Here is a 57,254-nt window from a genome sequence, read left to right as displayed (position 1 = left end):
ACGTCGACATAGATGTCGTTGTCGTTCGACGTGACCGAGAGCCTCACGCGGCCACCGGCGTTGGTGTAGCGCAGCGCGTTTTCCAGCAGGTTTTTCCAGACCTGCGTGAGGCGATAAGGATCGCCCGAGAGCGTTGCATGTGCGTCGTCGGGATCGAATTCCAGCGTGATGTCCTTGGCGGCGAGGCGCTCGCGAAATACGTCGCATGCCGCTTCGACGATGGGCACGAGATCGAGCGGCACTTTTTCGAACGAAAGCTGGCCGATGTCCGCCAGCGATAGCTCGTAAAGATCATCGATCAACTGGCTGAGCATCGCTACTTCGGACTGCAGAGAAGCGATGGTCGCCGCGTCGGGCCGGCGCACGCCGTCCTCGATCGCCTCGAGTTCGCCGCGCAGCACCGAGAGGGGCGTGCGCAGCTCATGCGAAATATCGGCGATAAAGTCGCGCCGGTCGCTTTCGGCTTTTTCGAGCGACGCCGCGAGGCGGTTGAAATCGCTCGCGAGCATCTGCAATTCGTCGCTGCCTTTGGCCGGCACGCGCGTGGCGTAGTCGCCGCCCGCGAGGCGATGCGTGGCCGTGACGATCCGCTTGATCGGTGTGAGCAACGTGCGCGCGAGGATGATCGACATGGCGGCGGAGAGCAACGCGGTGAAACCCACGATGATCCACGTCGCCTGCAGCTGGCGATTCTTGAAGCGCTGCTCCGCCTGATTGATGAGCGAGGTGGGTCCCGCCACCGCGATCCAGCCGACCGTTTGACCCTTGACGCGCAGCGGATGGCGCACGGCGTCGGGCGGCGGGGGCGGCCCCGCGCTCGTGACGAGCTTCATGTTCGCATCGTAAAGCGTGTAAGGCGGGCGAAACGGCCGCGGGCGCCCGGCAAGGCCGCGGGCGAAGGGGCCACCGTTGCCGTCGTCGCCGTGGAAGCCGTCCGGCGCATCGGGCGGGCGCGCATCGCCGGGCGGCGCACCAGGCGGCGGCCCGCCATCGAACGGCGGCCGGTCTTTCGCGGGCTCGCGAGCGAAATTCCAATTGCCGTGCTGGGCGTACGAAGCTTCGAGTTCCTGCTGGAGCGCCGACAGTTCGCTCGCACTTTGCTCCTGCAGAAAATCCACGAAGCCGAATTCGAAACTCGTCCGGATCGCGACGCCCATGGCCACGGCGGCGAGCACGCAAGCCGAAAGAATCGCGAGGAAGAGTTTGGAAGTGACGCTGACTTTCATGACGGGTTCAGCAGGGAGCAATAAAGGCGAGTGCGAAATTATTCGGCACTATTTTTGCCCGAAGCGTACCGTAAGGTGTACGTGGCCCGTCCGAATCCACATTTTCTCCAGATTTCCCTTCTTTTTCCTGCACCGTTGTTCCGTATGATCCGCTGCAGATCGAAGCGCATCCATGCGTTCGTGCGCCGGATCCGGATGGAAAGACGTGCATCACAGAGGAAGGGACAGATCGATGGACATTCACGTGCTGCTTGTCGAACCCGATCAGGCGTATCGGGACGACCTGCGTACTTATTTGCAGCGTCAGCAGATCGCGGTGTCGGTGCTGTATGGCGTCGAGCGGCTGGAGCAGCGTCTCGCGCGAGAAACGCCTTCGCTCATCATCCTGCGGCACGATGCGCTCAAGATCGACGGCATTGCAGCGCTGCGCACGCTGCGTGAGCGAGGGTGGCTGACGCCCGCCATCGTCGTGAGCCAGTCCGCCGACGTGGCCGACAAGGTGCTCGCCTTCGAATTCGGCGCCAACGACTATATGGTCGATCCGTTCGATCCGCGCGAACTGCTCGCGCGCCTGCACCACGCATTGCGCTGCAGGATCGACTATCCCGCGTCGCCGCGCAGGGAGACGAAGTACGTCTTCGACGGCTTCGAACTCGACGCCATCGACAATCAACTGTTCCGGGACGGCCTCAAGGTTCCCGCGCCTCCGCTGGTGCTCGCCGTGCTCGCGGTGTTCGCGGCGAACCGCCTGCGGCCGCTTTCACGTGAGCGCATCGTGAGCATGATCGATCGCAACTCGTCGCTTCACGCGCGCAGCGTCGACGTTGTCGTCTTTCGTCTGCGCAAGTTGCTCGGCCTGTCGCCTTGCGGCCGCCAATATATTCAAACGCGTTACCGGGACGGTTATGTTTTTTGCCCCGACGACGCGCTTCCCGATCTGGACCTGGCCGCTGCACGTGGATAAAAAAACCCGGCGGTTCGCCGGGTATGCAAAGGGTTGAAGGTAAAGCACCCTTCATCTGCGGTCGAGGCTTCCCGCGCAATGTCAGGCGAGACCAGCGTAGCAGGTGGCGTCGCATTCTCGAACTCCGGAAACATTGCTATTTCTTAACGCGTAATGGTTCCCGTAACGTTCGGGCGCGCTGGCGTGGCGCGGAAGAAATCCGCAGAAAGATCACGTAACCCGCAAACCGCGCCACAGTGGCACCATGCGTGTCCATAGCCGAAACCCGCCTGGACACGTAACCGATGCCACAACCCGCCCGTGTGAGTCACGCACAGCACGACACGCTTGCAACGGGTTCCTCCGTTGCGCACGCGAAAGCACGCAACGCAGCGTTCGTGATGTCGTCGGCGCTAGGGGATTCGCTGAATCTGCTGGTCATCGCGCACAACCTCGTGCGAGCGGGCTGGCAAGTGGAAATATTCGGAGTTCACGCGTGGTCGCTTGCGGGCTGGTTCCCGCACCTGTCGATGAACCCGGCGCTCAACGAGGAGGAAGCACGCGCTCGGCTAGGGAGCTTCGGCGTCGTGGTGCAGATGCACCGGGACCGGCCGTTCAAGCATCTACGTGCATGGCATCCGGGCTCCGTCGACCTGCACGATATCGAATACGCCGATGACGGCCGGTGCATGGCGCAGCGCTTTGCGGCGTTCGCGGCGGTTCATTTCGAATTGAAAACCGTCGAGATATCGAACGGTATTCGCGCGCCGCTGGAGTTTCAGCACCGCCGTTACGCCCAACGCGTGGCGGTGCATCCGGAGGCCAGCACGGCCGACAAGCGCTGGCTGGCGCGGCGCTTCATTGGCTTGTCCCAGCGTTTGGGCGGGGAAGGCTTTGCGCCTGAGTTCGTGGTTGCCGACAGCGAGCGCAAGCACTGGTTGCCGCTTGCCAGCGTAGCGCCGCCATTGTGCTCGTTTCAGGATACGGCCGATCTGGCAGCGTGGCTCTACGAATCGGGTTGGTTCATCGGCAACGATTCGGGCTTGGGGCATCTTGCATCGGCGCTCGGCATTCCGACGCTGACCGTGTTTCGGCGGCGACGCGTCGCGCAACGCTGGCGCCCGGGATTTCAGCGCGGCGAGATCGTGCTGCCGCCGTGGTGGGTGCCGACCGCGGGACTCAAGGAGAAGTGGTGGCGCGAAAGCATCTCGGTGAGACGCGTGCACCGGGCCTTTCTGACATTGCGGGAGCGCGTGGCGTCGAATACCTGAAGCTTCCGTTGCGATAAACGCATGGTGGGGTTCGCTACGTATGCCGAATCAAAATTTAGTGTTACTAACGTATACATCTTCGCATAAAAATGAAATTACAGATCCAGGGCAGCGTTGCGGTGGCGTTGCCGCCGCCAATCGGCGACAGCCTCATCGGGCTCGTGCTCGTCAACAATCTGATTCGAAATGGCTACCGTCCCATCGTGTTTGGCTGGGTAGCCGAGCAGCTCGCGGCCTGGTTTCCCCATATGACGGTCGGGTACCAGGCGGCGTATGCGGGCGCCTTCGACACGGTGATCGAACTGCGTCCGACCGAGTTTGGGCCGATGCTGAGCCGCACCGGCAAGACGTTTCGTCTGGCTGAACTGCCCGAATTTGGCGGCGGGAAGCACATGGTCGACCGCATCGTCGAGATTGCCGCGAGTGTGTTCGGGTTACGCGATGTGACGCATTCGAACGGCCTCGTTGTGCCGCCTGGCGTGCAGCGTTGCCGTTTCGCGGATCGTGTCGTGATCCATCCGACCGGCAGCCACCGGGAAAAAATGTGGAGCCGCGAGAAGTTTCTCGCGCTCGCCCATGAACTCAGGCGCGCTCAGTTCCATCCGAGCTTTCTCGTTGCGCCCGGCGAGTTCGCCGCCTGGCGGCAAAGCACCGTGCAAGGCCACGAGGTTCACTCGCTGCCGCGACTCGAAGACGTGGCGACGTGGATCGCCGAATCGGCGTGGTTCATCGGCAACGACTCGGGTCTGGGCCACCTCGCTTCCTCGATCGGCGTGCCCACGCTCACGCTTTTCATGCGGCGCGGCCTCGCACGTACGTGGCGCCCGTGCTGGGGACCCGGCCAGGTCGTATTGCCGCCCAACGTCATCCCGTTCGGCAATCTCAAGGAGCTGCTATGGACGAAGCTGCTCAGCGTAAGCCGTGTGATGGCGCACTTTCAGGCGCTGCAGGCGCGCTCATGAGCGCAAGCCATACAGCGCGGCCCTGTGCGAAGGACTGGATCGGCCAATTTTAGAGGAGCGGATCCCCATGAAACTCGGTGTTTCCTGCAACGTCATGAAGCATAGCGGCGGCATGGAGCGCTACGCGAGAGACCTCGCGCGCGGCATTGCCGAACGCGGCTTTCGACCCGCTTATTTTGCGCGGAAGCTCGACCACGCGCTGCCAGAGTATGCGATGGTCGAGCCGCATCGCATCAACGTGTCGTTTCTGCCGGGCAAGCTGCGCGACGCCTGGTTCTCCTGGCGGCTGCGCCGCGCGAAGCGTGTCGCAGACGTGGACGTCATGATCGGTTGCAACCGGGTCGACAGTTCGGATATCGCGGTTTGTGGCGGCACCCATCGCGGGTTTCTCCGCGCAACGAGCCGTAGACTCAAGCTCACCGACCGTTGGCAGATTGCGCTGGAAGAACGCCTGTATGCCAATGCGGCGATCATCCTCGCGCATTCTCCGTTGATGCATGACGAACTGATCGAGCTGTACGGGATCGATGAAGCCAGGGTGCGCATTCTGCGTCCCCCGGTCGATACGGCGCGCTTCACGCCCGTCGATGCGGCTGCTCGCGCCTCGCTGCGCAAGCGGCTCGGCTTCCAGGACGACGAGTGTGTGTTGCTCTTTCCTTCGAGCAGCCATGTGCGCAAGGGACTCCCGCTCATTGAAGCCGCCGTGCGAGACCTGAATGAACCCGTCGTCGTCGCGGTAGCGGGCCGCCCGGTGGCCAGTCTCTCGCCGCATGTGCGTTACATCGGCTTTCAGCGCGAAATCGAAGACTGTTATCGCGCGGCGGACTTCACGATCCTGGCTTCCGCCTATGAGCCTTTCGGGCTGGTGGGTATCGAATCGGTCATGTGCGGCACGCCGGTGATCATGCCGTCGACGATGGGGTGCTGCGACGTGATTGCCACGCATGCGAAACACGTGTTCGAGCGGGGCGATGTGCGATCGCTGCGCGAGACGATCAGGCGCGCAATCGCCAGCCGGTTTGTCGTGAACGGTCAGCCTGTGCGAGAAAACGCCAACGAGAACGGGCAAGCCGTGCTGTACGACGCCAGCGTGGCTGGGCACGTCGACTCGCTGCTATCACTAGCCAGCCAGGTTCATACAGGGTGGGGCATCAGCCCGTTGGCGCCTTACGCGGCGCCGCTTCGACGCTGGGTCTGAGCGTGGCTGTCGCGGCTGTCATTCCGCGCTCACCTTGACCGCCACATCCACCTGATGCGCGCCCCCGCCAAGAATGACGCCACGCAGGAGCGACACGTCGGTGTAATCTCGGCCGATGGCGAGCGTCACGTGACCCTGGTCGGCGAGCACGTCGTTGGTCGGATCGAGATCGATCCAGCCGGCAGAGGGGGCAGACGGCGCCGCAGGCACGTACAGCGACACCCATGCATGCGAGGCGTCCGCGCCGATCATCGGTTGAGCGCCTTCGGGCGGGTCGTTGCGCAGATAGCCGCTTACGTAGCGCGCGGCGAGCCCGATCGAGCGCAGGCAGCCGATCATTACCTGGGCGAAATCCTGACACACGCCATGGCGCAATTCGAATGCGCGCACGGCGGGTGTGTCGAACGACGTCGCCGAGGGGCGGTAGGCGAAATCGGCGTGGATGCGATGCATCAGGTCGATCGCGCCGGCCAGAACCGGCGCGCCGGGCGCGAAACTCTCCAGCGCGTAAGCGCGCAATTCCGGCAGCAAGGCGATATTCGGCGAGGCGAAGCAGAACTCCGACTCCGCATGGAAGGCGCCGCCCGCCGTGTAACGCAGCGTTTGTGCGACGTCTTCCCAGGCCGGCGTGCCGTCTGCATCGAGCGTCGCGTAGCGCGGCGAGAGCAGCACGCTCGTTTCGCTCGTCATTTGCAGGTAGTCATGCGGCGCGTCGAACGAGAAGTAGAGCACCTCGTTGCCGAAGGCGTCGCGGCGGCTCGTCTGATACGACGGCGCGGGTTCGATACGCTCGCGGTGCGCGAGCACGCGCTGCCAGGGCAGGTCGAGCGGGCGGATGGTCGCGAGATGCTGCGCGGTTTCGACGAGCGTCGAATAGCGGTAGGTCGTGCGGTGCGTGACCGCGAGGCGCGTGCCGTTCATGACCAGACCTGCGCGGCGAGCGGCACGGCGTGGCTGAACCAGCGCGCGCTGATCTCGTTCGACATCGCGGCCATCCGCTCGGCGAGACTGTCACACAGTGCGGTGAGCGCAGGGTAGCGGCCGTCGTCGCCGGGCTCGCAGAGCGCCTCCAGCGTGGGCAGCGCCTCGACGGCCGCGAGCTGCGAGGCGAACGGCTCGCGCTTCGGGCCGCGCGCCGCCTGGGCGATTTCGTCGAGCCGCGCGCGCAGCCGCGCATAGACGCCGTAGAGGCCGCGCGGATTGGTCGGGTCGGTCACGATCACGTCGAGCAGGGCAGGCACTTCGAGGCGCCCCGGATACAGCGAGCGATACGTGAGCGTGCTGTCGAACAGTTGCAGCAGCACGTCGAAGCCCGCGGGCGTGGCGAGCGTGCGTTCGTGCGCGGCGATTCGGAGCATGGTGGCCAATGCGGCTACGCGTTCGATATGGCGTCCGGCAAACAGCAGGCGCCAGGCTTCGTCGCGGGTCATGCGGTCGCCCTGGCAGCCGCTGATAGCGCTCAACTGCGTTGCGAGCGTATCGAGCGCGCCCATCAGCGCCATGCGGTCGTACGGCGTGGGACGCCTGAATTCGATCGCCGCTCCCGATCGCGCGGCCGCAGGCACGAGCGAAAGCGCCTGAAGCGCGTCACGGAAGTCGTTGCGCGAGGCGAGCACGGTGCGCCAATGGTCGTTCGAAAGCCGGCCGCGAATCTCGCCGCACGCATACGCCTGGCTCGCGAGCGTGCGGCCGATGCCCGTTGCGCCGGCATTTTCGTGCAGATTGGCCGCGAGCGCGCGCTCGAAGTCGTCGAGGCTGCGCCGGGCTTCGCTGACCGTGGCGGGCACGAGCCCGTTGGCGGCGGCCAGTTCGATGAAGGTGCCGAACAGCTCTTCGGCGTCGCTGCCTTCGAGCGAGCCGAGAATCAGCCGGCACAGGCGCACGCCGTTTTCGGCGCGCTCGCCATAACGCCCCGCCCAGAACAGGTTCTCCGCCGCGCGGCTCGGCACGCGGCGGCGTTCGCGGCGCAGCTCAGCGGGCTTGATCGGGCTCGGCAGGAGCGTGAAGGTCGAACCGGGCTGGCTCGACAGCACCCAGGTATCCACGCTGCTGCCGCCCATCTGCATCGATACGGATTCCTGATGTTCGGCTGCCAGGCGCGTGAAGCCGCCAGGCAGCACACGCCAGCCGCATTCCTGATCGGCAATCGCGTAGACGCGCAGCACGGCAGGCCGCGCGCCGAGCATGCCCGCACCGGTCTCGTAGCGCGGCGTATAGCTGTAGCACAGCGGCTGCTGGACCGTGAAGGCGTCGGGCAACTGCTCGATGCGCTCGCGCCAGTCGGCGAGCGATTGCTCGCCGGCGGCGAGTCCGGGCGGCGCGGACGGCGCGTTCGCCGCGCCCGGCCACGTCGGCACGAGCAGCGCCTCGGGCACCTGCGCGAGCGCATCGCGCCAGGCCGCGTCTTCGCCGCACCACCAGGTTGCGACGCCCGGCAGCGCAAGCTCTTCGCCGAGCAGCGCCTGCGCGATGCCGGGCATGAAGCCGTGCAGCGCGGGCGATTCGACGAAGCCCGCGCCGGGCACGTTCGAGACCATCACGTTGCCCGCGCGCATGACCTGCAGCAGGCCCGGCACGCCGATGGTCGAGTCGGCGCGAAGCTCGACCGGGTCGCAGAAGGTATCGTCGAGGCGGCGCAGCACGGCGTGCACGCGCTCCAGCCCGTCCAGCGTTTTCAGGTACAGCATGTCGTCGCGCACCGTGAGGTCCTTGCCCTCGACGAGCGTGAGGCCGAGGTAGCGCGCGAGGAACACATGCTCGAAGTAAGTCTCGCTGAAGGGCCCCGGCGTGAGCAGCACGATATGCGCAGACGCGCCGCTCACGCTGCGCTCGTCGGCGCTCATGATCGCGCGTGCAGCCGCGGCGAGCGTGGCGACAAGCTGCGAATAGGACGGCGCGAGACGGTGCACCCGCATGGTGCGAAACGGCTCGGCGAAGAGGCTCGAGACGATGAGCCGGTTTTCCAGCAGATAGCCGAGTCCCGAGGGCGCTTCCGTGCGGTGCGAGACGACGGTCCATTGTCCTTCGGGCGAGCGCGCAAGGTCGAGCGCGACGATCTGCAGATACTGGCGGCCGGGCGGCACGAAGCCTTTCACGGCGCGCAGGTAGCCCGGGTGGCCGAACACCAGCGCGCTCGGCAGCAGGCCGCGCGCAAGCAGCGTTTGCGGCCCGTAGATATCGGCGACGATCTCGTTGAGCAGGCGCGCGCGCTGCGCGGCGCCGCGCTCGATCTGCGCCCATTCGGCCTCGTCGATGATGAACGGCAGCACGTCGAGCGCCCACGGCCGCGGTCCGCCCGGGTCCGCGTAGACGTTATAGGTGATGTCGTTCTCTCGCACCTGGCGCGCGACCGACGCGGCCGCGCCGTCGAATCCCGCCACGCCCGGCTTGCCGAGCAGCCCGAAAAACTGCCGCCACGGCTCGCGCAGCTCGCCTTCCGCCGTTTGCAGTTCGTCCCAGTGTCCGGCGCGCACCGGCAGCGTGCGCAGCGGCGCGCCCGCCTGGTCGTCGCTGGCGGAGGAATCGAACGGCAGGGTGGATTGAGTCGGCAAGATCGTGGGTCGTGGCAGCGCGCCTCGTTCGCGAGGCGCGCCTTCGGTTAGGGCGCTTGACGGGTTATCGGCCGCAATCAGCCGCGGCGTAGATCCAGTGTGAACGGAAATTCGAGGCTGCGCTCGGGCGGCGCCACTTCCACGGGCCCCGGCGTGTGGCCGGTCGTGAAGAAACGCGCGCGTCGCCGGCTCTCGGCCTCGTAGGCATTGACCGGAAACGTCTGATAATGGCGGCCGCCCGGATGCGCAACATGATACTGGCATCCGCCGATCGCGCGCGCGCTCCAGGTGTCGACGATATCGATCGTGAGCGGCGCGTGCACGCCGATGGTGGGATGCAGCGACGTCGACTGTTGCCACGCGCGAAAGCGCACACCCGCCACGCTCTCGCTCACGCGCCCGGTGGGTTGAAGCGGCAGCGCGCGGCCGTTCACGGTCACGACGTGGCGGCTTTCGTTGATGCCGAGCACGCGTACTTCGAGCCGCTCCACCGACGAATCGACATAGCGCACCGTCGTGCCGGCCCCGCCTTCTTCGCCCATCACGTGCCACGGTTCGAGGGCATGGCGCACCGAGAGCGCGATGCCGCTCGTCTGCAGCTCGCCGACCAGCGGGAAGCGGAATTCGAAGTGCGGCGCGAACCAGGCGGGGTCGAGCGCGAATTCCGCCGCGGACGTTTCGGCGAGCACGTCGTCGAAATCCATCTGCACGAAGGTCGAGAGCATGAAGCGGTCGTGCAGCTCGGTGCCCCAGCGCGTGAGACGCTGCGTGTACGGCGTTTTCCAGAAGCGCGCGACGAGCGCGCGCAGCAGCAGTTGCTGCGCGAGGCTCATGCGCGCGTGCGGCGGCATTTCGAAGCCGCGCAGCTCGAGCAGGCCCAGGCGGCCGGTCGGGCCGTCGGGCGAATAGAGCTTGTCGATGCAGAACTCGGCGCGATGCGTGTTGCCGGTCACGTCGATGAGGATGTTGCGCAGCGTGCGGTCGATGAGCCAGGGCGGCACGCGCGGGCGGTCGTCGAAGGGGCTCCCGAAACCACGCAGCAAATCGACCTGACGCTGGATCTCGGCGAACGCGACTTCCAGTTCGTAGACCTGATCGTTACGCGCTTCGTCCACGCGCGGCGCCTGGCTCGTCGGCCCGATGAAGAGGCCCGAAAACAGGTACGACAACGACGGATGGTTGTGCCAGTAGGCCACGAGGCTCGCGAGCAGGTCGGGGCGGCGCAGGAACGGGCTGTCGGCGGGCGTGGCGCCGCCGAGCACGAGGTGATTACCGCCGCCGGTGCCGGTGTGGCGGCCGTCGAGCATGAACTTCTCGGTGGAGAGCAGGGTTTCGTGCGCGGCGTGATAGAGGAATTCGGTGCGCTCGACCAGTTCGTCCCAGGTCGACGACGGGTGGATGTTCACCTCGATCACGCCGGGGTCGGGCGTGAGCTGGAGCATTTTCAGGCGCGGGTCGCGCGGCGGCGGATAGCCTTCGATCACGACGGGCAGCGCCAGGTCGGCGGCGGTGGCTTCGACGGCGGCCAGCAAGTCGAGGTAGTCGTCGAGTTCGGCGAGCGGCGGCATGAATACATGAAGCTGGCCTTGCGAGCGGCCAAAGGAGGCGGCTTCGGCTTTCGGCCCGGCGGCGCGCGCGGGGTCGCGTACTTCGACGCACAGTGCGGTGCGGTGGGTCCAGGCGGCGGATTCGCCGCGCTCGGGGTAGCGGTTTGTTTCAGGTCCATTCGCGTTTCCCGCGCTTCCCGCGTTTTCCTCGTGCCGCGATGGCGCGGCAGCATCGAAGCCCGCCTCGTACTGCATGCGCAGCTCGGCCGCGCTGCGCAGCGGCGCCGGCGCGGCGAACGGATCGCGCGAGTGCTGCCACGGGTAGTCGGCCGCCGCGACCCACGGCAGCGAATCGAGCGGCAGACGGTAGCCCATCGGCGAGTCGCCGGGAATGAGGTACATGCGGTCGTCGCGGAAGAACCATGGGCCGCTCACCCAGCGCGGGCCCTGCATGGCGGGCTGGGCCGCGGTCGGCTCGTCGCGCTCGCACGCGAGCGGCAGCACATAGCCGGTCACGGTATCGAGGCCCGAGTCGAACACGCGGCGCAGCCGCATGCGTTCCAGCTCGTCGTCGAGGCGCGAGTCGAACGGATCGACGTTCACGGGCAGGCGGCGCTCGCGCCACAGGTAATACCAGGTGTCCTCGTAGCCCGGCTGCACGTGTTGTGGATCGACCGCGAGCTTCGCAGCGACGTGTTCGATGAAGCGCTGTGCGTCCTGGGCCGTGTGGTGCGTGAGCGAGCGCTCGTCGGCGAAGCGCGCGGGATCGCGCCAGCAGGGCTCGCCGTCCGCACGCCAAAAGAGCGAAAGCGCCCAGCGCGGCAACTGCTCGCCCGGATACCACTTGCCCTGGCCGATATGCAGAAAGCCCAGCGCGCCATAGTGCGCACGCAGCTTGTCCATCAGCGCGATGGCGTAGCGGCGCTTGGTCGGGCCGAGCGCGTCGGTGTTCCATTCGGGCGCGTCGCGGTCGCCCGCCGCCACGAAGGTCGGCTCGCCGCCCATCGTGAGGCGCACGTCCTGGCCGGCGAGCGCGGCGTCCACCTGGACACTCATGGCCTGCATGTCGGCCCATTGGGCTTCGGTGTAAGGCTTCGTCACGCGCGGGGTTTCGAGCACGCGCGAGATCGACATCGAATGCGCGAACTCGACTTCGCATTCTTCGAGCGCGCCCGAGATCGGCGCGGCGCTGCCGGGCTCCGGGGTGCACGCCACCGGAATATGGCCTTCGCCCGCGAGCAGGCCCGAGGTCGGATCGAGCCCGATCCAGCCCGCGCCCGGCAGATAGACCTCGCACCAGGCGTGCAGGTCGGTGAAGTCGGCCTCGGCGCCGCGCGGGCCGTCGATCGCCTTGACGTCGGGCGTGAGCTGCAGCAGATAGCCCGACACGAAGCGCGCCGCGAGCCCGAGCTGACGCAGCGTCTGCACGAGCAGCCAGCCCGTGTCGCGGCACGAGCCGGAGCCTTTCTCCAGCGTTTCCTCGGGCGTCTGCACGCCCGGCTCCATGCGGATCAGGTAGCCGATCTCGCGTTGCAGGCGCTGGTTCAGATCGACGAGGAAGTCGATCGTCACGCGCGGCGTGCGGTCGATCGTTTCGACGAACGCGGCGAAGCGCGGCGTCGGCTCGCTGTGCGCCAGATACGGCGCAAGCTCCGCGGCCAGCTCGGGCGCGTACGCGAACGGAAAGCGCTCGGCGCCCGGTTCGAGAAAGAAGTCGAACGGGTTGTAGACCGCCATTTCCGCGACCAGGTCGATCGTGACGCGGAATTCGCACGTCGGCTCGGGAAACGCGAGCCGCGCCTGGTAGTTGGCGAACGGGTCCTGCTGCCAGTTGACGAAATGACCGGCGGGCTCCACGCGCATCGAGTACGAGAGGATGGGCGTGCGGCAGTGCGGCGCGGGGCGCAGGCGCACCACGTGAGGCGCGAGGCGCACGAGCCGGTCATAGCGATACTGCGTGACATGGTTTAACGCGACACGGATGGACACACCCGACTCCTCGATCGACGTGGATGGAACGGCGGAAAAGGCGCACGGCGCAGCCCGCTTATGATGCGCATGGCGCGAGTGCAGAATGTGACAGCGGCGGCCACGTGCGTGCGAGGCACGCGGCGTGCTGCGCGAGGCGCAGCGGAGCGCGCGGCCATCACAGGAATGCGGCAATGAAGACTTTTCACTGCGATCACTGCAATCAGCTGGTGTTTTTCGAGAACGAGCGCTGCGAGCGGTGCGAGGCGCGCCTCGGCTACGTGCCGCTGACAGGAGAGATGCACGCGTTCGAGGAGGCGGGCGAGGGCCGCTGGCGCAGTCTGAATGCGCAAGCAAAAGGCACGCTCTTTCGCCAGTGCCACAACTACGCAATCGAAAATGTCTGCAACGGCATGATCCCGGCCGATTGCGAGGACACGCTGTGCCGCGCCTGCCAGTTCACGCACACGATTCCCGATCTCTCGCGGCCCGAGAACCGTCTTTACTGGTATCGCCTCGAGACCGCCAAACGGCGCCTGCTCTACACGCTGGGGGCGCTCGGCCTGCCGCTCGTCACGCGCGCCGAAGACCCGGAGCATGGCCTGCAATTCGAGTTTCTCGAAGAGACGGGCGACGGCCAGCGCATCATGACGGGCCACGATCATGGCCTCATCACGATGAACATCGCCGAGGCCGACGACGCGCATCGCGAGCGCACGCGCGTATCGCTGCACGAGCCGTATCGCACCTTGCTGGGGCATTTCCGCCACGAGGTCGGCCACTACTATTTCGACCGTCTCATCGCGCAAGAGCCAACGGGGCGTTGGCTCGAACCGTTTCGCCGCCGCTTCGGCGACGAGCGCGCCGACTATGCCGCCGCGCTCGCCGCCCATTACGCCGACGGCCCCGCGCCCGACTGGGCCGAGCGCCACGTGAGCGCGTATGCGTCCGTGCATCCGTGGGAGGACTGGGCCGAGACGTGGGCGCATTACCTGCATATCGTCGATACGCTCGATACGGCCACGGCCTGCGGCCTCGCGCTCATGCCCGACAGCCCCGACGAGCCCACGCTGGTCGACCAGACGCCGGTGGACGAGGCGAGCTTCGACAGCCTGATGGCGCGCTGGTTTCCGCTCACCTATGCGCTGAACAGCCTGAACCGCAGCCTCGGCATGCCCGACGGCTATCCGTTCGCGCTGGCTTCGCCCGTCATCGACAAGTTGCGCTTCGTTCATCGCGTGATCTCGGCTTCGTGTTCGCGGTCGTGAACGCCCACGCGCCGCGCGAATTCGTTGCTGCGCCGGCTCAGCGCTCCAGCACCCAGGTGTCCTTCGTGCCGCCGCCCTGCGAGGAATTGACCACGAGCGAGCCCTCGCGCAGCGCGACGCGCGTGAGCCCGCCCGGCACCATGCGCACTTCCTTGCCCGAGAGCACGAACGGACGCAGATCGATGTGGCGCGGCGCGACGCCCGTTTCGACCCACGTCGGGCAGGTGGAAAGGGAGAGCGTGGGCTGCGCGATGTACTTGTCCGGGTTCGCAACGAGCGCCGCGCGAAACGCCTCGATCTCGGCGCGCGTGGCAGCGGGACCGATCAGCATGCCGTAGCCGCCCGCGCCGTGCGTTTCCTTCACGACCAGCTCCGGCAGATGGTCGAGCACGTAGCGCAGGTCGTCGGCCTTGCGGCACATCCACGTGGGCACGTTCTTGAGCAGCGGTTCCTCGCCCAGATAAAAGCGCACCATGTCGGGCACGTAGGGGTAGATCGACTTGTCGTCGGCCACACCCGTGCCCACCGCGTTGCACAGCGTCACGTTGCCCTTGCGGTAGACGTTCATGAGGCCCGCCGCGCCGAGCGTCGAGTCGGAGCGGAAAACTAGCGGATCGAGAAAGTCGTCGTCCACGCGCCGGTAAATCACGTCCACGCGCTGCGGGCCCTGCGTGGTGCGCATATAGAGGTGATCGTTCTCGACAAACAGGTCCTGGCCTTCCACGAGCTCGATGCCCATTTGCTGCGCGAGGAACGCGTGCTCGAAGTAGGCCGGGTTGTACATGCCCGGCGTGAGCAGCACGACCGCCGGGTTGTCGGCGCCGGACGGCGCGGCGGCGCGCAGCGTGTCGAGCAGCAGGTCGGGGTAGTGCGCAACGGGCGCCACGCGATTGCGCACGAACAGATCGGGAAAGAGCCGCATCATCATCTTGCGGTTTTCCAGCATGTACGAGACGCCGGAAGGCACGCGCAGGTTGTCCTCGAGCACGTAGAACTCGCCCTCGCCGGCGCGCACGATATCGATGCCCGCGATATGCGCATAGATGTCGTGCGCGACGTTCACGCCTTGCATCTCGGGGCGGTACTGCGCGTTGCGCAGGATCTGGTCGGCGGGGACGATGCCGCGCCTGACGATCTCCTGCTCGTGATAAATGTCGTGGATGAAGCGGTTGAGCGCGTTCACGCGCTGGCGCAGGCCTCGCTCGAGCGTGTTCCACTCCTGGCGCTGGAAGATGCGCGGGATCACGTCGAACGGAATCGTACGCTCGGTGCCCGCACCCGATACGTCCTTTTCGCCATACACGGCGAAGGTGATGCCCACGCGCCGGAAGATGGCATCGGCTTCGGTGCGCTTCTTGAGCATCTGCTGCTCGCTCTGGCTGCGCATCCAGGCGAAGAATTCGCGGTAGTGGGTGCGCGGCTCGCCGGCCTGCGCGAACGCCGTGGCGGTCAGGCCCCGAACGTCGAACTCCCCGTACTCGAACATCTCGTTGAAGACTGTTGGCGTCATGTGCGTTTTTCCGTTCGCTGCTTTTTTGCGCTCGCTTATTCGTGCTTCTTCATTCGGTTCGGTGATCGGGCTGCATGGGGCCAATGCAACTTCCATGCCGATCGCGGCGGCAACGTGTGCTCGATGTTGGTGCGCGGCGACGCTCAGAACTCCATATCGAGTTCGTCGATGTCCTCGGTTTCCGACTGGGCCGCTGCAATCCATTCCGCGACGTAAGGCTGCTTGAGCACGCGCATGCAGTAGTCGCCGATGTCGGGGTCGATCGGCACGTCATAGGTGAGCAGGCGCGTGACGACGGGCGCATACATCGCGTCCGCCGCGCCGATCTCGCCAAAGAGCCACGGGCCACCATGCTTCTGCAGGCATTCGCGCCAGATGGTCACAATGCGCCCGATGTCGTCCTGCGCACGCGACCAGACGCGAAAGTTCGGAAAGTGGCCGCGCAGGTTCATCGGCAGCGCGGAGCGCAAAGCGCTGAAGCCCGAATGCATTTCCCCGCACACCGAGCGGCAGTGCGCGCGCGCCGTGCGGTCCGCGGGCAACAGCTGCGCCTGCGGCTGGATCTCGTTGAGGTATTCGCAGATCGCGAGCGTGTCCCAGACCGCGATGCCGTCGTGGCGCAGGCAGGGAACGAGAATCGAAGGCGAGAGCAGCAGCAGTTCGGCACGCGTGGCCGCGTCGTCGAGCGGCACCGTCACCGTGTCGAATTCGAGTCCGGCGAGTCTGGCAAGCAGCCAGCCGCGCATGGACCACGACGAATAGTTCCGGCTGCTGATCGTCAGGGTCGTATTCGTCTGACTCATGGGGGCTCCTGAACGGTGAGGACATGACGGCAAACAGTGCGACGGGCAGGCAGCCGCATGCACCGAATGCGCGCATCGCCCCTGCATGCACCGCTCACGCCAACTGGCCGCACTACATTGCGGCATGCAGGAAGGCAATGCCGCCGCTTCCTGCGAAGCGTCCGCGCCGTGCTGCCGTGGCGCAGCGCGCCGGCCAGGGCGCGAGTGCAAGCGCGCCATGCCGGGAAAGTGCAAGCACTGTGCCAATGAACGCTTCTGGCATACGTATTGCCTGCTTCGCTTCGCGTTCAAGACAATCGGGATCTCTGCCCATGAACCTGCTCGCCTATCTGGCCTACCAGACGATCGCGGACGTGACGAGGTTCGGGCGCACCACCGCGTCGTTCTCCCGCGCGGCGCTCGCGGCGTGGCCCGCGTTCGCGTGCGGCTTCGACGCGCGCTATCTCGACGCCTGGTGGGAGCAGATCGAGCTTGCCGGGCTCTCGCACGCGCGGCCGCCGTTCGAAATCGATGGGGTGGAGGTCTGTGGCGTGCGCACGCCGGTGACCGAAGCCGTCGTCAAGCGCACGCCATTCGCCACGTTGCTCCACTTTCGCAAGGACGTCGCCACGCCACAGCCGCGCGTGCTGCTCGTCGCGCCGATGTCGGGGCATTTCGCGACGCTGCTGCGCGGCACCGTGCGCACCATGCTCGCCGATCACGACGTCTATATCACCGACTGGCACAACCCGCGCGACGTGCCTTTATCGGCGGGGCGCTTCGGCTTCGACGAATACGTCGAGCACGTCATGTCCTTCATTCGGCGCATCGGCCCCGATGCACATCTGGTGGCGATCTGCCAGCCGACGGTCGCGGCGCTCGCGGCCGTATCGTTGATGGCCGCCGACAACGATCCCGCGCAGCCCGCGAGCATGACGCTGATGGCGGGACCGATCGATTGCCGGGTGAATCCCACCAAGGTCAACGAACTCGCCAACAGCAAGCCGATCACGTGGTTCGAGCGCAATCTCATCAGCGCGGTGCCAGGCGGTTTTCCCGGCGCGCAGCGGCGCGTGTACCCGGGTTTCGTGCAGCTCAGTGCGTTCATGTCGATGAACCTGGAGCGTCACATCGCTTCGTTCGAGGAGATGCGCCACGAACGGGCGAAGGGCGACCCCACGAGAGCGGATGCGCTCAACGTGTTCTATCGCGAGTACTTCGCCACCTCCGATCTCACCGCGGAGTTCTACCTGGAAACGGTCAGCTCGGTGTTTCAGGAATACGCCCTGCCGTCAGGCAAGCTCAAGGTGGGCGAGCGCCTCGTGGAGCCGCATGCGATTCGCCGCACCGCGCTGCTCACGATCGAAGGCGAGAAGGACGATATCTGCGCGGTCGGCCAGACCGTTGCCGCCCATGACCTGTGCCGGGGGCTGCGCCCTTATATGAAGACGCATCATGTGCAGACGGGCGTGGGCCACTACGGCGTCTTCAATGGGCGCCGCTGGGACACGCAGATCTATCCGCTCGTGCGTTCGACGATTCACGACCACGAGCCGCGCACGCGGCGCATCGCGGCGCCAGAGGCGATGGGCGACGATCGGGTAACGCTGCGTGCGCTGCTCGACGCCGACGCGCATGCGGCAACGGCAATCAGCCGCGCCGCCGAAACGCAGCCCAACCGGGGCTAGCGCCTTAGATTGCGGGGCTCGCTTGCCAGGGCGTCGGCGCGGGCACGGCGCAGGGCGCATCCACATCGATCGACTTGAAGTCGGCGGGGCTCACGATTTCGAGGTACTCCATGTCGGGCGAGTAATCGAAGAGGTAATGGGCGATGCCCGGCGCCTGATGCACGCAGTCGCCCGCTTCGACGAGCGTTTCCTTCTCGCCGTACATGAAGCGCGCCCAGCCCTTGAGCATGATGACGATATGAAACTCTGCCTCATGCCGGTGCCAGCCCGTGCCCAGTTCCGGCGCAAGATTTGCCCTGACGAGTTGCGCGACCACCTTGCCATGCGTGGCTTTCGCAATGCCCAGGTCGCGATAGACAAAGAAGTCGCGCAGCCCGCCGCCCGTGAACGAGGTGTCCTGCGGCTTGACGTGCGAAAAATCCGTGGCGAGTGCGGTTTGCATGACAGGTCTCCCGAGCGCAAAGGTTGAAGGGGTAAGGGGATTAGCAAGCACGACGCGTTCCAGCGTGAAGCCATCGACGATTCCGTGCTTCAACGGCGCGTTGAGCGTTATATCGATTCCGTTATTCATCACATAATGAATCGAAATTTCGGCCTCAATTTTGACTGACCAGTATCTGACCTTTCCATTCCCTGTTTCGGAGACCTCATGGCAACAAGATTCGCTCGCGCGTCGGTGCGCTCACTGCGCCTCGTGGCTGCGCTGTTCGCCACGCTCGGCACCTGGGTCGCGTTGAGCCCTACCGCCATCGCTGCGGCCCCGATGGGCGTCGCGTTCGTCTATCTCGGCAACCCTGGCGACGCAGGCTGGACCTACGCGCACGAACAGGGCGTGAAGGCGATCGAAGCGAAATACGGCGGCAAGATCAAGGTCACACGTGTGGAGAACGTGCCCGAATCCGCCGACTCGGAGCGCGTGTTTCGCGACCTCGCGAGCAAGGGCAACAAGATCATCGTGGGCTCGAGCTTCGGCTTTCAGGACTTCGAACTGAAGACCGCAAAGGATTATCCCGACGTCGTCTTCGAGCATGCGACGGGATACAAGAAGGCCGCGAACTTCGCGACCTATGACGTGCGCACGTACCAGAGCGCGTATCTGGCCGGGCTCGTGGGCGGCTATACGACGAAGACGAATACGCTCGGCTTCGTCGCCTCGGTGCCGGTGCCCGAAGTGGTGCGCAACATCAACGCCTTCACGATGGGCGCGCGTTCGGTCAATCCGAATGCGAAGGTCAAAGTTATCTGGATCAATAGCTGGTTCGATCCGGGCAAGGAGAAACAGGCCGCCGAAACGCTGATCGGCCAGGGCGCGGACGTGCTGATCCAGAACACCGACTCGACGGCGACGATGCAGACGGCCGAGCAGAAGAAAGTGCACGCGTTCGGTTGGGACTCCGACATGAAGAAGTTCGGCCCGAATGCCCAATTGGGTGCTTGCGTGAGTTACTGGGGCGTGTATTACTCTCACCTGATCGAACAGGTGCAAGCCGGCACGTGGGCCAACACGCCGACGTGGTGGGGCCTCAAGGAAAAAGCCATCGATCTCGCCGACATCAATACCGCGACCGTATCGCCTGCCGCGCAAAAGGCGCTCGCGCAAAAGCGCGACGACATCATCGCCGGCAAATTCGATCCGTTCGCGGGCCCGATCAAGGATCAGAGCGGCGCGATCAAGGTGGCAGCCGGCACGTCGCTGCCGGACGCCGAGTTGCTGCGGCTGAACTGGTTCGTGCAGGGCGTAGACGGCGCATTGCCGAAATAACACCGCCAACGAGGAGGAGACACACGTTGAGCCTGACCATTTCCCCGCAACAGAACGCTTCGGCATTCCCAGAGCAAGGGCTCGCGCCGACGCGCGAACAGATCGTCCGCCATCTGCGGCACGCAAGCGTGATCGCGGAACGCGCGACGCAGTTGGGCCATCACCCGTTTGGCGCCATTCTCGTCGGGCCCGATCAGGAATCGGTTCTCATCGAGCAGGGCAATGTCGATACCGTCAATCATGCGGAAGCCGTGCTCGCGCGCATCGCCGCGCTCAACTTCACGCCGCAATACTTGTGGAGTTGCACGCTGTATACGACGGTCGAGCCGTGCTGCATGTGCGCGGGCACGGCCTACTGGGCGAACATTGGGCGCGTGGTGTTCGGCATGACGGAAGAGCGGCTGCTGCAGGCCACGGGCAATCACGCGGAGAATCCGACGATGAGTGTGTCGTCGCGCCATGTTTTCGATCATTGCCAGAAGCGCGTTGACCTGATCGGGCCCGTAGCCGAGGTCGAGGAAGAAGTGATGCAGGTGCAGCGCAGATTTTGGGGACACACTTGAGCAGCGACTTCATGCCGTAATCACGCGAAATCGCTCTGTAAGTCGGCTGACCTATGCTTAACGCACCGGCGTACCTTTGAACAGGAGAAACGCAAATGAAAGCTCGGCGCATCTTTGCAGCCCTGTTGGCTGTATCGCTTGTCCTGGCGCTGCCAGCCACCGCGAGTTATGCCTGCGACGGTGCGGGTTATAACCAGCCAGGCTCTGGAAAATGAAGCGGTTAGATAACTAGCCATTGGCTGGAAAACCGCCACCCAAAATCTTTTTTGCACCGCCGCATCGGGTATGCTCATCCCCATCCGTCTCATTGAATGAGAGAGAAACAGGGGAGCGAAGACATGCGGCGCGTGGTGTTCAATCAGAAGGGTGGCGTAGGCAAGTCAACGATCGTTTGCAATCTCGCTGCGATCAGCGCGAACGAGGGCCGGCGCACGCTCGTCATCGACCTCGACGCGCAGGCAAATTCGAGCCAGTACCTGCTCGGCGCGGCTTCCACCGACGCGAAGCCCAATGTCGCCGACTTCTTCGAAACCGCGCTGACGTTCAGCTTCCGGCCGGTCGAGGTCACGTCGTTCATTCATTCGACACCCTTCGAGAATCTGGACGTGATGCCCGCGCATCCCGATCTCGACACGCTGCATGGGAAGCTCGAGTCGCGCTACAAGATCTACAAGCTGCGCGACGCGCTCAAAGAGCTCGACATGTACGATGCGATCTACATCGACACGCCGCCTGCGCTGAACTTCTACACGCGCTCGGCGCTGATCGCGGTCGAGCGCTGTCTCATTCCGTTCGACTGCGACGACTTCTCGCGCCGCGCGCTCTACACGCTGCTCGAGAACGTGAAGGAGATTCAGCAGGACCACAATGCCGCGCTCACGGTCGAAGGGATCGTCATCAACCAGTTCCAGCCGCGCGCGAGCCTGCCGCAGCAACTCGTGGACGAACTCGTCGATGAAGGGTTGCCGGTGCTGTCGTCGCGGCTTTCATCGTCGGTGAAGATTCGCGAATCGCATCAGCAGGCCAAGCCCGTCGTTCACCTCGATCCGGCGCACAAGCTCACGCGCGAATTCCTCGCGCTCCATCAGGAACTGAGCGGGGCCTAAAGGGCAAGCGCGGACATCACCGGTTTACGCCCTCGGCGGAGTGTGCAAGTATCCCTCGCAGCGAGTCGCACCGAGACTCTTGCTCTCTTGCGAGGTGCAGAATGGACTGGAGGTTCTGGAAGACCGAGAAGCGCCAGGAAGAGGCGCGCAACTGGCCTGCCAATACGCATGAATCGATACGCCAACTCCTGAGCATGTATCAGGGCGTCGGCACGCCGCCGTTTGCGAACTGGGCCGCGCCTGGCATCGCATTCACACCCGAGGTCGAAGCAACCGCCCAAAATGGGGTCAAGGGCTACCAGCTCGCCCTCTGGTTCTGGCTCTTTGCCGAGAAGCACGGCACCATCGCGGCGAGAATGGCACGCGAGACGTTCTGCCTGCTGGCCGACGCGGCGCAGCCGTCGTCGGGAGACGCGATCGATGCGCTCCTCGATCAGGAAAACCGCCTCGCGCGTGCTGTCGAGGCGATTTCCGCCGAGCAGCGCGCGTTCAGACTGGAAGGCCAGAGCGTCGAACTGCCGATGGAATTCTTTCTGGCCACCGGCACCCTGAGGCTCAGGCCCGACTCGCCTTATGCGGGGGATGTGGCCGCCTCCCTGCAAGGCAACGACTACAAGCTGGCGGACTGCTTTCGCCACGCCACCGACGAAGCGCTGTCCGTGTTCCGGCCGATGATCCAGGCGGTCGATTTCGACGCGAAATCGTTGCCCAACTGGAAATGGAGCGCCCGGCCGGGCGCGGCCGAGCGGCATCTGCAGCGGCGCTACAGCAATCCACTCTTTCCACTGCATCGGCAGATGGTGACGGCTCACGACGTGCATGAGGCGCGTCTTGCCGATAACCAGGCGCTGCAGGATATTCGCAACGAACTCAATGAAGTGCGCCGCGCATTCTTCGAAAAGCCGGAGCTGCCGTTGAACTGGCTGGCGTACCTCGAAAGCTACCGGGACGAGGTGGACAGGCTCGACGAACGCCGCCTCGTTGCGGGCGGGCAGAACGCGGCGCTCGGCGAAGCGATAGCGGCGCTGCGTGCCGAGATTCTGGCGCCGTGGCGCGCCGAGATTCAGAAGAATCGCCACAGCCTCGCCACGCTCGAGCAGGACGAAGCGCGCAGGGCCGAACGGCGCGCACTGCTGTACGGCTGCGACTGGACCGCGCAACTGCTGAGTCACGGCTCGCTGATCCCGCCGGACGAAGTCGTTCCGGCTCTGCTGAGCGAAGCTCCGCCGGAGCTGGAGAGGGCGGTGACCGGTCTGCAGTCGGAGCCGCGCCTGCATGAGACGCTGGCCCACTGCCGGGCCGTTGCGCACCGGCTCGTGAACGAGCTGCGCGCGGCAGGTCACGCCTTTCCCGATATGACCGACAAGCTGCGTATTCTGGACGGCTCGTTCGACGCTCCCCTGAACGGCCCGAAGGACCGGCCGCTCGACGGCGCGCCGGGAGAGGTGCCGGCCTGAAGTTCGAGGCGGGCACCCGGTTGATTCGCTAACGTCAGGTTTTCAGCCGGTAGCCCGTCTTGAAGATCCACGCGGTGATCGCGAGGAACACCGCGAGAAAGGCGGCCGTCATGCCGAGACTCACGCCGACGTCGACATCGGCGAGCCCGTAGAAGCTCCAGCGAAAACCGCTGATGAGATAGACGATCGGGTTGAATAGCGTGATCACCTTCCACGCCGTCGGCAGCATGTCGACCGAGTAGAAGGCGCCGCCGAGAAAGGTCAGCGGCGTGATGATCAGGAGCGGGACGATTTGCAGCTTCTCGAAGTTGTCCGCCCAGATGCCGATGATGAAACCGAGCAGGCTGAACGTGACCGCGGTCAGCAGCAGGAACAGCGCCATCCATACGGGGTGCTGGATCTGGATCGGCACGAAGAGCGCCGCGGTCGCGAGGATGATGAGCCCGAGCACGACCGACTTGGTCGCCGCCGCGCCGACATAGCTGACCACGATTTCGAGGTAGGACACGGGCGCCGAGAGCAGCTCGTAGATCGTGCCCGTGAAGCGCGGGAAGTAGATGCCGAACGACGCGTTCGAGATGCTCTGCGAGAGCAGCGACAGCATGATCAGGCCCGGCACGATGAACGCGCCGTAGCTGACACCGTTCACTTCCTTGATGCGCGAACCGATTGCGGAGCCGAATACGATGAAGTAGAGCGAGGTCGAAATGACCGGTGCGACAATGCTCTGCATCAGCGTGCGCCGCGTGCGCGCCATTTCGAACCGGTAGATGGCACGAATTGCGTAGTGGTTCATCGGGAGGTTACCTGTCCTTTGCCGTATTCTGCGACCGAAGCTGCGGCGGGCCGTGAAGCGGCCGCCGGGTCTCTATGGACGAGACTCACGAAGATGTCCTCGAGCGAGCTCTGGCTCGTTTTCAGGTCCGTGAAGCCGATGCCGGCCTCGTTCAGGTTCTTGAGCAGCGTGATGATGTCGTTGCGTTCGTTTTCGCTGTCGTACGTATAGATGAGTTCGGTGCCGCCGTCGGCCAGCTCCAGCCCCCAGGTGGCGAGCCCGTCCGGAATCGCGCTCAGCGGCGCGTCGAGCTGCAGCGTCAGCTGTTTGCGGCCGAGCTTGCGCATGAGCACGTCCTTGCGCTCGACGAGCATGATCTTGCCCGCGTTGATGACGCCGATGCGGTCGGCCATCTCCTCCGCCTCGTCGATGTAGTGCGTCGTGAGGATGATCGTCACGCCGTTCGCCTTGAGCCCGCGCACGAGTTCCCACATGTCGCGGCGCAGCTCGACGTCCACCCCCGCCGTCGGTTCGTCCAGAAACAGGACTTGCGGCTCGTGCGCGAGCGCCTTCGCGATCAGCACGCGGCGTTTCATGCCGCCCGAGAGCGTCATGATCTTGTTGTTCCGCTTTTCCCACAGCGAGAGGTCGCGCAGCACGCGCTCGACATATGCGGGGTTGGGCGGCTTGCCGAACAGGCCGCGGCTGAACGATACGGTGGCCCAGACTGTTTCGAACGCGTCGGTCGTCAGCTCCTGCGGCACGAGGCCGATCAGCGAGCGCGCGGCGCGATAGTCGGCGAGGATATCGTGACCGGCCACGCGCACACTGCCTTCGCTCGCATTGACGATGCCGCAGATGATGCTGATCAGCGTCGTCTTGCCGGCGCCGTTCGGCCCCAGCAGCGCGAAGATTTCGCCCCGCGCAATGTCCAGATTGACGTTCGTGAGCGCCCGGAGTCCCGATGCATAGACTTTCGAGAGATTCTCGATGGAGAGGATCGTTTGCATGTGCGTGACATTACCAGAAGCGGGTGAAACGCATCGCGCGGACCCACGCGGGACATCGGACATCGCCAGGGAAAACCCTCTCGTCTCATTCCCATTCACTGGGAATCGTATTTTTGATTTCTGGGAGTGACGTGGCATGCTGGGTGCATCAATTCAGCCTTCGTCCTCCAGGTGAAACAGGAACCCGGTGTTACCGGCGCAGAGCGCCTGCTACTGGTGCTTTCGGCACTCGCGAGCCGCGGCAAGGCGATGTCCGCGAAGGACATGCTCGCGGCCACGGGGCTCGCGCAAAGCACACTTTACCGCCAGGTCGCGGTGCTCAAGCGCTGGGGCTTCGTGACCGAAGACGCCGGCTACTACGCGCCGGGCCCCATCAGTCTGCAGCTTGCGCTTGGCTTCGATGTCAATTCGCTGCTCGTCGAATCGAGCCGCGAAGGCATGCTGCAACTCGCGCGGACCTCGCAGGAGAGCGTCGGGCTCGTCGTCGCCGTGAACGACCAGGTGGTCTGCCTCGAAATGGTCGAAAGCACGCATTCGCTGCGCTGCTCGTTCGAGAAGGGACGCGCGGTGCCGCTCAAGGCCGGGGCGTCGGCCAGGTCATTGCTCGCTTTCATGCACGAAAAGGCGCGCGGCGAGACGCTCGATCGCCTCTTCGCCGGCGACGCCAAGGGCCGCGCCGCCATGGAAGCGGAACTGGAGCAGATTCGCGCGCGCGGCTACGCGGTGAGCGAAAGCGAAGTCGACCCCGGCGTATGGGGCGTGAGCGCGCCCGTGTTCCGGCGCGTTGCGCGCGGCGCGGGGGCCAACGCGTCGATCACCTTGATGGCGCCGTCCTCGCGCGTGGCGGGCCGCGAATTGCAGCTCGCCGACTGGACTTTGCGCACCGCGCACACCATTTCCGCCCGCCTGCAGACCGATTGACCGCAACGAACGAAGTCGGCGAACGAAGCCAAAACCGCAGCGTCCCAAAAAACCACACAGGAGTCCAACATGAAACTGCACAAACTGCTGTCCGCCACGTGCGTCGCCCTCGCGATGTTCGCCGCCGCCGCTCCCGGCACCGCGAGCGCCCAGGCGCAGAACGTCCTCCAGGTCGCGACCGATGCGACGTTCCCGCCGATGGAGTTCACGGAAAACGGTCAGCGCACCGGCTTTGACGTCGACCTGATGAACGCGCTCGCCAAGGCAATGGGCAAGCAGGTCCAGTGGACCGACATCGACTTCAAGGGGCTGATTCCGGGGCTGATCGCGCACCGCTTCGACGCCGCGATCTCCGGTATCTACATCACGCCCGAACGCAGCCAGGTGGTGGACTTCACGCAGCCGTATTTCGCAGGCGGCCTAGTCGCACTCGTGAAGGCCGACTCGCCCATCAAGACGCTCGCCGATCTCGACGGCAAGAAGGTCTCGGTGCAGGTCGGCACGAAGTCGGTGAACTTCCTGCGCGACAACTACCCGAAGGTCACGCGCGTCGAGGTCGAGAAGAACCAGGAAATGTTCGACCTGGTCGGCATTGGCCGTGCCGACGCCGCGGTGACCGGCAAGCCCGCCGCGTACCAGTTCGCCCGCACGCGCTCGGGATTTCGCGTGCTCGACACGGAGCTGACGAAGGAGGCCTATGGCATTGCCGTGCGCAAGGACGAACCGCAGCTGCGCGATTCGCTGAACGCGGCACTTGCGAAGATCAAGGCGGACGGCACGTACGCCCAGATCGTGAACAAGTGGTTCGGCTCGAGTTCGAAGTGACCCGGCGGATCTGATCCATGCAACTCGACTTCTCTCCGGCTATCGCCGGTTGGGCCGACATCGCACACGGCGCGCTGGTCACGGTGGAAGTGACCGCCGCCGCGCTCGTGCTCAGCTGCATGCTCGGCCTCCTGATCGGCATCGGCCGGCTCGCGCCGCAGCGGCGGCTCGTTTACGGCTTCTGCACGGGCTACCTCGTGTTCTTTCGTGGCACGCCTCTGCTCGTGCAGCTGTTCCTGCTGTTTTTCGGACTGCCGCAGTTCAACATCCTGTTGCCGGCGTTCGTCTGCGGGATGCTGGGGCTCGGGCTCTATTCGGCGGCCTACGTCTCGGAGATCGTGCGCGGCGCGATCCAGTCCGTCGATCGCGGGCAGATGGAAGCCGCGCGGTCGATCGGCATGTCGTCGGGGCAGGCCATGCGCGCCATCATCCTCCCGCAGGCCGTGGTTCGCATGATTCCGCCGCTCGGCAACGAATTCATCGCGCTCATCAAGAATTCCGCGCTGGTCTCGCTGCTGACGATCGACGACCTGATGCATGAAGGCCAGAAGATCATCAGCGTTTCGTATCGCTCGCTGGAGGTGTACCTCGTGATCGCGCTCGTCTATCTCGTGCTGACGCAGACGACCAACTATGCGCTGCATCGCGTCGAGCGCCGTCTGCGCGCCGGAGGGATGGTGCAATGAGCGCGCAACCGGATCCGATCGTTCGCATTCGCGGACTCAAGAAGTCGTTTGGCTCGCACCTCGTGCTCAACGGCATCGACTTCGACATTCAGCCGCAACAGGTGGTCGTGGTGATCGGCCCGAGCGGTTCGGGCAAGAGCACGTTCCTGCGCTGCTGCAACGGGCTGGAGCAGGCCGAGGGCGGCACAGTCGATATCTGCGGTCATCGCCTCGTGGATAACGGCGCGATGCTCAAGGACCGCGCGCTCAATGCGCTGCGTACCGAAGTCGGCATGGTGTTCCAGTCGTTCAACCTGTTTCCGCACCTCTCCGTGCTGCACAACATCACGGTCGGGCCGCGCATGTTGCGCGGGGCGTCGAAGGCGCAGGCCGAGTCCGCCGCGCTCGCGCTGCTCGAGAAAGTCGGGCTCGCGCACAAGGCGCATGTGATGCCGGCGAGCCTTTCGGGCGGGCAGAAGCAGCGTGTCGCCATTGCGCGCGCGCTGGCCATGCAGCCGCGCGTGATGTTGTTCGACGAGCCGACTTCGGCGCTCGACCCGGAACTGGTCGGCGAGGTGTTGCAGGTCATGAAGCTGCTGGCTTCCGAGGGCATGACGATGGTGGTCGTCACGCACGAGATGGGCTTCGCGAAGGAAGTGGCCGACGTCGTGGTGGTGATGGACGGCGGCGAGATCGTCGAGTCGGGGCCGCCTTCGACGATCTTCACCGCGCCGGCACAGCCGCGCACGCGCAGTTTCCTGCAAGCGGTGTTGTCGCGCGCATGAGCCGCTCGTCCGCACCCGAAGGCAGGGCAGGCGCGAGAGTGACGTTGCTGAGTGGCGTCGATCTCGTGCCCGCGCCCTGGAAAAACGGCGGCGGCGTGACGCGCGAAATCGCGACGGGTTGCGCAGCGGGCGCGCCGCCCGATGGGTTCGCGTGGCGCGCGAGTCTCGCGGATATCGCGCAGGCCGGGCCGTTTTCGTGCTTCGCGGGCATCGACCGCACGCTCGTCTTGATCGAGGGCGCCGCCTTGCAGCTGGACGAAGCGTGCGCAGGAGGACAAGCGCCTCACGCCACACATACGCTCGATCGCGCCCTGGACATCGCGCGCTTTGCCGGCGAATCGGCGATCGATGCACGGATCGCCGCCGGCCCCGTGCGCGTGTTCAACCTGATGGTGCGCCGCGAGGCCGCGCGCGGCGCGCTCGAAGTGTGGCGCGAGGCAGGGCGGCGCAGTGTGCATGCGCAGACCGTGTTGCTGCATGCCGTGCAAGGTCGAGTCGAGGTGAGCGTGGCGGGCGACGGCTTCATCGCTCTCGCGCCCGCCGACACGTTGCGCGTGGACGCGGCGCAGGCCGTGGACCTCGAAACGCGCGGCGCAGGCGCGCTGCTGGCCGTCACACTCGATATCGCGCGAGCCTGATTTCATGAGCCCCCCGATGCCTCCGCTTGCCATGACGAACGCGCTCTTCGCGGACCATGCGTATTTGCCCTGCGGCTGGCGCCGCAATGTGCTGCTCGAATGGGACGCTACGGGCACGCTGCGCGGCGTAACGCCCGATCTGGCGCAAGCGCCTCAAGGCGTCGCGCGTGCGCCGGGCCCGATCACGCCTGGCATGCCTAATCTTCATTCGCATGCGTTCCAGCGCGCCATGGCGGGCCTCACCGAATATCGCGCGAACCCGACCGACAGCTTCTGGAGCTGGCGCGACCTGATGTACCGCTTCGCGGCGCGCATCACGCCCGACGATCTCGCTGCGGTCGCGAGCTGGCTTTATGTGGAAATGCTCAAGGCGGGCTATACCTCCGTCTGCGAGTTTCACTACGTGCATCACGCGCAGGACGGCCAGCGCTATGCGAGCCCCGCCGAACTGGCGCAGCGTGTGGTCGAGGCGGCAGAGGACACCGGCATCGGCATGACCATGCTGCCCGTGCTCTACCAGTACAGCGGCTTCGGCGCGCAAGCGCCGCGCGACGATCAGCGGCGCTTCATCAACACGCCCGACCAGTTGCTCGGCATTGTCGAGGCGCTGCGTGCGTGGCGGCCCGAGCATGGCGCGTTGCGCTATGGCGTCGCGCCGCATTCGCTGCGCGCGGTTTCGCACGACTCGTTGCGTGCGCTGCTGGAAGGCCTGGATCACGCGCTTCCTCACGCGCCGGTGCATATCCACATCGCCGAGCAGACGGCCGAAGTGGACGCGTGCCTCGCGACCGAGGGCGCGCGGCCCGTGCAATGGCTGCTCGATCGCTTCGACGTGAACGCGCGCTGGTGCCTCGTCCATGCCACGCATATCGACGCGCGGGAGACCGCTGCGCTCGCGCAGAGCGGCGCGATTACGGGCCTGTGCCTCACGACCGAAGCGAATCTTGGCGATGGCGTTTTCCCCGCGCGCGAGTATCTCGATGCGGGCGGCGCGTTCGGCATCGGCTCGGACAGCCATATCGGCGTGGACTGGCGCGCCGAATTGCGCCTGCTCGAATATGGGCAGCGGCTCACGCGGCGCGAACGCAACGTGCTCGCGTCGCCCGAGACGGCGCAGGTGGCCGACCGTCTTTTCGACGCGGCGCTCGCGGGCGGCGCGCGCGCGACGGGGCGCGCGGTGGGCGCGCTGCAGGAGGGCGCCCGCGCGGACTGGCTCGTGCTCGACGCGCAGCATCCGAACCTCGCGCAGCAGACGCCGCCAAGCTGGCTTTCCTCCGTGGTGTTCTGCGAGCATGGCGAGACCCCGGTGCTTGATGTCTATGTGGGCGGCGAGCAGGTCGTCGCGCAGCGCCGGCATCGCGACGAAACGCGCCTGTACGCCGGCTATCGCCAGGCGTTGAACCATCTCCTCGCCGGCGCGTGAGCGCGCGGCCAACCGAACGGAGCCCCCATGACCGACCTCTTTACGCTCGAACGCGGCACGGCGCCGCTGCTGATCTCGATTCCCCACCTCGGCACGCAGATTCCCGAGGCGCTGCGCGACGCCTATACGGACATCGCGCTCACGGTGGCCGATACCGACTGGCATCTCGACCGGCTCTATGCGTTTGCGAAGTTGCTGGACGCGACGATACTCGGTGCGAGCGTGTCGCGCTATGTGATCGACCTGAACCGGCCGCCCAACGACGAAAGCCTGTATCCGGGGCAGACGACGACTTCGCTGTGTCCGACCGAAACGTTCCGCGGCGAGGCGCTCTATCGCGAGGGCCGCGCGCCTGATGCGCACGAGCGGCAACGCCGCGTCGCCGCATACTGGCAGCCGTATCACGACGCGCTGCGCGCCGAGCTGCAACGCCTGCGCGCGCAGCACGCCAACGTCCTGCTGTGGGAAGCGCACTCGATTGCGAGCGCGCTGCCGCGGCTATTCGACGGCAAGCTGCCCGATCTGAACATCGGCACGCAGGACGGGCGCACGGCGGCGGCAGCGGTGCAGGCGGCGGTCGAGCGCGCGGCGGCCGCGAGCGACTTCACGTGGATCGCGAATGGCCGCTTCAAGGGCGGCTACAACACGCGTCACTACGGCGCGCCGCAGGACGGCGTGCATGCGGTGCAACTCGAGATGTGCCAGTCGACCTACATGAGCGAGACCGCGCCGTTCGACTATGAGCCTTCGCTCGCGCAGAAAGTCGAGCCGGTGGTGAGCAGGATGGTGGACGGCGCGCTCGAGGCCGTGAAGGCGATGAACGCCGCCGCGGGCTGATTGCGCCGCGCGTGAACGCGCTATTAAGCGAATCCCTACATTTCAGAAAGCAGCCGGTCTCAAAGGCGATTTGCGCCGTTCTGCGCGCCGCCCAGCACGGGAAAGTACTCAGTTGTGCGGGCTACGATCGCGCTGCCGATCGTAGTATTCTCTAGCGACGCGGCCTCGGGGGGCGCTGATGTGCCATCGCGAAGCAGTCCAGACATCCACATAAAGAGGAGAGGTTGAATGAAGTTGACGAAGCTCCTGTTCACAAGCGCGCTTGCCGTATCGGCACTTGGATTTACCGCCATTTCCGCTCATGCGGAAGATCTGCTGGATTCCGTCAAACAGGCCGGGGTGCTCAAGATCGGTCTGGAAGGCACCTATCCCCCGTTCGATTCCCGTGACAGCAAGGGCGACCTCGTCGGCTTCGACGTGGACGTCGCGAAGGCCGTGGCGGCCAAGCTCGGGGTCAAGCCCGAGTTCATTCCCACCGAGTGGAGCGGTATTATCGCGGCGCTGCAGGCCGGCAAGTTCGACGTGATCGTCAATCAGGTGACCATCACGCCGCAACGCCAGCAGGCGCTCGACTTCAGCCAGCCGTACACGTACTCGGCCGCGCAGCTGATCCAGCGCTCCGACGACAAACGCGAATTCAAGACGCTCGACGAATTCAAGGGCGACAAGAAGCTCGGCGTGACGCTCGGCACCAACTATGACCAGATGGCGCGCGCCGTGCCCGGCATCAACGTGCAGACCTATCCCGGCGCGCCCGAGAAGCTGCGCGACCTGGCCACGAAGCGCATCGACGCAACGATGGACGACCGCCTGATGCTGCCGTACATCATCAAGACGTCGAATCTGCCGCTGCGTCCGGGCGCCGTGTTGCCGGGCGCCGATCAGGAAATGGCCATTCCGTTCCGCAAGGGCAATCCGAAGTTCGAGAAGGCGATCAACGACGCGCTCACCTCGCTCAAGCAGGACGGCACGCTCAAGAAGATCTCCATGCAGTGGTTCGGCCAGGACGTGACGCAACCGCTCGCGCACTAACGCTACTGGCGTTTCGCGACACTCGCGCCGGCCGCCTTCATGGCCGGCGCGTTTCGCTTCAACACATCTTCCTATCGCGCCGCCTGCGTCCTCGTGCGCAGCTTCGCTACCTCCGCCACGCCCACCCCGCCTGCCTTGTTGTTCCAGCCCGCGCGCACGAACGTGAGCACATCGGCGATCTGCTTGTCGCTTAGGATATCTGCATAAGCGGGCATGGGGTACGGCGCGGGCATGCCCTGGATCACGAGATCGCCCGTGCCGTTGAGCGTGACGTTGATGAGCGACGACGCGTCTTTTTCCAGCACATTCGGATTGCCCGCGAGCGGCGCGAACATCGGCGCGAAGCCGCGCCCGTCGGCGCCGTGGCAATGCATGCAATACGCCGTGTAGACGCGCGCGCCCGCATCGTTCGCCGGACGCGAAAGCGACACTTTCGTCGCCTGCGCGTCATAGGCGTAGGCCGGTGCGCCGTCGCCGCCCTTCGCGGGCAGCGACTTCAGGTAGAGCGCGATCGCGTTGACGTCCGTGTCGCTCATGGCCTGGGTGCTCTTGTTGACCACATCGGTCATCGCGCCGAACGCCGAAGCGTGCTGGTTCGCGCCCGTCTTCAGGAACTGCGCGAGGTCCGCTTCGCTCCAGCGCCCGAGGCCCGTGTTGTGCGCGCCGGTCAGGTTCGAGGCGAACCAGCCGTCGAGCACGGCGCCGGTGAGCCAGGCGTCGCCGCTTTCGTCGAACGCCTTCTCGTTGAAACCGATGCCGCGCGGCGTGTGGCACGAGCCGCAATGGCCGAGACCCTGCACGAGGTACGCGCCGCGGTTCCATGCCACGTCCTTGCCCGCTTTGTCCTGGTACGCGCCTTTCTCGAGGAAGACGGCGTTCCAGATCTTGAGCGGCCAGCGCATGTTCATCGGCCACTTGATGTCGGCGTCGCGGTTGCTCTGCCTGACCGGTTGCACGCCTTGCATGAAGTACGCGTAGAGCGCGGCGACGTCCTCGTCGCGCACCTTCGCGTACGAGGGATAAGGCATCGCCGGATAGAGGTTGTGGCCGTCTTTGGCGACGCCCTCGCGCAGGGCGCGCGCGAAGTCCGCTTGCGTGTAGCCGCCAATGCCGGTGTCCGGGTCGGGCGTGATGTTGGTCGTGTAGATGCGGCCAAGCGGTGTGCTCATCGGCAGGCCGCCTGCAAACGGCTTGCCGTGCGGCGCGGTGTGGCACGCCGCGCAGTCGCCCACGGCGGCGAGGTAGGCGCCGCGCTGGATCGTGGCGGCGTCCGCTGCGCTCGCCGCGAGCGCGGGGCGCGTGCTCACGCACGCGAATGCGGCGAGCGCGAGCGTTGCGCCGGCAACGCGGCGCAGGCCGCGGGCTCGTTGGGATGCGTCGATCGTCTTCGTCATGGTTCGCTCCCTCAAGCCGATTGCGCGGACGCGCCCGCGTTCATGAGCTGGCGGCCCACGGGCAAGTGCCGCAGACGTTTTCCGGTTGCCGCATAGATCGCATTCGCCACGGCCGGTATGACCGCCGAAGTCCCGGGCTCGCCGATCCCGCCGGGCGCTTCGGCGCTCTTCACCAGATGCACTTCGATCACCGGCATCTGGTCGATGCGCATGACCCGGTAGTCGGTGAAGTTGGTTTGCGTGACGCGTCCGTGCTCGATCGTGATCTCGCCCCACAGCGCGGCCGTGATGCCGAACACGATGCCGCCCTGGATCTGCGCCTCGATGGTCTCGGGATTCACGGCCATGCCGCAATCCACGGCGCACACCACGCGGTCCACGCGCACCTCGCCGTCGTCCACGGTGACGTCCGCGACCATGCTGAGGAAGCTGCCGAACGCGTGCATCACTGCGACGCCGCGCCCTTGGCCCTTCGGCATGGGCGGTCCCCAGTTCGCGGCGCGCGTGGCCACGTCGAGCACGTTGAGCGCGCGCGGCGACTTGCCGAGCAGATTGCGGCGGTAGGTGACCGGGTCGGTTTTCGCGGCCACCGCGAGTTCGTCGACGAAGCTCTCCACCACGAATGTGCTGCGCGTGGGCCCCACGCCGCGCCAGAACGCGGTGGGCACCGCATGCGGCTCCTGGCGCACGTATTCGATCAGCTGGTTCGGCAGGTCGTAGGGCAGGTCGGCGGCGACTTCCACGGCGTCGGGGTCGACGCCGTGCTGGAACGCGGGGGGCGCAAAGCGCGCAATGATCGAGGAGCCCGCGATGCGATGCTGCCAGGCAACGGGCTTGCCGTTCGCGTCGAGCCCGGCGGAAAGGCGGTCGTAGTAGTACGGCCTGTACATGTCGTGCTGAATGTCCTCCTCGCGCGTGTAGAACACCTTCACCGGCACCTTGAGCTGCTTGCCGATCTTGAGCGCCTGGGTGATCGCATCGACTTCGAGCCGCCGCCCGAAGCCGCCGCCAAGCAAGTGATTGTGCAGCGTGACCTGCTCGGGCTTCAGACCCGTGACGGCCACGGCGGCATCCACGGCGCGCGTGGGCACCTGGGTGCCCACCCAGATTTCGCAGCCGTCTGACTGCACGTTGACCGTGCAGTTGATCGGCTCCATCGTTGCGTGCGCAAGGAACGGCTGCTGATAAACGGCGTCGATGCGTGTTTTTGCGGTGCCGAACCCCTGCTGCACGTCGCCATTCTTGCGCGCGACGGCGCCCTCGCGTTGCGAGGCGCTCGCGAGATCGGCGACGATCTGCTGCATCGAAACGTTCGCGCCCGCGCCTTCGTTCCACTCGACGACGAGCGCCGCGGCGCCCCGTTTCGCGGCCCACGTGTGCGCGCCGATCACGGCCACGGCGTTGTCGATCTTCACGACCTGCGTGACGCCGGGAACCTGCTTCGCGTGGGTGTCGTCGACCTTCGCGAGCGTGCCGCCGAACACAGGGCAGTTCACGATGGCGGCGTAGACCATGTCGGGCAGACGCACGTCGAGGCCGAAGAGCGCCGAGCCGTTCACCTTCTCGGGCGAGTCGAGGCGCCTGGTGGGCTTGCCGACCAGCGTGAAGTCTTTCGGGTCCTTGAGCGCCACCTTCTGCGGCACGGGCAGATGGGCGGCCGCATCGACGAGCTGGCCATAGGTGACGCGCCGGCCGCTCGCATCGTGCAGCACCTCGCCTGCTTTGGCGTGGCAGGTGGCCGGATCGACTTGCCACTGTTGCGCCGCCGCCTGAATCAGAACGGTGCGCGCGGCCGCGCCCGCTTCGCGCATGGGCTGCCAGGCAAAGCGAATCGACGTCGAGCCGCCCGTGAGCTGGCCGCCCAGCAGCGGGTCGGTGAAGAGCTTCGCATTGGGCGGCGCGTGATCGATCGTGACGCTATCGAGCGGCACTTCGAGTTCTTCCGCGATCAGCATCGGAATCGAGGTGTACACGCCTTGCCCCATCTCCACCTTGGGGACGATCAGCGTGACCTTGCCCGAGCGGTCGATCTGCACGAACGCGTTCGGCTCGAACACGCCGTCTTGCGGCGCTTCGTTGCCGTCGCCGCCAACGACCGATTGACGCGTCTGGCTGTCACCCTGCGCGCCGGCAGAAAAGCTGATGCCGAGCAGCAGGCCGCCGCCCGTCGCCGCGCCGAGCTTGAGAAACGTGCGGCGCGAGAGTGGGCCGCTTGCTGTGACATGCTGCTTGCGTTCTGGCGCGCCGTTCTGCGCATCGAGGAGACCCTGTGACATCTCAGGCCTCCTTCGCGGCTTGCTTGATGGCGGCGCGAATCCGCGCATAGGTGCCGCAGCGGCAGATGTTGCCCGCCATGGCGGCGTCGATATCCGCGTCGCTCGGGTTCGGATTCACGGCGATGAGCGCTGTCGCCGACATCACCTGCCCCGATTGACAGTAGCCGCACTGCACCACGTCGATCTCGCGCCACGCCTTCTGCACCTTCTGTCCGGCGGGGGTCGCGCCGATGGCCTCGATGGTGGTGATCCTGCGGCCCGCAACGGCCGCGACGGGCAGCACGCACGAGCGCGCGGCCACGCCGTCGAGATGCACCGTGCATGCGCCGCACTGGGCAATGCCGCAGCCGAACTTCGTGCCGGTGAGGCCGACGACGTCGCGCAGGACCCAGAGCAGCGGCATGTCGGGCGGCGCGTCGACCGTATGAGTTTCTCCGTTGATTGTTAGCGTCGTCATGGAGCGGCTCTCCGAGAGTGGGGATTTGTCGTTCTTGATCGTGCAATCGAAGCGTCCGCGCGCCGGCTGTTCCGCCTGGCTTGCCTAATGAGCAAGCCAAAGCGCAGGCCCGTGGGCACGGCCTTTCGACAACCGCTCGAGTGTAGCGCCGCCGTTAAATGTGTGCAGAAAACGGGTCCGTGTGGTGACTCGCAAACGGATCCTGTTCTGAGGCTATCGCGTAAGCCAGAGAACTCGGGGCGTCTTTGCGAGATCGAGATCGCCGGCGGCGACTGGGCGGTGCGAAGAATCCAGTTCAGGTCGCCATGCTCGTCGAGCTGCGGTTCACTCTGGAAAGTCGTGACGGTTCGCTCGCGAGTGGGGATGACAGGGCTTGCAAGCCGACTCGGCGCGGAAGTTGTGATCGTCATGAGTTCACTCAGCGCACTGGGCAATGGCAGTGCGACCGTCAGCAACCCACTGTCGATACTGTTCGCACGTTGCGTCGTTCGCGGGAAACACACCCCACAGTGTTTCGCCTGCGCCGATGCGCAGACCGATGTACTGTTCGAGATCGTCCTGTGTGTCGCACGCATCGGCCAGTTCCGCAGCCAGATGCGCGGGAACGACCGTCACGTTGTTGCGGTCGCCGTGGTCAGTCGCAGTTGGAAAAACCAATCGCAAACGCGCAGTGTGATGGTGTCGCGAGTGGTGTACTCATTACCAAAGCGATTTCGTGACAGCGGTTTCAAATTTGCGTGGCATCGCTAGATGCAATAACAAGCGCGTCCAGGACCGCCGCAACGGCGGGTCGTTTGGCAGTCCCCTTCGGCAGCGCGGTGAAGACGCGTCGATTAAGAACGGGCTCAATCGGCAGGACTGAAAAATCCTCATCCGCCTCAATCTTTTGCAGACCTAACCGGGGCAGCACGGCTACCGCGCCTCCGATTCTCACCATTTCCAGAGTGACAGCGGTGTTGCGGCTGCTGTACATAACCTTTGGCGTAAAGCCGGCGGCAATGCAAGCGTTCATGAGAAACGTGTGATACGTCGCCGCAGATTGGTTCAATGCCCAACGCTCATGGGCCAGGTCTGAAAGATGGATAGCCCTTCGTCCTGACAACTTGTGGCCCGATGCGACTACCGCGTCGAAGTGGTCGACACACAAGGGCTGGAAGTCGAGGACGTTTGCGAGTGCCTCCGCACTCACCAGGTCATCAACAATCGCGATATCGGTCTGCTTCGCAGCGGCGGCGCGAAGCCCTTCTGATGGCTCCAGTTCGGTGAACTGCACATGGAGTTGAGGGTGCGCCTCCAGAAGCATTTTTATCGCTTGCGGGACCACGCTGCTGGCCAGTGACCCGAATGCGGACATTCGAATCTCCCCGCTGACTTCTACGTTCGCGGCTGCGACTTCTGCTTCGATTTTCTCGACCATCTCGAATAGCTCCGTCGCTCGCGCGACCAGGCGCCGACCGGCGGGCGTGAGTTGCACTCCGCGGCCTGAACGTTCGATAAGCACGGTCTCAAGCTCATCTTCGAGTTGCGCCAGCTGCTGGGAGACGGCAGGGCGCGTCAGGTGTACGGCATCGGCTACGGCAGAAATCGTCCCTAAAACGGACAACTCGTGGAGCAATCGGAGGCGGCTGAGATTGAGCATCGGCGTGTCGACACGGGTTGGATCAGCTAAATAGTAAGCAAAACTTTCGTATGGCGTCAAAAAGTGTCGTCTTTTTTTCCTCTTTTTGTCTTCCTATAGTCACATCACAGGCAGTCAAACAGCATGGTCATAGGCGAAAACCCCCTGTGAATCATGGTGTTGAGCGGCGTGCCCGTTTTCCAATACGAACCCCGTCGGAGGAAGTCGAAATGAAGGTTGCATTTATCGGTGTAGGTCGCATGGGTAGTCGCATGGCAGCGCGGCTGGTGGCTGCCGGCCACCAGGTGAGCGTGTTTGACCCCAGCCAGGCTGCCATGGAAGCGCTGGCAGCCAAGGGTGCTGTCGCTACGAAGAGCCCGGCAGATGCAGCAATCGACGCCGAACGAATCCTCCTGAGCCTTCCGAGCCCGAAGACGCTTCGTGACGCGGTAACCGGCACCGATGGCGTGCTGAAGACGGCGGCGGAAGGCGCAATCATCGTTGACTTCAGCACCGTCGACCCGGCGACGACCAAGGAAATCGCAGCGACCGCGGCGCAGCGAAAGGTCGCATTCGTCGATTCGCCCGTAAGCGGCGGCGTGCTCGGCGCAGAGAACGGCAAGCTGGTGCTCATGGTCGGTGGCTCGGCGGACGTCCTTGAAAAGCTGAAGCCGGTGTTCGACGTCCTCGCTGGCCGTGTCGTGCACTGCGGCGATATTGGTGCGGGTCAGCTGACGAAGCTCAGCCACAACCTCCTCACAGCCATCAATACGGTCGCACTCGGCGAGGTGCTCACGGCGAGCGTCAAGGCCGGCGCGAAGCTCGACGTGCTCTGCGATGTACTGACTGCGGGCCTGGCGGGCAGCAAGATGCTCGACTACCTGCCGAAGACACTCTTCACGGCAGAGCGTCCCGCGAACTTCGCCATCGACCTGATGCACAAGGACATCAAGCTGTGCCTCGACGAGTTTTCGAATCTGCCGATGCCCCTCGGCCAGCTCGTTCTGCAGACGTACAACGCGGCTCGCGCGAAGGGCCTCGGCGGCAAGGACTCCACCAGCGTGAACGAGATCTACGAAGAGCTGCTCGGCGTGCGTCTGAGCCTGCCGGCTGCCCAGTAACTAAACGGACCGTCGAAGGAAACATTGTGAATTCCCGTACTGAGAACCTCTCCGCTGAAGTCGTCTTGCCGAAGGATGGCATCACGGGTCTGCTTATCAACAACGAATGGCGTACTCCCGCCAAGGGCAAAACTCTCGACGTCGAAAATCCGTCGCGTCGCGAGAAGCTCGCTACCATCGGCGCGAGCGACGCCGATGATGTCAAGGCGGCGGTCGCCGCCGCGGCAGCGGCGTTCCCGAAGTGGCGTCGCCTGGCTTCGCGTGCGCGCGGAGCGTTGCTCACAGAACTGGGCAATCGCGTGACCGCGAACGCCGAAGAAATCGCTCGCGTGCTTGCAGCGGAAAGCGGAAACGCACTGCGCACCCAGAGCCGTCCGGAAGTACTGGGCGCGGCCGAAGTGCTGCGTTACTACGGCGGCGTGATTGCTGAGCAGAAGGGCGAAACCCTGCCGCTCGGCCCTGGCCTCTTCAGCTACTCGACGCGTGAGCCCTTGGGCGTCGTTGGCGCCATCATCCCGTGGAATTCGCCTGTAGTTCTGGCGGCAGTGAAAATCGGTATGGCACTTGGCACGGGTAACACGCTGGTGCTCAAACCTGCTGAAGATGCGCCGCTGGCCGTCATCAAGATTGCGGAACTGGCTACCGACCTTTTCCCCGCGGGCGTGTTCAACGTCGTGACGGGTACCGGCATCGACGCTGGAGCGCCTCTTGCTGCACATCCCAACGTCGCCAAGGTGTCGTTCACGGGTTCGCTGGAAGTCGGCAAGCTTGTCGGCCACGCTGTCGCCGACCGTATCGGACATGCGACGCTCGAACTGGGTGGCAAGAGCCCCTGTATCGTTTATCCGGATGCTGCAACGCCGGAATACATCGATGCGACGGTCACCGGCATCATCAATGCGATGCGCTTTGCGCGCCAGGGCCAGTCGTGCACGGCCGGTTCACGTCTCTATGTTCACAAGGACGTGTGGGACGCGGTGATGACGAAGCTCGTCGCAAAGGTCAAGGAACTGAAGATTGGCGATTCGCTCGACGAATCCAGCGACATTGGCGCAGTCATCAACGCCGAACGGTATTCGGAAGTGCGCGCGTTCATCAAGGAAGCCATCGATGCAGGTGCCGAGGTGCTGACTGGCTCGCTGCCACCGGCGGTTGAAGACGCGAAGGGATTCTTCCCCGAGCCCGTCATCTTTACTGGCGTCGACAACAGCTGGCGTGTCGCGCGCGAAGAGGTGTTTGGACCGGTTCTGGTGGCTATCCCCTGGTCGGACGAAGACGAAGTCATCCGCTGGGCGAACGATACGGTCTATGGGCTCGCCGCTTATGTGTTTACGAATGACATCACGAAGGCGCTGAAGGCGACCGGGCAAATCGACGCCGGTTGGCTCCAGGTCAATCGAGCAGGCGGTCAGATTCCGGGCATGTCCTACGGCGGTGCGAAGCAGAGCGGCATCGGCGCGGAGTATTCCATTGAAGGGGCGCTCGAAGCCTATACCTCGCGCAAGAGCGTGACCATCAACGTCTAATCAGGACGTGAAAGACGGCCCGGCGATTGACCGGGCCGCCCATACCCATGACTACATGCAGGTTTGGAGTGAGATGATGAATGCAAATCTGGCAGCATCCGCGGGCGTAGCGCGTGGCGAGACGCGCTCGACATCGACACGAGCGGCGTTGAGCTCGTTCATCGGAACGACGGTTGAATGGTACGACTACTTCCTCTATGGGACCGCAGCCGCACTGGTCTTTCCGAAGGTCTTCTTCAACGAACTGACCCCCGAACTGGCCACGCTGGCCTCCATGGCCTCGTTTGCCGTGGCGTTCATCCTGCGCCCTCTGGGCGGTATGGTGATTGGTCACTTCGGTGACCGGATGGGCCGCAAAAAAATGCTGGTTTTCACGCTGCTGGTCATGGGGCTGTGTACGGCAGCGATTGGCTTTCTTCCGTCGTATAACGCGGTCGGCTACTGGAGCCCGGGCTTGCTCATCGCTTTACGCGTCGTGCAAGGCTTTGCGCTCGGCGGCGAATGGGGTGGCGCGGCGCTCATGTCCGTCGAGCATGCGCCGGAAGGTCGGCGCGGGCTGTTCGGCGCGACAATGCAGATGGGCGTGCCAGCAGGATTGCTGGTTTCAACTGGCGCCTTTGCGATGGTTTCGGCGCTTCCTGACCAGCAGTTCTTCGCATGGGGCTGGAGGCTGCCGTTCATTTTTAGTCTGGTTCTCCTGTGCGTTGGCATGTACATCCGGCTCCAGGTGAGTGAGCCGCCGAGCTTCGAGAAGGTCAAGGCATCGGGTAACGTATCGCGCGTGCCGCTTCTCGAAGTCTGGCAAAACGAAAAGAAAAAGACCCTCATCATGGTCTTCTTCCAGACAGCAGCCAATGTCGGTTACTTCCTGATTACGGTCTACGCACTGACGTATATCACGGGTACGCTTCATCTCCCGCGTAGCGTTGCGTCGACTGGTTTGCTGATTGCAGCTGCCGTCGACCTCGTGATGCAACCGGTGTTCGGCTGGCTGTCGGACAAGGTGGGGCGAAAGGTCGTGTATGGCTTCGGCGCCATCTTCTTCGCAGTCTATGCATTTCCGATGTTCTGGCTGCTGAACACTGCGAATCCGGTCCTCATCACTATCGCCCTCGTGCTCGGTCTCGGCATCGGTCACGCTTCGACGGGCTCGCTGCATGGCGTGATATACGCCGAGCAATATCCGACACGTTACCGGTTCAGCGGGTCGTCTACGGCATATCAGCTTTCCGGGATTGTTTCGAGTGCGCCGACTCCGCTGATTGCCGCATGGCTTGTCTCCTCGACGGGGAACTCAATGGCAGTCTCCTGGTATGTAGTCGTCGGAGCCATCATTACGCTGGTTTGCGTTCTCCTCGTGAAGGAAACGTATCGCGACCCGATTGACCGGTGAGCCGGGGAGCAGGAATGACCAAGACAAACGAACAGCTGACCGGCGAGCGAATCGACCGCCTGATGACGGTGGAGATTCGTCCGCTCGACGGAGGTCTGCCGGCAGGTTTCGTCGTCCCGATGTATGAAGTCTGCCGCGCGCACCACGGGGAGCCACTCAGTTCGCTCGCTGCACGGCGCCTCACTGACACCGTGAATCGTGGTGACACTGTCTTCATTGCGACCGGCGCAGGCGTGGCTCCCAACTTGCCACAAGGGGAGACGGATGGCCCGGTCGGGGCGGCGGTGCTGGCACGCGCGCTGATTCTCGCATTTGGCGTGCGGGCTGTTCTCGTTACGGAAGACGCGCATGCAGCACCAGTGGCGGCTGTCGCTGCTGTCATCAACGCAGAGCTGGCGGAGCGGGGTAACCAGCGCGCGGTCTCCGTCGTCACGTTTCCCTTGGGACTTGAGCGCGGAGTGCAAATCGCCGGAGCGCTGATGGAGGAATACCGTCCGGCAGCTGTGGTGTTCGTCGAGCGTGATGGTCCCAACAAGGAGGGCTTCTTCCACGGTGTGCGCGGTGATTGCCGCAACCCAGAGGATGTCGGTCACGTGTATCTGCTCGCCGACCTGGCGCGAAAACGCGGCGTGCTGAGCATTGGGATAGGCGATGGCGGTAATGAAGTGGGCTTCGGCGCAGTGCGCGATGCGATTACCGCAGTTCATCCGCTCGGTGGCAAGTCGCTAGCCGGCCATGCGTCCGGCGTCGTGACGGTGACAGCAACCGACATCGTTGTCAGTGCTTCAGTTTCGAATTGGGGGGCCTACGGGATTGCGGCCGCGCTTGCTTCCATTAGCAAGGACGTTGATGTGCTGCATACGCCGCGGCTCGAGTACACGCTCATAAAGGCGACGGTCGACGCAGGTGCCCGAGACGGCGCTACATCGAAGGCGGAGGTTGCGGTCGACGGCATCAACTGGGAGGGACATACATCCTTCGTCGAGCTCCTCAGAAGCATCGTCACCGTTTCCATCTGAGAGAAGCGAAACATTGAGTCAGCCTCTCGCAGCCCCCTTTTTGACCTAACAAGGTGTATGAAATGAGTGACGTCAAAGAAAAGAAGGCGAATGCGCCTTCGACGAGCGCGCCGGGCAAGACCGACAGCTTTGGCAATCCGATTGACCCGACCGTGGGATTCGCGCGCGGCACCATCATTCGCTCCAGCATTGATGAAGCATTGCGTTTGCGTCATGGCCAGGCGGTCGCCGCGCGGCGGGTCAAGATGCTCGGTGCTGAATCAATCGGCGTATTCACCGGAAATCAGCGCGATTTCCCGATACGACCCGAAGACATTGCGACCCTTTGCGAAGAGTGGGTCGGTCCCGGCCTGGAGGCTGAGGAACTGCGTCAGGTAGCCATCGGGCACATGGGCGCCCGCGGCGACGACGCCGTCGCCATATTCAATCGCACCAGCGCCGGCATCATCGCCACCATTGCCGCGCTTGCGGAAGGCAGGCCTGTGGTGTCGGTCGTCCCTCCAAAGGGGCGCTCGCACGCGTCGGTTGTGCGCGGTGCGAAGATTGCTGGCGTTCCGGTCCATGAAGTGCAGGGTGACAACGACTGGCTTAAGGTTATCGAGGCACAGCGTCCGGCGCTGGTCGTCATCACGACGGTCACCAGCAGCCTTGAGCGCCTTGAGGACCACGTTACGCTCGAAGTCGGTCAGTACGCTCGCGCGTTAGGCGCGAAGGTCTTCCTCGACGAAGCCTATGGGGCGCGTCTGCGCACAGTACTCCACGGCGGCCGCTTGAGCCTGCAACTCGGCGCAGACATAGCCGTTACGAATTGCGACAAGGCGGGATTGTCCGGGCCGCGAGCTGGTGTGCTTGTCGGCCGTGCGGAACTCGTCACCGCCGCTGCCGCAAAGGGCGCGGAATTCGGAATGGAGGCGCGTGCTCCTATCGCTGCCGCGGTGCTGCGCTCCTTGCAGAAGTATCAGCCGGAAGACCTGCGTCAGGAGTCTGCTGCGGGCCAGAAACTGGCTGATGCGCTCGCCCGCAAAATGGGTGCAGACCTCGTGCAGCGCAGCGACCTGGGGCCGATGGTCGAAGAAGATGCTGTGCTTCGGGTCCTCCTGAGGATCGCCGGCCGCGAGAACGAGAAGCCTGCCGTCGTACCCTGTGAGGCGACCTCGGCACTCGGCATGGTCCTCCTGGAAGACCACGGCATCCTCACCGTCAATACGCACGGTCAACCGGGCGCCCGCGTCTCGTTGCGCCTCAAACCGACGCTCGACGCTCTCGGTCGGACCGGCGGATTTGATGCCGTCGTTTCCGCGGTGATGCAGGCGCTCGATAAAGTCGCGGCGGTAATCCACGACCGCGATGCAATCGCGAAACTGGTTCTCGGTAAGTGAAAAATGGCAAATAAAGAATTCAGTCAAATCGACGACCGGCTCGACGCGCTGGTCTCCCTCGACCTCGGTGGACGTGGCGTGGAACACCTGTACCGCGCTGCGCGTGAGCGCCAGGGCGGGTCACTCGTCGGTGCTGCCGCAGATGCTCTTTTGAGCATCCCCGATAAGGCCAACGTATTTGTCACGACGGGCTCCGTGTCTCGTGCGTGGATTTCGCCGTCCATTGGCGAGAACGACGGTCCTGCTGGCCTTGCTGCGGTCGTTCGTGCGCTGGCGCTGTCGAAGAACGCGCTGTGCATCACATTCGTGGAGGAGACGCTGATTGAAACCACAGCGGCGATTCTCACCACAGCAGGGATGACCGTCCTGCCATACGAGCAGGCGAAGATTGCACGCGACGACGGAAGTCTCGCTGTCGTTTGTATCGAAGCCTTCCCGGTCGATGACGTGCAGGCGAAAATCGTTTCGCCTGAACTCATCGAGAAGTACAAGCCTGCGCTGTTCTTTTCGACCGAACGTGTTGGCCGCAATGTCGATGGCATCTACTGCAGCATGCGAGGCATCGACTATGGCATGGGCCGCGCACGCATCGACTATCTGTTCGACGAGTGCATCGAGCGGAAAGTCCCGACGGTTGCGGTTGGTGATGGCGGCAACGAAATCGGTATGGGCGTCGTCGCTGAAGCGGTCAAAGGTTACGTGAAATTCGGTGACAGGCGCCCCGACGGCAGCGCCGGCATTGGCGCGGTGACGGGAACTGACGTACTTGTCACTGCCGCATGCTCGAACTGGGGTTGTTACGCAATCGCGGGGGCATACGCAGCGCGATGCGGGAGGGCATCGCTTGCACATACCCCATTGATGGAGGCCACGTTGCTGCGTCGAGGCGTTGACGTCGGTCTCATCAATTCCGTGGCGAACGTGGTCGACGGCAACGTCGACGGTATCCCGGAGGCAACGCACCTCGCAGTTGCGCAGCTGATTTCGACGATCATCGCACCCGCGTTCAAGTAAATTCTGGTAGCGTAAGCCATTCAAGCTCACACTCAGCATCATACAGTTGAGTCCCAGGAACTATTGAGGAACTGGGACCTTTTTATTGGCACAGGTATGGAAGGTGCGGCGGCGAGTGATCTCTGAAAGTGAAAGTTCGTTCTAACACGGGGTGCGGCAGATGCATCGAACCCGCGTTGGCAAACGGATCCCGACAAACCGGCAGAGCAAACGGGTCCGATGTGTGACACATGGACCGCGTCAGCGTTGTGTAAGGCTAGAAAGCTTGCACCAAACCAACCTGTGCACCTCTCACTGGTGCACCAGGATAAGCGAGCGCAAGACCTGCGTTCGCTGCGCCCGCGAGACGATATTGTGCCGCGCCACGATTGTCGAGCCACGACAGCGCCGCATATACGCTTGTGCGCTTTGAGAACGCATAGTTGAACATCGCGCTGTACTGGACGGCATCGTTGCTCCCGATCCGGTCCTGCAGGAACGTGTAGCCCAGCGCGAGAAACGCGAAAGGCGAGAAGGTCCAGCGCCCGGAGAACTCGAAGCTGCGGATGTCGATCTTCATGTCGTCCCACGAAGCGGCTGCGTAGCCGGCATAGAGGCGCGCCGCGCCGAAATCATACGAGCCGCCCGCGAAGGTAGAGCGTTCGGTGCTGGTAGCGTTGGCGTTGCGCACGCCTTGCATCGTGTACACGGCGGAGATCGCCGGACCGTCGTAGGTAACGGCGAACTGGTAGTTCGAGCCGCCCGAACGGAACCCGCCTGCATCACCGAGACCGATGTAACCAGCAGCCTGAAGGCCTGCAAACTTTGGTGAGAAGTACGCCACGGTATTGCTCGTACGATACGTATAGACACTCAGATTGTTGATGCCCGAAGCCTGTGTGGCACCTCCAAACGCGTCGAGACGGCCTTCGTTGAGAAACAGCAGCGAGTTCTGGCGGCCAGCTCGCACGCTGCCCCAACTACCCGACGCGCCAACCCATGCCTGCCGGTTGAATATCGATCCCGCCGTCGCGAACGTGCCGTCGTTCGAATAGAAGCCGTTTTCCAGAACGAAGTCGATCTTGTTGCCGCCGCCGATGTCCTCGGATCCGCGAAAGCCGATGCGCGAGCCATATTGCCCGCTGCTGTTCATCGCTGCCGTATAGCCGTTGCCCGTGTTGACATACTGCACGAACGTGTCGACCATGCCGTACATCGTGACAGACGACTGCGCGTGCGCGTGCGAGGAAAGGAACGGCAGCGCGAGCAATGGCGCAACCCGGCAGGCAACGCGGGCGATGAAGCGTTTCATAGGTCTCCTCGTGACTGGATATTTAATTTGTAATCCGAAATATTTATGCAAGAAAGCCGCAGTTTCGGAGGTTGCGCTGCGGCTTGGAGTCTGCGGGCTTATTCGGTGGCGGGGGCGAACTGCGTCCAGTGACCGGGCCGGCTCGCCTGTTGCTGATAGGTCTCCACGCGGTCCGCGGCGAGGCCCAGCACGTCGGCAACGGATTGGCCGCGCGCACGCAGATAGTCGTCGAGTTCCGCGATGGCGTCGCCGAGCGCCGCATAGCCGCGCGTGAGCACGGCAGACGTCATTTCGGTCGCGCAGGCGCCTGCAAGCAGGAAGCGCGCGACATCGAGCCCGTTGCGCGCGCCGTTGGTCGCGAGCAGCGGAAAATCCGCGCCCACCCGGCGGCGCGCGAGCGAGATCCAGCGTGCCGTGAGCGGCAGCGCCCAGCCGCCGCCGACAGCCGCATTCGTGCCGAGCACGGGGCGCTGCGTGTCGAGATCGGGCAGAAAGCCCATGAAGCGACCCATCAGGATCACGGCGTCGGCGCCGCCTGCCTTTGCAGCGGCCGCGATGCCGGCCACGTCCTCGCTCTGGCCCGTGAGCTTGATCCACAGCGGGAGCGTCGTGCTTGCGCGCAGCCGCGCGACGATGCGCGTGATGCGCTCGGCGTCGCGTTCGAGGCGAATCGCGCCTTGCGCCGCTTCCTCGCCGTGCGGCGCGCCGATATTCACTTCGAGAACGCGCAGGCCGGCCTGTTCGATCTGCGAAGCGTACTGCGCGCATTGCTCGAGATCGCTGAGGATGAGGCTCGCGATCACGTAGCTGTCGCTCGCTCGCGCGTCCTTGTCCAGCGCGGCCAGCTCGTCGATCCAGCCTTCAAAGCCGCGCTGCAACAGGCCCGAGCGGCAAAAGAGCGTTGCGTCCTGCGAGCGCGCCTCGTGCCATGGCACTGGATTCCAGTGGTTGTCCAGCAGCGCGTAGTCGGTTCGATCGAGCTGATCTTTTGCGGCCTGGGATTCGTTGGTCGATTTGGCGACCACGGCGCCCACGCCCTGGCGCAGCGCCGCGCGGATTGCGTCGCCCGTCATCGTGTGTTCGCCCGCGCCGCAGATGACGGGGTTTTTGAGGGTGAGCGCGCCAACGCGGCTCTCCAGTCGGTTCATTGTCATGCGTTCGTTCAGGTCGGTTTCTTGCGATGCGCCGCGAGCGTGTGCTCGTACGCGTCGCCGTTGAGCCGCGCGCTCAATGCGGCGGCGGCGGTCTGCACGTGCTTGAGCATGGCCGGGTCCGGCGGCGAGACCACTTCGCCGCTAGACCCGACTACGCCGATCGTGCCGAGCACCACGTTGTTGTGGCCGAAGATCGGGCAGCACAGTGCGTTGATGCCCACCGTCACTTCACCGTCCGCGTCGTCGTAGAGGCGCGCGCGAATGAGCTTCAGGCGTGCCGCGAGTTCGGCGGGATCGGTCATCGTGTGCGGCGTGAGCGGCAACATCTTGCGGCGCATCACGCGTTGCTGGCTGGCTTCGTCGGCGAAGGCGAGCACGATACGGCCTTGCGCCGAGCAATACGGCTGTACGCGATTGCCCGGCTTCACGGAGATGCAGACATTCGCCTTCGACTCGACCGTCGCGACCACCAGCGCCGTGTCGTTGGTCGCGACTGAGAGCAGGGCGGTCTGGCCCGTCGCATCGCGGATCTGCGTGAGGTACGGGTCGGCGAGCGTGCGCAGGTCGAACTGCTCGCTCGCCGCCGCGCCATAGATCACGAGACGCGCACCGAGCCGGTACTTCTCGCTGACCGGGTCCTGCTCCACCACGCCCAACTGGCGCAGCGAAGCGAGGTGGCGGTACACGCGGGGCTTGGGCTCCTCGATGATCTGCGCGAGTTCGGTCACGCCCATCGGGCGCCGCGCCGACGACATCTCGTCGAGCAGCCTGAACACGATCTCCACCGATTCCAGTACGGCCGGTCCTTCGCCCGTCTCCTGAATGCGCGCCTTTTGCGTTGCCATTGACTCGTTCTCCGGTTGTGGCCCGGCGCGGTTCAGAGACCCATCAGCCGGGCGGCATTGCCCGACGTCATTTTACGGATGTCTGCGTCGCTGTACCCGATGTCGAGCGCCGTGCGGATCACACTGCGGAATCCGTCGCCGATGGTCGGGTTGCCCTTCTGGCCGAGATCCGAGCCGAGAATCGTCAGATCGACCGTGCCCGCCTCGATCACCTGGCCGAGGAATTCGGGGTCGTAGAACTTGAACTTGGAGCCCGGCACCCACATGCACATCGAGTGCTCCATGAACACACCTTCGCTCGCGAGCTGGCGCATATGGTCGAGCGTCGCGTCGACCACGTAGGTCGGGTGGTTCACGAGCAGGCGCTTCACGCCGCGTTTGCGCGCTTCCTCGAAGAGCGGAAAGATCTCCGAGATGTTGAGGTGGCCGCCCGAGAGCACCACGTCCGCCTCGGCGACCAGGTCGAGAATCGCGAGCACTTCGTCCTTGAGCTGGCCGTCGTCGTCAAGCACGGTCAGCGGGATCGGCTGCAGCATGCGCTGTGTCGTCTGCGGAAATTTCTGGTCGAACTGCTTGTCCTGGTGATGGTGCGCGATGTGGTTCTTCGAGGAGAACGTCGGCATCCAGACGAGATTCGCGCCGAGTTTCAGGCCGTGCTCGACGGCATGCACGTTCAGGCCGCCCACCGCATTGTTCAGCGGCACGCCCGAGAGCACCTGCACGCCCGAATCGGCGAAGTGCTTGTTGAGCAGGTACGAGACCGGCGTGCACGAGTAGTAGTGGTCCTTCAGCAGCACGGCTTTCAGGCCCGCCGCAGAGGCTTCGCGAATCGCCTCGATGTGGTCGAGATAGCGCGCCATCACGGAAGGGCCGCTATGGCAATGCAGGTCGATCGCCCCCTGCATGAGGCGGTCGATCTGCGCGTCCTGTTCGGCGGTGTCGTTGTCGTGTTCGAGAATGGTGTCGCTCATGGCAATTCCTTTGCGTTGATTCAGGTGGCGGCGCGCACGTGCTGCGCGGCCTGACGCCAGCCGGCGCGCATCATGGACTGATCCGAGCCGACGACGAAGAACGAGGCGCCGGCGGCGCGCCACGCGGGCACGCTCGCCGTTTCGCCGAGGAAGATTCCGCCGGCCTTGCCGGCGTCGACGGCCGCGTCGAGCGCGGCGCGCGTGGCGCGGGACACGACGGGGTCGTCGATATCGAAGGTGCGCAGCGAGACCGAGAGGTCGGCGCGGCCGACAAAGAGGCAATCCACGCCGTCCACGCCGGCGATCGCGGCGAGATGCGCGAGCGCATCCTCGTCCTCGATCTGGCAGATCACGCTCACGGCTTCGTCCTGCTGGGCGATGTGCTCGCGCATCGGCACCACGCCATAGTCGCCCGCGCGCGCCGAGTTCGAGAAGCCGCGCACCCCCTTCGCATAGCGTGTGCAGGCAACGATCTCTGCGGCCTGCGCGGCGCTGCGCACGTGCGGCACGAGCACGCCTTCGGCGCCCATGTCGAGCACTTGCAGCAACGTGGCAGGACGCGTGTCGGGTACGCGCACGAGACCCGCCACGCCGGCCGCGCGGCAAGCCATCAGGCAGGCGTCGAGATCGCCCGCGCTGAACGCGGCGTGCTCCGCATCGATCACGACGGCGTCGAGGCCCGCCGCGCCCGCCACTTCCACAGGCTGATAGTGGCCGGTCTTGATGAACGAGCTGACGAGCGTCGTGCCCGAGCGCAGGCGGCTGCGAAAGCTTTGCGGGCTCATCTGCGGGCTCACGCGGCGGCTCCGGCCGCTGCGTCCTTCGCCGCGAATTCGCCCGCCTGGTACTCGACCAGATGGCGATAGTCCTCGCGCAGCGGCGCGAACACGTCGAGGTTGAGCACGACCTCGTCGCCGATCGGCTCCGCGTAGTGCACCACGTGCGGCGGAATGCGGATCATCGTGCCGGGACCGCCTTCGATCACGTCGTCGTCCAGATGAAAGCGCACGCGGCCCTGCACGATGATGACGAGCTGCTCGAACGTGTGGCTGTGCGGGAACACCTGCATGCCGGGCGTGAGCCAGTTCATCACGCACATCACGTCGTCGCCGCGAAAGCCGACGCGTTCCACGCCCTTGCGCACCACTTCGCGCGGCAGGTCGTTCCAGTTGTGAAGCAGGTCCTGATAGTTCATCGAAGGGTGTCTCCCGCAAGTGGCGCGGCGCTGGCCGGACCGGTGCGCGCCGTGGTTTCGATTAAAAGAACAAGTTTTCGATGGGGAGAATCCTAGTTCCCGTTTGACGGGGCAGTCAAGGCTCGTGTGTCGCAAAGGATGTTGGGATTTACACCTGGCGACAAGTGCTTGACATTGCTTGAAACGTGCCTCTACGATGTGTCGGTGAAAAGAACGTCGTTTCTTTTAGAAAAACATGAAAGGGCAACGAAAGACGCCCGGCAGACATAGGACGCAACATGACGACATTTGAAACTCCCTTGCTGATCGACGGCGCATGGCGCGCCGGGACGCACGCGCAACGCGCGACGGTGCGCGATCCCGCGACGGGCGCTGCGCTCGGCGAGCTCACGCTCGCCAGCGAGCAGGACATGACGCTCGCGCTGGCGGCGGCACAGCGCGGCTTCGAGGTGTGGCGCAAGACATCCGCTTACGAGCGCGCCAAAATTCTCGTCCGCGCGGCGGATCTGCTGCGTGAGCGCGCGGAAACGATCGCGCAACTCATCACGAAGGAGCAGGGCAAGCCGTTGGCCGAGGCTCGTATGGAAGCGGGCGGCGCGGGCGATCACGTCGACTGGTACGCGGAAGAAGGCCGGCGCGCCTATGGCCGGCTGATTCCGCCGCGCCAGCGTGGCGCGCGCCAGATCGTGCTGCGCGAGCCGGTCGGCCCGGTGGCGGCGTTCAGCCCGTGGAACTTCCCGGTTTCGCAGCTCGTACGCAAGATCGCGGGCGCGCTGGCGGCCGGCTGCTCGATCATCGCGAAGGGGCCGGAGGAAACACCGTCGTCCTGTATCGAAATGTGCCGCGCGTTCCAGGACGCGGGCGTTCCCGATGGCGTGCTGAACCTTCTGTTCGGTGTTCCCGCTGAAGTGTCGTCGTATCTGATCCAGTCCGACGTGATCCGCAAGGTGTCGTTCACAGGTTCGGTGCCCGTGGGCCGCGCACTGGGCGCGCTGGCGGCGCAGCATTTGAAGCGCTGCACGCTGGAGCTGGGCGGCCACGCGCCGTTCATCGTCTGCGATGACGCCGACGTGGCCACCGCGGCGGCGCTCGGCGCCGGGCTCAAGTTCCGCAACGCGGGCCAGGTCTGCGCCTCGCCCACGCGCTTTTTCGTGCAGGCGGGTGTCTACGACGCGTTCCTCGACGCGTTCGCGAACCAGAGCGCGCGCCTCGTGGTCGGCGCGGGCACTGACGCGGGCACGCAAATGGGGCCGCTCGCCCACGCGCGCCGCGTGGACGCCATGGCGGCCTTCGTCGCCGACGCGCGCGAATGCGGCGCGACGGTGCGCACAGGTGGCGAGCGCATCGCCGGCAGCGAAGGCTTCTACTTCCAGCCAACCGTGCTCACCGACCTGCCCGACCACGCACGCGTGATGCACGACGAACCGTTCGGCCCGATCGCGGCTGTCCTGCGCTTCGAGACGCTCGACGAGGTGATCGCGCGTGCCAACGCGCTACCGTATGGCCTCGCCGCGTTCGCCTTCACGCGCTCGATCGCAACGGCCACGCGACTCGCCGACGATCTCGAATCCGGCATGGTGTCGATCAACCACTTCGGCCTCGCCGCGCCCGAAACACCGTTTGGCGGCTGGAAGGACAGCGGCTACGGCAGCGAGGGCGGCAGCGAAGGGCTCGACGCCTACCTGCAGCCGAAGTTCGTCAGCCAGGTCGGCATCTGAGCGGCGTGGCGATGGAAACGTTCGACTACATCGTGGCGGGCGGCGGCTCGGGTGGCTGCACGGTCGCGGCGCGGCTCGTCGAAGCGGGCTGCAGCGTGCTGCTGCTCGAGGCCGGTCCGCGCGACAACCATCCGTACATTCATATTCCCGGCACCTTCATCCGCGTGCACGGCACGCGGCGCACGTGGATGTACCGCACCGACGCGCAGGCGCATGTGAACGGCCGCGAGGTCTATATCCCGCAGGGACGCACGCTCGGCGGCGGCAGCTCGGTCAACGCGATGATCTATATTCGCGGCCAGCAGCAGGACTACGACGACTGGGCCGCCGCCGGCGCGACCGGCTGGCGCTTCGCCGACGTGCTGCCGTATTTCCGCCGCGCCGAAGGCAACCGGCGCCTCGGCGCGCCGCTGCATGGACAGCAGGGACCGCTCAAGGTCAGCGACGGCACGCATCGCCATCCTCTGAGCCTTGCATTCGTGAAGGCCGCGATGGAAGCGGGCGTGCCCTATACCGAGGACTTCAACGGCGCGAGCCAGGAAGGCGTCGGCTACTACCAGACCACGACGGATGCGGGCCGCCGCTGCAGCTCGGCCGTCGCCTATCTCGGCCGCGTGCGCGGTCAGCAAAGCTTGAGCGTGCGCACCGGCTACGAAGTCGAGCGGCTCGTGTTCGAAGGGCGCCGCGCCGTGGGGGTGATCGCGCGCGCCGACGACGGCAGCCGCCATGAATTCCGCTGCCGCGAGGAAATCGTGCTGAGCGCGGGCGCGCTCGCCACGCCGAAGATCCTGATGCTCTCGGGGGTTGGCGACGGCGTGCATCTGCGTGCGGTGGGCGTGGGCGTGCTGCACGATCTGCCGGGCGTCGGGCGCAATTTCCAGGACCATCTTTCGGCGTCGGTGTATGGGCGTACGCGTGAGCCGGTGAGCCTGCTCGGCCATGACCGCGGCGTGAAGGCACTGCGTCACGGGCTGCAATACGTCGCCGCGCGGCGCGGCTTGCTCACGTCGAACGTGATCGAGAGCGGCGCGTTCGTCGACGCGACCGGTTGCGGGCGGCCTGACGTGCAATTTCACGTCGTGCCCGCGCTCGTTGGCGACGTCGATCGCGCGCCGCCCGAAGGGCATGGCATTTCGGTGAATCCCTGCGCGCTGCGGCCCAAGTCGCGTGGCACGCTGCGCCTGCGCAGCGCCGATCCGCATGAGGGCTTCTCGCTCGACGCCGGCTTTCTTTCCGACGAAGACGATCTGCGCACCATGGTCGCCGGCGTGCGTTTCGCGCGGCGTATCATGCGCGCCCCGTCGCTCGCGGCCCTGCTCGACGGCATGCTCGTGCTGCCCGATTCGGCCGACGACGCGATCCCGCAGAACGTCTACGAAGATTACGTGCGATCGGTGGCGAAGACGGTATTTCACCCTGTCGGCACCTGCAAGATGGGAACGGACGCGCTGGCGGTCGTCACGCCCGACCTGCGCGTGCGCGGACTGGACGGGCTGCGTCTCGCCGACGCCTCGGTCATGCCGTTGATCGTGAGCGGCAACACGAACGCGCCGACGATCATGATCGGCGAGCGCTGCGCGGACTTCATGCTTGCGCAGCGTGCCGGAGCACGGCGCGCGGCCTGAAACCATACGCGGCGAGGAACGGACGCGGCCACAGAGCCGCGCTGTCTCCACCTCGACCCGGACAAGAAGACAAAATCCAATGCAAGGCAGCACAACACGCAGTTGAGGAGACACCATGAATCTGCTTTCCCGCTCAACGTTCGAATCCGCACGTGACTGGGCGCTCTATAACCGCGTCGCGCGGCGCATCCTGCCGTTCCTGTTTTTTCTCTACATCATTTCGTTTCTCGACCGCGTGAACGTCGGCTTCGCCAAGCTGCAGATGGCCGCCGATATCGGCCTGAGCGACACCGCGTTCGGCTTCGGCGCGGGCGTGTTCTTCATCGGCTACTGCATCTGCGAGATTCCAAGCAACCTGATGTTGCAACGCTTTGGCGCAAAGTTCTGGATCGCGCGCATCATGGTCCTGTGGGGCATCGTTTCGTCGTGCATGCTGTTCGTGCATAACCCGACTTCGTTTTATGTGCTGCGCTTTCTGCTTGGCATTTCCGAAGCGGGCTTCTATCCGGGCATCGTGCTCTATCTCACGTACTGGTTTCCGACCTACGCCCGCTCGCAGGCGATGGCGTATTTCAACCTGGGCATCGCGCTCGCGGGCGTGTTCGGCAGTCCGCTATCCGGCTGGATCATGCAGACTTTCGCGGGCGTATGGGGTCTTGCGGGCTGGCAGTGGCTGTTCCTCCTCGAAGGCTCGCCCGCGATCCTGTTCGGCATCGTCACGTACTTCTATCTCGACGACGGCCCGGGCAAGGTCCACTGGCTCAGCGCAGAGGACAACGCGCGCGTCACGAGCCAACTGAGCGCCGAGCGCGGTGCGAACGAGCGTGATGGCGCGCGCCACGACTTCGGTGCGGCGTTCACGAACGCGGGCATCTGGTGCCTCATTGTGACGAATTTCACGCTGCTTTGCGGCACCTATGGCGTGTCGTTCTGGATGCCCCAGATCGTGAAGAACCTCGGCATCGGCAATCTCTTCACGACGGGCCTGCTCGCCGCGGTGCCGTTCGCGGTGGCGGCGGTGGTCATGATCATCGTGAGCAAGCATTCGGACCGCACCAAGGAGCGTCGTTGGCATGGCACGATCGCGACGGCGCTTTCGGCAGCGGGGCTTGCGTTTAGCGCGTGCTTTCACACGCAACCGTGGCTTTCGCTGATCGGCCTGAGCGTGGCGATGGCTGGCGGGCTGTCGGGCTTCTGCGTGCTATGGGCGCTGCCGGGTGTGCTGCTGACGGGGCAGGCGGCCGCCGCGGCGATCGCGCTGATGGCGATGATCGGCAACCTGGGCGGCTATGCGAGCCCGCTCCTGATTGGCTACCTGCGCGACCGAACAGGGCATCTGGAAAGCGGGCTCTATGCGCTTGCGGCGGTGACGCTTATCGGCGCCCTGACGATGGCGTGCGTGCCGCAGTTGCGTCAGCGGCCGCGCACGGGCGAGCGCGCGATGATCGGCGATACGCCGGTTTGATGCGTCGCTCCGCGTGAAGTAACGGGAACGCGGCGCGCGCCTGCGCTGCCGCGTCCTTCGTTTGTTGTGCGCTCAACCGTTACCAGGTTCGCCGGCCAGCGCGGCGCGCAAATCACTGCCCTTGTAGCCGAGGTTCCACGAAATGCGCAGCGCCGTGCGCACGAGCGGATCGACGATCGCGGCCGGCGGCGCCTTCGGAATGTACTGAATGCTGCCGACGAGCGCGAGCGTGCCAACCGCGAAACCCGTGCTGTCGAGCAACGGCGCCGCCACGGCGCTGATGCCGAGCGTCTCGGCCTCGAATGCCACCGCGTAGCCCTTTTCGCGCGTTTTGCGCACGACCGCGTCGAGCTCCGCCTGCGACGTGATGGTGTGCGGCGTGTACGCTTTCAACTCTTGCCGCTTGAGCTGCGCGCGCAACTCGGGCTGGCCGAACGCGAGCGCGACATAGCCCTGCGCGTTCGCATTGAGCGCCAGATTGGTGCCCGGCCGCACGCCGATCTCGAGCGCTGCCTTGCCGACCACGGTGGCGAGCACGGTCAGTTCGCGCGCGCCCAGCCCAGAGAGCACGACCGACATCCCCAGCTCTTCGCGCAGATCGCGCATGGCCGTTTCCGAGGCGCTCAGCAAGTCGATGCGCGTGGCCGCCGCGCGGCTCAGCAAATACGCCTTCACGCCGGGCCGGTAGCGCGAAGTCACCGGATTCTGCGCCAGATAGCCGAGCTCCATCAGCGTCTGCAGATGGCGAAAGATGGTGGCCTTCGTGGTGCCCAGTTGTGCGGCCAGTTCGCTTACGCCGATTTCGTCGGTGGCGCCGACGACGCTTTCCAGAATGTCGAACGTCATCTGCACCGACTTGACACCGCTCTTGGTTTTTTCTTCGTCCATCTTCGGTTGATCCCCTTATGTGCGCCTTCCTGCGCACGTCCATGCACATATATCACAACGCCGCGCCGTAGCGTATCGCGAACCGCTCAGTTCGTACGCGAAAATACCTATGTTACGCGATACGTAACATGGTAACGTATATCGAAACGATGGCAGAGGATTTCAGGCGCTGCCGACCGCTCACGACTGGCATGGACATTCCGATGAACGCACTGAATCAACTCGATATCGACCACCACCTGCATCCGCAGACCAATCTTCGTCAACATGAACAATCAGGACCACTGATTATTGAATCCGGCGACGGCCCCTATGTCATCGACACGCAGGGAAAGCGCTATTTCGAAGGCATGTCGGGGCTCTGGTGCGCCTCACTCGGTTTCAGCGAGCAGCGCCTTGCCGATGCGGCGCATCGCCAGATGCAGAAGCTGCCCTACCAGCAGACGTTCGCGCACCGCAGCAGCCGCCCAGTGATCGAGCTGGCCGCGCGCCTGCTCGAACGTGCGCCCGCGCCGATGTCGAAGGTGATGTTCCAGAGCTCGGGCTCCGAGGCCATCGACACGGCCATCAAGCTCGTCTGGTATTACCAGGCGGCGGCGGGGCGGCCGGGCAAGCGCAGGATCATTGGCCGCCGGCGCGGCTATCACGGCACGACGGTCGCGGCCGCGAGCCTCACCGGCTTGCCGAACATGCAGACGGGATGGGGTTTGCCGCTGCCGGAAATGCTGCACGTCACCTGTCCGCACTTCTACCGCGAAGGCCACGAGGGCGAGACGGAGCAGGCTTTCTCCGCGCGGCTCGTGGACGAACTCGAGCAGTTGATTCTCTCGGAAGGCGCCGACACCATCGGCGCATTCTTCGCCGAACCGGTCATGGGCACGGGCGGCGTGGTGGTGCCGCCGGCGGGTTACTTCGAGGGCGTGCAGGCCGTGCTGCGCGAGCACGACATCCTGTTCGTGGTGGACGAGGTGATTTGTGGCTTCGGGCGAACCGGGCATTACTGGGGCTCACAGGCGTTCGGTCTTGTGCCCGATATGCTGACGTGCGCGAAAGGGCTTTCCTCCGCATATCAGCCGATTTCGGCGCTGATGGTCACCGAGCGCCTTTATCAAACGATCGCGAGTCAGACCGATGCGCTCGGTGGTTTCGGTCACGGCTTCACGTATGGCGGGCATCCGGTGGCGGCCGCTGT

General features: G+C 64.8%; 49 protein-coding genes (2 of these 49 cut by a window edge). 29 read left to right on the top strand and 20 right to left on the bottom strand.

The features are described 5' to 3' along the window. Positions 1–1,226, bottom strand: partial view of an ATP-binding protein gene (locus tag A3CW_RS0130485; protein WP_028206942.1) — the 5' portion only. 229 nt of this gene lie to the left of the window's left edge; 1,226 of the gene's 1,455 nt are visible here — the first part of the coding sequence; it begins with the start codon at positions 1,224–1,226; its stop codon lies off the left edge, out of view. Positions 1,227–1,458: 232 nt separating this feature from the next. Between A3CW_RS0130485 and A3CW_RS0130480 the strand changes: the two genes are divergently transcribed. The 4 genes from A3CW_RS0130480 (at position 1,459) to A3CW_RS0130465 (ending at position 5,600) form a co-directional block, all read left to right on the top strand. Then, a complete protein-coding gene (locus tag A3CW_RS0130480) occupies positions 1,459–2,190 on the top strand; it encodes a response regulator (RefSeq protein WP_028206941.1) in 732 nt (243 codons plus the stop codon). Positions 2,191–2,699: 509 nt separating this feature from the next. After that, positions 2,700–3,440: a glycosyltransferase family 9 protein gene (locus A3CW_RS0130475; protein WP_245623779.1), complete on the top strand. Its 741-nt coding sequence runs from the start codon at positions 2,700–2,702 to the stop codon at positions 3,438–3,440. A gap of 89 nt (positions 3,441–3,529) precedes the next feature. After that, the gene (locus A3CW_RS0130470; protein WP_028206939.1) at positions 3,530–4,402 is read left to right on the top strand and encodes a glycosyltransferase family 9 protein; all 873 of its coding nucleotides are present in this window, start codon (positions 3,530–3,532) and stop codon (positions 4,400–4,402) included. A gap of 67 nt (positions 4,403–4,469) precedes the next feature. Beyond that, a complete protein-coding gene (locus A3CW_RS0130465) occupies positions 4,470–5,600 on the top strand; it encodes a glycosyltransferase family 4 protein (RefSeq protein WP_028206938.1) in 1,131 nt (376 codons plus the stop codon). Positions 5,601–5,618: 18 nt separating this feature from the next. Here A3CW_RS0130465 and A3CW_RS0130460 read toward each other — a convergent pair whose 3' ends face one another. The 3 genes from A3CW_RS0130460 to A3CW_RS0130450 form a co-directional block, all read right to left on the bottom strand. Next, positions 5,619–6,521, bottom strand: coding sequence for a transglutaminase family protein (locus A3CW_RS0130460; RefSeq protein WP_035514421.1), 903 nt, complete (start codon positions 6,519–6,521; stop codon positions 5,619–5,621). Further along, positions 6,518–9,151: a circularly permuted type 2 ATP-grasp protein gene (locus A3CW_RS0130455; RefSeq protein ID WP_028206936.1), complete on the bottom strand. Its 2,634-nt coding sequence runs from the start codon at positions 9,149–9,151 to the stop codon at positions 6,518–6,520. The genes A3CW_RS0130460 and A3CW_RS0130455 overlap by 4 nt, the downstream gene beginning before the upstream one ends. A 77-nt stretch (positions 9,152–9,228) precedes the next feature. Beyond that, on the bottom strand, positions 9,229–12,687 hold the full coding sequence (locus A3CW_RS0130450; RefSeq protein WP_028206935.1) for a transglutaminase family protein: 3,459 nt from the start codon (positions 12,685–12,687) through the stop codon (positions 9,229–9,231). 173 nt (positions 12,688–12,860) lie between these two features. Between A3CW_RS0130450 and A3CW_RS0130445 the strand changes: the two genes are divergently transcribed. Continuing rightward, positions 12,861–13,934, top strand: a complete 1,074-nt coding sequence (locus A3CW_RS0130445; protein WP_028206934.1) for a zinc-binding metallopeptidase family protein — start codon at positions 12,861–12,863, stop codon at positions 13,932–13,934. Positions 13,935–13,971: 37 nt separating this feature from the next. On the opposite strand, the gene A3CW_RS0130440 is transcribed toward A3CW_RS0130445, so the two are convergent. After that, entirely contained in the window at positions 13,972–15,420 is a 1,449-nt protein-coding gene (locus A3CW_RS0130440; RefSeq protein ID WP_245623781.1) for a circularly permuted type 2 ATP-grasp protein, read from the bottom strand. A gap of 167 nt (positions 15,421–15,587) precedes the next feature. Beyond that, a complete protein-coding gene (locus tag A3CW_RS0130435; RefSeq protein WP_028206932.1) occupies positions 15,588–16,247 on the bottom strand; it encodes a glutathione S-transferase family protein in 660 nt (219 codons plus the stop codon). A gap of 311 nt (positions 16,248–16,558) precedes the next feature. On the opposite strand from A3CW_RS0130435, the gene A3CW_RS0130425 reads away from it, so the two are divergent. Continuing rightward, the gene (locus tag A3CW_RS0130425; protein WP_028206931.1) at positions 16,559–17,914 is read left to right on the top strand and encodes a polyhydroxyalkanoate depolymerase; all 1,356 of its coding nucleotides are present in this window, start codon (positions 16,559–16,561) and stop codon (positions 17,912–17,914) included. A 4-nt stretch (positions 17,915–17,918) separates the two neighbouring features. Here A3CW_RS0130425 and A3CW_RS0130420 read toward each other — a convergent pair whose 3' ends face one another. Continuing rightward, positions 17,919–18,356 carry a cupin domain-containing protein gene (locus tag A3CW_RS0130420; RefSeq protein WP_028206930.1) on the bottom strand — a complete coding sequence of 146 codons (438 nt, stop codon included), beginning with the start codon at positions 18,354–18,356 and terminating at the stop codon, positions 17,919–17,921. 207 nt (positions 18,357–18,563) lie between these two features. Here A3CW_RS0130420 and A3CW_RS0130415 point away from each other — a divergent pair, with 207 nt between their 5' ends. From A3CW_RS0130415 to A3CW_RS48060, 4 genes are all read left to right on the top strand, one after another. Further along, entirely contained in the window at positions 18,564–19,676 is a 1,113-nt protein-coding gene (locus A3CW_RS0130415; RefSeq protein WP_028206929.1) for a BMP family ABC transporter substrate-binding protein, read from the top strand. 26 nt (positions 19,677–19,702) lie between these two features. Then, a complete protein-coding gene (locus tag A3CW_RS0130410; RefSeq protein ID WP_028206928.1) occupies positions 19,703–20,239 on the top strand; it encodes a nucleoside deaminase in 537 nt (178 codons plus the stop codon). A gap of 338 nt (positions 20,240–20,577) precedes the next feature. Beyond that, complete coding sequence (locus A3CW_RS0130405) at positions 20,578–21,345, top strand: ParA family protein (protein WP_028206927.1); 768 nt, start codon at positions 20,578–20,580, stop codon at positions 21,343–21,345. Between the two features lie 101 nt (positions 21,346–21,446). Then, positions 21,447–22,802, top strand: coding sequence for a hypothetical protein (locus tag A3CW_RS48060; protein WP_051481809.1), 1,356 nt, complete (start codon positions 21,447–21,449; stop codon positions 22,800–22,802). A gap of 34 nt (positions 22,803–22,836) precedes the next feature. Here A3CW_RS48060 and A3CW_RS0130395 read toward each other — a convergent pair whose 3' ends face one another. Continuing rightward, a complete protein-coding gene (locus tag A3CW_RS0130395; RefSeq protein ID WP_028206926.1) occupies positions 22,837–23,598 on the bottom strand; it encodes an ABC transporter permease in 762 nt (253 codons plus the stop codon). Further along, complete coding sequence (locus tag A3CW_RS48055) at positions 23,595–24,587, bottom strand: ABC transporter ATP-binding protein (RefSeq protein ID WP_081771878.1); 993 nt, start codon at positions 24,585–24,587, stop codon at positions 23,595–23,597. The genes A3CW_RS0130395 and A3CW_RS48055 overlap by 4 nt, the downstream gene beginning before the upstream one ends. A 171-nt stretch (positions 24,588–24,758) precedes the next feature. Between A3CW_RS48055 and A3CW_RS0130385 the strand changes: the two genes are divergently transcribed. The 8 genes from A3CW_RS0130385 (at position 24,759) to A3CW_RS0130350 (ending at position 31,713) form a co-directional block, all read left to right on the top strand. Then, entirely contained in the window at positions 24,759–25,508 is a 750-nt protein-coding gene (locus A3CW_RS0130385) for an IclR family transcriptional regulator (RefSeq protein WP_028206925.1), read from the top strand. A gap of 69 nt (positions 25,509–25,577) precedes the next feature. Continuing rightward, positions 25,578–26,333 carry a transporter substrate-binding domain-containing protein gene (locus A3CW_RS0130380; protein ID WP_028206924.1) on the top strand — a complete coding sequence of 252 codons (756 nt, stop codon included), beginning with the start codon at positions 25,578–25,580 and terminating at the stop codon, positions 26,331–26,333. Positions 26,334–26,350: 17 nt separating this feature from the next. Beyond that, a complete protein-coding gene (locus A3CW_RS0130375) occupies positions 26,351–27,019 on the top strand; it encodes an amino acid ABC transporter permease (RefSeq protein WP_028206923.1) in 669 nt (222 codons plus the stop codon). Further along, positions 27,016–27,783 carry an amino acid ABC transporter ATP-binding protein gene (locus A3CW_RS0130370; protein WP_028206922.1) on the top strand — a complete coding sequence of 256 codons (768 nt, stop codon included), beginning with the start codon at positions 27,016–27,018 and terminating at the stop codon, positions 27,781–27,783. Before A3CW_RS0130375 ends, A3CW_RS0130370 begins: the two co-directional genes overlap by 4 nt. Positions 27,784–27,821: 38 nt before the next feature. Continuing rightward, positions 27,822–28,421 (top strand): HutD/Ves family protein, encoded by a 600-nt coding sequence (locus A3CW_RS0130365; RefSeq protein WP_322787973.1) that lies wholly within the window; start codon positions 27,822–27,824, stop codon positions 28,419–28,421. A gap of 16 nt (positions 28,422–28,437) precedes the next feature. Beyond that, positions 28,438–29,844, top strand: coding sequence for a formimidoylglutamate deiminase (locus A3CW_RS0130360; protein WP_407669778.1), 1,407 nt, complete (start codon positions 28,438–28,440; stop codon positions 29,842–29,844). A gap of 27 nt (positions 29,845–29,871) precedes the next feature. Further along, positions 29,872–30,681, top strand: a complete 810-nt coding sequence (hutG, locus tag A3CW_RS0130355) for an N-formylglutamate deformylase (protein ID WP_028206919.1) — start codon at positions 29,872–29,874, stop codon at positions 30,679–30,681. A 228-nt stretch (positions 30,682–30,909) separates the two neighbouring features. Continuing rightward, on the top strand, positions 30,910–31,713 hold the full coding sequence (locus tag A3CW_RS0130350) for a transporter substrate-binding domain-containing protein (protein WP_028206918.1): 804 nt from the start codon (positions 30,910–30,912) through the stop codon (positions 31,711–31,713). Between the two features lie 71 nt (positions 31,714–31,784). On the opposite strand, the gene A3CW_RS0130345 is transcribed toward A3CW_RS0130350, so the two are convergent. The 3 genes from A3CW_RS0130345 to A3CW_RS0130335 are packed head-to-tail and all read right to left on the bottom strand — an operon-like array spanning position 31,785 to position 35,840. Further along, positions 31,785–33,107, bottom strand: a complete 1,323-nt coding sequence (locus A3CW_RS0130345) for a c-type cytochrome (protein WP_028206917.1) — start codon at positions 33,105–33,107, stop codon at positions 31,785–31,787. 11 nt (positions 33,108–33,118) lie between these two features. Next, positions 33,119–35,383 carry a xanthine dehydrogenase family protein molybdopterin-binding subunit gene (locus A3CW_RS0130340; RefSeq protein ID WP_028206916.1) on the bottom strand — a complete coding sequence of 755 codons (2,265 nt, stop codon included), beginning with the start codon at positions 35,381–35,383 and terminating at the stop codon, positions 33,119–33,121. Position 35,384: 1 nt separating this feature from the next. Continuing rightward, positions 35,385–35,840, bottom strand: a complete 456-nt coding sequence (locus tag A3CW_RS0130335; protein ID WP_028206915.1) for a (2Fe-2S)-binding protein — start codon at positions 35,838–35,840, stop codon at positions 35,385–35,387. A 363-nt stretch (positions 35,841–36,203) separates the two neighbouring features. Between A3CW_RS0130335 and A3CW_RS52595 the strand changes: the two genes are divergently transcribed. After that, a complete protein-coding gene (locus A3CW_RS52595) occupies positions 36,204–36,590 on the top strand; it encodes a hypothetical protein (RefSeq protein ID WP_154678076.1) in 387 nt (128 codons plus the stop codon). Here A3CW_RS52595 and A3CW_RS0130325 read toward each other — a convergent pair. Then, positions 36,568–37,479, bottom strand: a complete 912-nt coding sequence (locus A3CW_RS0130325; RefSeq protein WP_028206913.1) for a LysR family transcriptional regulator — start codon at positions 37,477–37,479, stop codon at positions 36,568–36,570. The two genes, A3CW_RS52595 and A3CW_RS0130325, sit on opposite strands and share 23 nt — an antisense overlap. Positions 37,480–37,688: 209 nt before the next feature. On the opposite strand from A3CW_RS0130325, the gene A3CW_RS0130320 reads away from it, so the two are divergent. From A3CW_RS0130320 to A3CW_RS0130295, 6 genes are all read left to right on the top strand, one after another. After that, positions 37,689–38,579: an NAD(P)-dependent oxidoreductase gene (locus A3CW_RS0130320; RefSeq protein WP_035514417.1), complete on the top strand. Its 891-nt coding sequence runs from the start codon at positions 37,689–37,691 to the stop codon at positions 38,577–38,579. A gap of 26 nt (positions 38,580–38,605) precedes the next feature. Beyond that, positions 38,606–40,105 carry an aldehyde dehydrogenase family protein gene (locus A3CW_RS0130315; RefSeq protein WP_245623780.1) on the top strand — a complete coding sequence of 500 codons (1,500 nt, stop codon included), beginning with the start codon at positions 38,606–38,608 and terminating at the stop codon, positions 40,103–40,105. 7 nt (positions 40,106–40,112) lie between these two features. Next, positions 40,113–41,498: an MFS transporter gene (locus A3CW_RS48050; RefSeq protein ID WP_211254097.1), complete on the top strand. Its 1,386-nt coding sequence runs from the start codon at positions 40,113–40,115 to the stop codon at positions 41,496–41,498. A gap of 14 nt (positions 41,499–41,512) precedes the next feature. After that, on the top strand, positions 41,513–42,517 hold the full coding sequence (locus A3CW_RS48045; protein WP_035514457.1) for a glutamate cyclase domain-containing protein: 1,005 nt from the start codon (positions 41,513–41,515) through the stop codon (positions 42,515–42,517). Between the two features lie 62 nt (positions 42,518–42,579). After that, entirely contained in the window at positions 42,580–43,896 is a 1,317-nt protein-coding gene (locus tag A3CW_RS0130300; RefSeq protein ID WP_051481808.1) for an aminotransferase class I/II-fold pyridoxal phosphate-dependent enzyme, read from the top strand. 3 nt (positions 43,897–43,899) lie between these two features. After that, complete coding sequence (locus A3CW_RS0130295) at positions 43,900–44,910, top strand: glutamate cyclase domain-containing protein (RefSeq protein WP_028206909.1); 1,011 nt, start codon at positions 43,900–43,902, stop codon at positions 44,908–44,910. Between the two features lie 256 nt (positions 44,911–45,166). On the opposite strand, the gene A3CW_RS0130290 is transcribed toward A3CW_RS0130295, so the two are convergent. The 6 genes from A3CW_RS0130290 to A3CW_RS0130265 form a co-directional block, all read right to left on the bottom strand. Then, a complete protein-coding gene (locus A3CW_RS0130290) occupies positions 45,167–46,201 on the bottom strand; it encodes a porin (RefSeq protein ID WP_035514414.1) in 1,035 nt (344 codons plus the stop codon). A 98-nt stretch (positions 46,202–46,299) separates the two neighbouring features. Continuing rightward, complete coding sequence (locus A3CW_RS0130285; RefSeq protein ID WP_028206907.1) at positions 46,300–47,349, bottom strand: beta/alpha barrel domain-containing protein; 1,050 nt, start codon at positions 47,347–47,349, stop codon at positions 46,300–46,302. Positions 47,350–47,363: 14 nt separating this feature from the next. After that, positions 47,364–48,200 carry an IclR family transcriptional regulator gene (locus A3CW_RS48040; RefSeq protein ID WP_051481807.1) on the bottom strand — a complete coding sequence of 279 codons (837 nt, stop codon included), beginning with the start codon at positions 48,198–48,200 and terminating at the stop codon, positions 47,364–47,366. A gap of 32 nt (positions 48,201–48,232) precedes the next feature. Continuing rightward, positions 48,233–49,171: a DUF6282 family protein gene (locus tag A3CW_RS0130275; protein ID WP_028206906.1), complete on the bottom strand. Its 939-nt coding sequence runs from the start codon at positions 49,169–49,171 to the stop codon at positions 48,233–48,235. A 20-nt stretch (positions 49,172–49,191) separates the two neighbouring features. Beyond that, on the bottom strand, positions 49,192–49,968 hold the full coding sequence (locus A3CW_RS0130270; RefSeq protein WP_245623778.1) for an HpcH/HpaI aldolase family protein: 777 nt from the start codon (positions 49,966–49,968) through the stop codon (positions 49,192–49,194). Further along, a complete protein-coding gene (locus tag A3CW_RS0130265) occupies positions 49,965–50,366 on the bottom strand; it encodes a cupin domain-containing protein (RefSeq protein WP_028206904.1) in 402 nt (133 codons plus the stop codon). Before A3CW_RS0130265 ends, A3CW_RS0130270 begins: the two co-directional genes overlap by 4 nt. A 278-nt stretch (positions 50,367–50,644) precedes the next feature. Here A3CW_RS0130265 and A3CW_RS0130260 point away from each other — a divergent pair, with 278 nt between their 5' ends. The 3 genes from A3CW_RS0130260 to A3CW_RS0130250 all read left to right on the top strand — a co-directional run bounded on the left by A3CW_RS0130260 (position 50,645) and on the right by A3CW_RS0130250 (position 55,174). Beyond that, complete coding sequence (locus tag A3CW_RS0130260) at positions 50,645–52,084, top strand: NAD-dependent succinate-semialdehyde dehydrogenase (RefSeq protein WP_028206903.1); 1,440 nt, start codon at positions 50,645–50,647, stop codon at positions 52,082–52,084. 11 nt (positions 52,085–52,095) lie between these two features. Further along, positions 52,096–53,709 carry a GMC family oxidoreductase gene (locus tag A3CW_RS0130255; RefSeq protein WP_028206902.1) on the top strand — a complete coding sequence of 538 codons (1,614 nt, stop codon included), beginning with the start codon at positions 52,096–52,098 and terminating at the stop codon, positions 53,707–53,709. A gap of 115 nt (positions 53,710–53,824) precedes the next feature. Then, the gene (locus A3CW_RS0130250; RefSeq protein ID WP_028206901.1) at positions 53,825–55,174 is read left to right on the top strand and encodes an MFS transporter; all 1,350 of its coding nucleotides are present in this window, start codon (positions 53,825–53,827) and stop codon (positions 55,172–55,174) included. A 72-nt stretch (positions 55,175–55,246) separates the two neighbouring features. Here A3CW_RS0130250 and A3CW_RS48035 read toward each other — a convergent pair whose 3' ends face one another. Next, positions 55,247–56,062 carry an IclR family transcriptional regulator gene (locus A3CW_RS48035; protein WP_051481806.1) on the bottom strand — a complete coding sequence of 272 codons (816 nt, stop codon included), beginning with the start codon at positions 56,060–56,062 and terminating at the stop codon, positions 55,247–55,249. Between the two features lie 203 nt (positions 56,063–56,265). Between A3CW_RS48035 and A3CW_RS0130240 the strand changes: the two genes are divergently transcribed. Further along, a protein-coding gene (locus A3CW_RS0130240; protein WP_035514452.1) for an aminotransferase crosses the window boundary here: on the top strand, positions 56,266–57,254 show its 5' portion. It continues 370 nt past the right edge of the window; the window shows 989 of its 1,359 coding nt (coding positions 1–989); it begins with the start codon at positions 56,266–56,268; the stop codon falls past the right edge of the window.

Origin of the sequence: Paraburkholderia nodosa DSM 21604, from assembly GCF_000519185.1 — a bacterium.
GTDB classification, from domain to species: domain Bacteria; phylum Pseudomonadota; class Gammaproteobacteria; order Burkholderiales; family Burkholderiaceae; genus Paraburkholderia; species Paraburkholderia nodosa.
The sequence above is the reverse complement of the archived record's forward strand: the minus strand, read 5'-3'. Positions and strand labels throughout refer to the sequence as shown.

Coding starts and splice junctions, on each gene's coding strand:
- A3CW_RS0130480 (WP_028206941.1), top strand. CDS start 1,459: ATGGACATTCACGTGCTGCTTGTCGAACCCGATCAGGCGTATCGGGAC.
- A3CW_RS0130475 (WP_245623779.1), top strand. CDS start 2,700: ATGAACCCGGCGCTCAACGAGGAGGAAGCACGCGCTCGGCTAGGGAGC.
- A3CW_RS0130470 (WP_028206939.1), top strand. CDS start 3,530: ATGAAATTACAGATCCAGGGCAGCGTTGCGGTGGCGTTGCCGCCGCCA.
- A3CW_RS0130465 (WP_028206938.1), top strand. CDS start 4,470: ATGAAACTCGGTGTTTCCTGCAACGTCATGAAGCATAGCGGCGGCATG.
- A3CW_RS0130460 (WP_035514421.1), bottom strand. CDS start 6,521: ATGAACGGCACGCGCCTCGCGGTCACGCACCGCACGACCTACCGCTAT.
- A3CW_RS0130445 (WP_028206934.1), top strand. CDS start 12,861: ATGAAGACTTTTCACTGCGATCACTGCAATCAGCTGGTGTTTTTCGAG.
- A3CW_RS0130440 (WP_245623781.1), bottom strand. CDS start 15,420: ATGTTCGAGTACGGGGAGTTCGACGTTCGGGGCCTGACCGCCACGGCG.
- A3CW_RS0130435 (WP_028206932.1), bottom strand. CDS start 16,247: ATGAGTCAGACGAATACGACCCTGACGATCAGCAGCCGGAACTATTCG.
- A3CW_RS0130425 (WP_028206931.1), top strand. CDS start 16,559: ATGAACCTGCTCGCCTATCTGGCCTACCAGACGATCGCGGACGTGACG.
- A3CW_RS0130420 (WP_028206930.1), bottom strand. CDS start 18,356: ATGCAAACCGCACTCGCCACGGATTTTTCGCACGTCAAGCCGCAGGAC.
- A3CW_RS0130415 (WP_028206929.1), top strand. CDS start 18,564: ATGGCAACAAGATTCGCTCGCGCGTCGGTGCGCTCACTGCGCCTCGTG.
- A3CW_RS0130405 (WP_028206927.1), top strand. CDS start 20,578: ATGCGGCGCGTGGTGTTCAATCAGAAGGGTGGCGTAGGCAAGTCAACG.
- A3CW_RS48060 (WP_051481809.1), top strand. CDS start 21,447: ATGGACTGGAGGTTCTGGAAGACCGAGAAGCGCCAGGAAGAGGCGCGC.
- A3CW_RS0130395 (WP_028206926.1), bottom strand. CDS start 23,598: ATGAACCACTACGCAATTCGTGCCATCTACCGGTTCGAAATGGCGCGC.
- A3CW_RS48055 (WP_081771878.1), bottom strand. CDS start 24,587: ATGCAAACGATCCTCTCCATCGAGAATCTCTCGAAAGTCTATGCATCG.
- A3CW_RS0130380 (WP_028206924.1), top strand. CDS start 25,578: ATGAAACTGCACAAACTGCTGTCCGCCACGTGCGTCGCCCTCGCGATG.
- A3CW_RS0130375 (WP_028206923.1), top strand. CDS start 26,351: ATGCAACTCGACTTCTCTCCGGCTATCGCCGGTTGGGCCGACATCGCA.
- A3CW_RS0130370 (WP_028206922.1), top strand. CDS start 27,016: ATGAGCGCGCAACCGGATCCGATCGTTCGCATTCGCGGACTCAAGAAG.
- A3CW_RS0130360 (WP_407669778.1), top strand. CDS start 28,438: ATGCCTCCGCTTGCCATGACGAACGCGCTCTTCGCGGACCATGCGTAT.
- hutG (WP_028206919.1), top strand. CDS start 29,872: ATGACCGACCTCTTTACGCTCGAACGCGGCACGGCGCCGCTGCTGATC.
- A3CW_RS0130350 (WP_028206918.1), top strand. CDS start 30,910: ATGAAGTTGACGAAGCTCCTGTTCACAAGCGCGCTTGCCGTATCGGCA.
- A3CW_RS0130345 (WP_028206917.1), bottom strand. CDS start 33,107: ATGACGAAGACGATCGACGCATCCCAACGAGCCCGCGGCCTGCGCCGC.
- A3CW_RS0130340 (WP_028206916.1), bottom strand. CDS start 35,383: ATGTCACAGGGTCTCCTCGATGCGCAGAACGGCGCGCCAGAACGCAAG.
- A3CW_RS0130335 (WP_028206915.1), bottom strand. CDS start 35,840: ATGACGACGCTAACAATCAACGGAGAAACTCATACGGTCGACGCGCCG.
- A3CW_RS52595 (WP_154678076.1), top strand. CDS start 36,204: ATGACAGGGCTTGCAAGCCGACTCGGCGCGGAAGTTGTGATCGTCATG.
- A3CW_RS0130325 (WP_028206913.1), bottom strand. CDS start 37,479: ATGCTCAATCTCAGCCGCCTCCGATTGCTCCACGAGTTGTCCGTTTTA.
- A3CW_RS0130320 (WP_035514417.1), top strand. CDS start 37,689: ATGAAGGTTGCATTTATCGGTGTAGGTCGCATGGGTAGTCGCATGGCA.
- A3CW_RS48045 (WP_035514457.1), top strand. CDS start 41,513: ATGACCAAGACAAACGAACAGCTGACCGGCGAGCGAATCGACCGCCTG.
- A3CW_RS0130300 (WP_051481808.1), top strand. CDS start 42,580: ATGAGTGACGTCAAAGAAAAGAAGGCGAATGCGCCTTCGACGAGCGCG.
- A3CW_RS0130295 (WP_028206909.1), top strand. CDS start 43,900: ATGGCAAATAAAGAATTCAGTCAAATCGACGACCGGCTCGACGCGCTG.
- A3CW_RS0130290 (WP_035514414.1), bottom strand. CDS start 46,201: ATGAAACGCTTCATCGCCCGCGTTGCCTGCCGGGTTGCGCCATTGCTC.
- A3CW_RS0130285 (WP_028206907.1), bottom strand. CDS start 47,349: ATGAACCGACTGGAGAGCCGCGTTGGCGCGCTCACCCTCAAAAACCCC.
- A3CW_RS48040 (WP_051481807.1), bottom strand. CDS start 48,200: ATGGCAACGCAAAAGGCGCGCATTCAGGAGACGGGCGAAGGACCGGCC.
- A3CW_RS0130275 (WP_028206906.1), bottom strand. CDS start 49,171: ATGAGCGACACCATTCTCGAACACGACAACGACACCGCCGAACAGGAC.
- A3CW_RS0130265 (WP_028206904.1), bottom strand. CDS start 50,366: ATGAACTATCAGGACCTGCTTCACAACTGGAACGACCTGCCGCGCGAA.
- A3CW_RS0130260 (WP_028206903.1), top strand. CDS start 50,645: ATGACGACATTTGAAACTCCCTTGCTGATCGACGGCGCATGGCGCGCC.
- A3CW_RS0130255 (WP_028206902.1), top strand. CDS start 52,096: ATGGAAACGTTCGACTACATCGTGGCGGGCGGCGGCTCGGGTGGCTGC.
- A3CW_RS0130250 (WP_028206901.1), top strand. CDS start 53,825: ATGAATCTGCTTTCCCGCTCAACGTTCGAATCCGCACGTGACTGGGCG.
- A3CW_RS48035 (WP_051481806.1), bottom strand. CDS start 56,062: ATGGACGAAGAAAAAACCAAGAGCGGTGTCAAGTCGGTGCAGATGACG.